The organism is Streptomyces sp. NPDC024698 (assembly GCF_055559015.1).
Window position 1 is genome coordinate 1 of the sequence record NZ_JBVHLK010000031.1, and the last position, 56,783, is coordinate 56,783.

The 56,783-nt window shown below is 71.4% G+C and carries 47 protein-coding genes and 1 pseudogene; 23 read left to right on the plus strand and 25 right to left on the minus strand.

The features are described from left to right. Positions 1-137: 137 nt before the first annotated feature. The 4 genes from ACZ4AA_RS35600 to ACZ4AA_RS35615 all read right to left on the minus strand — a co-directional run bounded on the left by ACZ4AA_RS35600 (position 138) and on the right by ACZ4AA_RS35615 (position 3,933). Positions 138-2,393, minus strand: coding sequence for a HelD family protein (locus ACZ4AA_RS35600; RefSeq protein WP_467612037.1), 2,256 nt, complete (start codon positions 2,391-2,393; stop codon positions 138-140). A 192-nt stretch (positions 2,394-2,585) separates the two neighbouring features. After that, positions 2,586-2,918 carry a thioredoxin family protein gene (locus ACZ4AA_RS35605; protein WP_467611925.1) on the minus strand — a complete coding sequence of 111 codons (333 nt, stop codon included), beginning with the start codon at positions 2,916-2,918 and terminating at the stop codon, positions 2,586-2,588. Next, entirely contained in the window at positions 2,915-3,343 is a 429-nt protein-coding gene (locus tag ACZ4AA_RS35610) for a MerR family transcriptional regulator (RefSeq protein WP_467611929.1), read from the minus strand. Before ACZ4AA_RS35610 ends, ACZ4AA_RS35605 begins: the two co-directional genes overlap by 4 nt. 68 nt (positions 3,344-3,411) lie before the next feature. Then, positions 3,412-3,933 (minus strand): Lrp/AsnC family transcriptional regulator, encoded by a 522-nt coding sequence (locus ACZ4AA_RS35615; RefSeq protein ID WP_467611932.1) that lies wholly within the window; start codon positions 3,931-3,933, stop codon positions 3,412-3,414. Positions 3,934-4,003: 70 nt separating this feature from the next. Between ACZ4AA_RS35615 and ACZ4AA_RS35620 the strand changes: the two genes are divergently transcribed. Further along, positions 4,004-4,906 carry an NAD-dependent epimerase/dehydratase family protein gene (locus ACZ4AA_RS35620; protein ID WP_467611935.1) on the plus strand — a complete coding sequence of 301 codons (903 nt, stop codon included), beginning with the start codon at positions 4,004-4,006 and terminating at the stop codon, positions 4,904-4,906. A gap of 10 nt (positions 4,907-4,916) precedes the next feature. On the opposite strand, the gene ACZ4AA_RS35625 is transcribed toward ACZ4AA_RS35620, so the two are convergent. Continuing rightward, positions 4,917-5,681, minus strand: a complete 765-nt coding sequence (locus ACZ4AA_RS35625) for a DUF2127 domain-containing protein (protein WP_467611938.1) — start codon at positions 5,679-5,681, stop codon at positions 4,917-4,919. 68 nt (positions 5,682-5,749) lie between these two features. Continuing rightward, positions 5,750-7,522, minus strand: a complete 1,773-nt coding sequence (locus ACZ4AA_RS35630; protein ID WP_467612040.1) for an MFS transporter — start codon at positions 7,520-7,522, stop codon at positions 5,750-5,752. 179 nt (positions 7,523-7,701) lie between these two features. On the opposite strand from ACZ4AA_RS35630, the gene ACZ4AA_RS35635 reads away from it, so the two are divergent. After that, a complete protein-coding gene (locus tag ACZ4AA_RS35635; protein WP_467611941.1) occupies positions 7,702-8,319 on the plus strand; it encodes a TetR/AcrR family transcriptional regulator in 618 nt (205 codons plus the stop codon). 142 nt (positions 8,320-8,461) lie between these two features. Here the strand turns inward: ACZ4AA_RS35635 and ACZ4AA_RS35640 are convergent, their stop codons facing one another. After that, the gene (locus ACZ4AA_RS35640; protein ID WP_467612043.1) at positions 8,462-9,880 is read right to left on the minus strand and encodes a cation:dicarboxylate symporter family transporter; all 1,419 of its coding nucleotides are present in this window, start codon (positions 9,878-9,880) and stop codon (positions 8,462-8,464) included. A gap of 184 nt (positions 9,881-10,064) precedes the next feature. On the opposite strand from ACZ4AA_RS35640, the gene ACZ4AA_RS35645 reads away from it, so the two are divergent. The 3 genes from ACZ4AA_RS35645 (at position 10,065) to ACZ4AA_RS35655 (ending at position 13,318) form a co-directional block, all read left to right on the plus strand. Then, positions 10,065-11,744 (plus strand): sensor histidine kinase, encoded by a 1,680-nt coding sequence (locus tag ACZ4AA_RS35645; RefSeq protein ID WP_467611944.1) that lies wholly within the window; start codon positions 10,065-10,067, stop codon positions 11,742-11,744. Continuing rightward, on the plus strand, positions 11,741-12,418 hold the full coding sequence (locus tag ACZ4AA_RS35650; protein ID WP_467611947.1) for a response regulator: 678 nt from the start codon (positions 11,741-11,743) through the stop codon (positions 12,416-12,418). The genes ACZ4AA_RS35645 and ACZ4AA_RS35650 overlap by 4 nt, the downstream gene beginning before the upstream one ends. A 186-nt stretch (positions 12,419-12,604) precedes the next feature. Further along, the gene (locus ACZ4AA_RS35655; RefSeq protein WP_467611950.1) at positions 12,605-13,318 is read left to right on the plus strand and encodes a helix-turn-helix domain-containing protein; all 714 of its coding nucleotides are present in this window, start codon (positions 12,605-12,607) and stop codon (positions 13,316-13,318) included. A gap of 93 nt (positions 13,319-13,411) precedes the next feature. Here ACZ4AA_RS35655 and ACZ4AA_RS35660 read toward each other — a convergent pair whose 3' ends face one another. Next, on the minus strand, positions 13,412-14,437 hold the full coding sequence (locus ACZ4AA_RS35660) for an ATP-dependent 6-phosphofructokinase (protein WP_467611953.1): 1,026 nt from the start codon (positions 14,435-14,437) through the stop codon (positions 13,412-13,414). A 251-nt stretch (positions 14,438-14,688) separates the two neighbouring features. Here ACZ4AA_RS35660 and pta point away from each other — a divergent pair, with 251 nt between their 5' ends. The 3 genes from pta to pyk all read left to right on the plus strand — a co-directional run bounded on the left by pta (position 14,689) and on the right by pyk (position 19,568). Beyond that, positions 14,689-16,779: a phosphate acetyltransferase gene (pta, locus tag ACZ4AA_RS35665; RefSeq protein WP_467611956.1), complete on the plus strand. Its 2,091-nt coding sequence runs from the start codon at positions 14,689-14,691 to the stop codon at positions 16,777-16,779. 41 nt (positions 16,780-16,820) lie between these two features. Continuing rightward, a complete protein-coding gene (locus ACZ4AA_RS35670; protein WP_467612046.1) occupies positions 16,821-18,041 on the plus strand; it encodes an acetate kinase in 1,221 nt (406 codons plus the stop codon). Positions 18,042-18,137: 96 nt separating this feature from the next. Next, positions 18,138-19,568: a pyruvate kinase gene (gene pyk / locus ACZ4AA_RS35675; protein WP_467611959.1), complete on the plus strand. Its 1,431-nt coding sequence runs from the start codon at positions 18,138-18,140 to the stop codon at positions 19,566-19,568. Between the two features lie 90 nt (positions 19,569-19,658). Here the strand turns inward: pyk and ACZ4AA_RS35680 are convergent, their stop codons facing one another. The 4 genes from ACZ4AA_RS35680 to ACZ4AA_RS35695 form a co-directional block, all read right to left on the minus strand. Beyond that, entirely contained in the window at positions 19,659-20,972 is a 1,314-nt protein-coding gene (locus ACZ4AA_RS35680) for a hypothetical protein (RefSeq protein ID WP_467611962.1), read from the minus strand. After that, the gene (locus ACZ4AA_RS35685) at positions 20,962-21,537 is read right to left on the minus strand and encodes a DUF6114 domain-containing protein (protein WP_467611965.1); all 576 of its coding nucleotides are present in this window, start codon (positions 21,535-21,537) and stop codon (positions 20,962-20,964) included. The genes ACZ4AA_RS35680 and ACZ4AA_RS35685 overlap by 11 nt, the downstream gene beginning before the upstream one ends. A 120-nt stretch (positions 21,538-21,657) precedes the next feature. After that, positions 21,658-22,293 (minus strand): DUF6230 family protein, encoded by a 636-nt coding sequence (locus ACZ4AA_RS35690; RefSeq protein ID WP_467612049.1) that lies wholly within the window; start codon positions 22,291-22,293, stop codon positions 21,658-21,660. 620 nt (positions 22,294-22,913) lie between these two features. Further along, a complete protein-coding gene (locus tag ACZ4AA_RS35695; RefSeq protein WP_467611968.1) occupies positions 22,914-23,888 on the minus strand; it encodes a tetratricopeptide repeat protein in 975 nt (324 codons plus the stop codon). A gap of 246 nt (positions 23,889-24,134) precedes the next feature. Between ACZ4AA_RS35695 and ACZ4AA_RS35700 the strand changes: the two genes are divergently transcribed. Then, positions 24,135-24,764, plus strand: coding sequence for a TetR/AcrR family transcriptional regulator (locus ACZ4AA_RS35700; protein ID WP_467611971.1), 630 nt, complete (start codon positions 24,135-24,137; stop codon positions 24,762-24,764). 287 nt (positions 24,765-25,051) lie between these two features. On the opposite strand, the gene ACZ4AA_RS35705 is transcribed toward ACZ4AA_RS35700, so the two are convergent. The 4 genes from ACZ4AA_RS35705 to ACZ4AA_RS35720 form a co-directional block, all read right to left on the minus strand. Continuing rightward, the gene (locus ACZ4AA_RS35705) at positions 25,052-26,752 is read right to left on the minus strand and encodes an acyl-CoA mutase large subunit family protein (protein WP_467611974.1); all 1,701 of its coding nucleotides are present in this window, start codon (positions 26,750-26,752) and stop codon (positions 25,052-25,054) included. A gap of 74 nt (positions 26,753-26,826) precedes the next feature. Next, on the minus strand, positions 26,827-27,168 hold the full coding sequence (locus tag ACZ4AA_RS35710) for a DUF3817 domain-containing protein (protein WP_467611977.1): 342 nt from the start codon (positions 27,166-27,168) through the stop codon (positions 26,827-26,829). 89 nt (positions 27,169-27,257) lie between these two features. Continuing rightward, complete coding sequence (locus tag ACZ4AA_RS35715; protein ID WP_467611980.1) at positions 27,258-27,767, minus strand: MarR family winged helix-turn-helix transcriptional regulator; 510 nt, start codon at positions 27,765-27,767, stop codon at positions 27,258-27,260. Between the two features lie 21 nt (positions 27,768-27,788). Then, a complete protein-coding gene (locus ACZ4AA_RS35720) occupies positions 27,789-29,204 on the minus strand; it encodes an MFS transporter (protein WP_467611983.1) in 1,416 nt (471 codons plus the stop codon). Between the two features lie 73 nt (positions 29,205-29,277). Here ACZ4AA_RS35720 and ACZ4AA_RS35725 point away from each other — a divergent pair, with 73 nt between their 5' ends. Both ACZ4AA_RS35725 and ACZ4AA_RS35730 read left to right on the plus strand, forming a co-directional pair. Continuing rightward, positions 29,278-30,261, plus strand: a complete 984-nt coding sequence (locus tag ACZ4AA_RS35725; protein ID WP_467611986.1) for an ArsR/SmtB family transcription factor — start codon at positions 29,278-29,280, stop codon at positions 30,259-30,261. Between the two features lie 92 nt (positions 30,262-30,353). Beyond that, positions 30,354-31,352: a glycoside hydrolase family 6 protein gene (locus ACZ4AA_RS35730; RefSeq protein WP_467611989.1), complete on the plus strand. Its 999-nt coding sequence runs from the start codon at positions 30,354-30,356 to the stop codon at positions 31,350-31,352. Positions 31,353-31,392: 40 nt separating this feature from the next. Here ACZ4AA_RS35730 and glxA read toward each other — a convergent pair whose 3' ends face one another. The 4 genes from glxA to ACZ4AA_RS35750 form a co-directional block, all read right to left on the minus strand. Continuing rightward, complete coding sequence (gene glxA, locus ACZ4AA_RS35735; RefSeq protein WP_467611992.1) at positions 31,393-33,369, minus strand: radical copper oxidase GlxA; 1,977 nt, start codon at positions 33,367-33,369, stop codon at positions 31,393-31,395. A 3-nt stretch (positions 33,370-33,372) separates the two neighbouring features. After that, positions 33,373-35,151, minus strand: coding sequence for a glycosyltransferase family 2 protein (locus ACZ4AA_RS35740; RefSeq protein ID WP_467611995.1), 1,779 nt, complete (start codon positions 35,149-35,151; stop codon positions 33,373-33,375). Between the two features lie 287 nt (positions 35,152-35,438). Then, entirely contained in the window at positions 35,439-35,732 is a 294-nt protein-coding gene (locus ACZ4AA_RS35745) for an MTH1187 family thiamine-binding protein (RefSeq protein ID WP_467611998.1), read from the minus strand. After that, positions 35,729-36,073, minus strand: coding sequence for a DUF3817 domain-containing protein (locus ACZ4AA_RS35750; protein WP_365733815.1), 345 nt, complete (start codon positions 36,071-36,073; stop codon positions 35,729-35,731). Before ACZ4AA_RS35750 ends, ACZ4AA_RS35745 begins: the two co-directional genes overlap by 4 nt. 282 nt (positions 36,074-36,355) lie before the next feature. On the opposite strand from ACZ4AA_RS35750, the gene ACZ4AA_RS35755 reads away from it, so the two are divergent. The 4 genes from ACZ4AA_RS35755 to ACZ4AA_RS35770 all read left to right on the plus strand — a co-directional run bounded on the left by ACZ4AA_RS35755 (position 36,356) and on the right by ACZ4AA_RS35770 (position 39,018). After that, the gene (locus tag ACZ4AA_RS35755; protein ID WP_451403628.1) at positions 36,356-36,988 is read left to right on the plus strand and encodes an AIM24 family protein; all 633 of its coding nucleotides are present in this window, start codon (positions 36,356-36,358) and stop codon (positions 36,986-36,988) included. 1 nt (position 36,989) lies between these two features. Next, positions 36,990-37,640 (plus strand): AIM24 family protein, encoded by a 651-nt coding sequence (locus ACZ4AA_RS35760; protein ID WP_467612052.1) that lies wholly within the window; start codon positions 36,990-36,992, stop codon positions 37,638-37,640. After that, positions 37,637-38,437, plus strand: a complete 801-nt coding sequence (locus tag ACZ4AA_RS35765) for an AIM24 family protein (protein ID WP_467612001.1) — start codon at positions 37,637-37,639, stop codon at positions 38,435-38,437. The genes ACZ4AA_RS35760 and ACZ4AA_RS35765 overlap by 4 nt, the downstream gene beginning before the upstream one ends. 104 nt (positions 38,438-38,541) lie before the next feature. Then, a complete protein-coding gene (locus ACZ4AA_RS35770; RefSeq protein WP_365879541.1) occupies positions 38,542-39,018 on the plus strand; it encodes a MarR family winged helix-turn-helix transcriptional regulator in 477 nt (158 codons plus the stop codon). Positions 39,019-39,075: 57 nt separating this feature from the next. On the opposite strand, the pseudogene ACZ4AA_RS35775 reads toward ACZ4AA_RS35770, so the two are convergent. The 4 genes and pseudogenes from ACZ4AA_RS35775 to ACZ4AA_RS35790 form a co-directional block, all read right to left on the minus strand. Beyond that, a pseudogene (locus ACZ4AA_RS35775) lies at positions 39,076-40,001 on the minus strand (RNA-guided endonuclease InsQ/TnpB family protein). A gap of 238 nt (positions 40,002-40,239) precedes the next feature. Next, positions 40,240-41,505, minus strand: coding sequence for an MFS transporter (locus tag ACZ4AA_RS35780; RefSeq protein ID WP_467612005.1), 1,266 nt, complete (start codon positions 41,503-41,505; stop codon positions 40,240-40,242). Positions 41,506-41,866: 361 nt separating this feature from the next. Continuing rightward, positions 41,867-42,823, minus strand: a complete 957-nt coding sequence (gene meaB / locus ACZ4AA_RS35785) for a methylmalonyl Co-A mutase-associated GTPase MeaB (RefSeq protein WP_467612055.1) — start codon at positions 42,821-42,823, stop codon at positions 41,867-41,869. Positions 42,824-42,863: 40 nt separating this feature from the next. Beyond that, positions 42,864-44,066 carry an acetyl-CoA C-acetyltransferase gene (locus tag ACZ4AA_RS35790; protein ID WP_467612008.1) on the minus strand — a complete coding sequence of 401 codons (1,203 nt, stop codon included), beginning with the start codon at positions 44,064-44,066 and terminating at the stop codon, positions 42,864-42,866. 148 nt (positions 44,067-44,214) lie between these two features. On the opposite strand from ACZ4AA_RS35790, the gene mce reads away from it, so the two are divergent. The 5 genes from mce to ACZ4AA_RS35815 all read left to right on the plus strand — a co-directional run bounded on the left by mce (position 44,215) and on the right by ACZ4AA_RS35815 (position 51,795). Next, positions 44,215-44,655: a methylmalonyl-CoA epimerase gene (gene mce, locus ACZ4AA_RS35795; RefSeq protein ID WP_389404694.1), complete on the plus strand. Its 441-nt coding sequence runs from the start codon at positions 44,215-44,217 to the stop codon at positions 44,653-44,655. A gap of 241 nt (positions 44,656-44,896) precedes the next feature. Further along, positions 44,897-48,745, plus strand: coding sequence for a polarized growth protein Scy (scy, locus tag ACZ4AA_RS35800; protein WP_467612012.1), 3,849 nt, complete (start codon positions 44,897-44,899; stop codon positions 48,743-48,745). A gap of 227 nt (positions 48,746-48,972) precedes the next feature. Continuing rightward, complete coding sequence (locus tag ACZ4AA_RS35805) at positions 48,973-49,908, plus strand: cellulose-binding protein (protein WP_467612015.1); 936 nt, start codon at positions 48,973-48,975, stop codon at positions 49,906-49,908. Positions 49,909-50,038: 130 nt separating this feature from the next. After that, positions 50,039-51,025, plus strand: a complete 987-nt coding sequence (locus ACZ4AA_RS35810) for an ABC transporter ATP-binding protein (RefSeq protein ID WP_467612018.1) — start codon at positions 50,039-50,041, stop codon at positions 51,023-51,025. A gap of 2 nt (positions 51,026-51,027) precedes the next feature. Beyond that, positions 51,028-51,795, plus strand: a complete 768-nt coding sequence (locus ACZ4AA_RS35815) for an ABC transporter permease (protein ID WP_467612022.1) — start codon at positions 51,028-51,030, stop codon at positions 51,793-51,795. 35 nt (positions 51,796-51,830) lie between these two features. Here ACZ4AA_RS35815 and ACZ4AA_RS35820 read toward each other — a convergent pair whose 3' ends face one another. Beyond that, positions 51,831-53,018: a hypothetical protein gene (locus ACZ4AA_RS35820; protein WP_467612025.1), complete on the minus strand. Its 1,188-nt coding sequence runs from the start codon at positions 53,016-53,018 to the stop codon at positions 51,831-51,833. A gap of 281 nt (positions 53,019-53,299) precedes the next feature. Between ACZ4AA_RS35820 and ACZ4AA_RS35825 the strand changes: the two genes are divergently transcribed. The 3 genes from ACZ4AA_RS35825 to ACZ4AA_RS35835 all read left to right on the plus strand — a co-directional run bounded on the left by ACZ4AA_RS35825 (position 53,300) and on the right by ACZ4AA_RS35835 (position 56,640). Further along, positions 53,300-54,223 carry a hypothetical protein gene (locus ACZ4AA_RS35825; protein ID WP_467612028.1) on the plus strand — a complete coding sequence of 308 codons (924 nt, stop codon included), beginning with the start codon at positions 53,300-53,302 and terminating at the stop codon, positions 54,221-54,223. 261 nt (positions 54,224-54,484) lie between these two features. Further along, the gene (locus tag ACZ4AA_RS35830; RefSeq protein WP_467612031.1) at positions 54,485-55,798 is read left to right on the plus strand and encodes an ABC transporter ATP-binding protein; all 1,314 of its coding nucleotides are present in this window, start codon (positions 54,485-54,487) and stop codon (positions 55,796-55,798) included. Beyond that, entirely contained in the window at positions 55,795-56,640 is an 846-nt protein-coding gene (locus tag ACZ4AA_RS35835) for an ABC transporter permease (protein WP_467612034.1), read from the plus strand. Before ACZ4AA_RS35830 ends, ACZ4AA_RS35835 begins: the two co-directional genes overlap by 4 nt. The last annotated feature ends 143 nt before the right edge of the window (positions 56,641-56,783 follow it).

The window sequence follows — 56,783 nt, forward strand, 5'->3', positions numbered from 1 at the left end:
GCAGTCCTAGACAGCTCCACCACATCGGAGGTCTTCGCCATGTTCAAGACCCGCCAGTGTCAACAACGCTCGTGATCAATACACCTAGGGCGTGTCCGGTCCCCGGCGGCATGTCCGCCGGGGACCGGGCGGCGCCGTCACTCCAGGCCGGTGCCCCGCAGCGAGGCCGGCAGTTCACCGGTGTGCAGCACGCCCAGCGCCTGGGTGGCCCGGGTCAGTGCCACGTACAGGTCGCTCGTCCCGTACGCGGCCGGCTCGACCACCAGGACGGAGTCGAACTCCAGGCCCTTGGCCTGCCGGGGGTCGAGGAGCACCACCGCGCGGGTGAGGTCGGGCTCCGTTCCCGCGCTCACCCCGTCCAGCCGGGCGGCGAGCGCGGGGTGCAGGGACCGCGGCGCGATCACCGCGAGTCTCCCCTCGGCCGGGGTCAGTTCGGCGACGGCCTTGGCGACCGCGCCGGGCAGATCGTCCCCGGCCTCCCGCGCCCAGGGCCGTACCCCGGTGGACCGCACGGAGCGCGGCGGCTCGAATCCGGGGCGCTCGGCCCGCACCACACCGGCGGCGACGTCCATGATCTCGGACGGGGTGCGGTAGTTGACGCCGAGCCGGGTGTGCTCCCAGCGGTCGTGCACGTACGGGGAGAGGATCTCCTCCCACGATCCGACCCCCGCCGCCTCCGCGGTCTGCGCGGGATCGCCGACGAGCGTCATCGACCGGGTGGGGCTGCGGCGCATCAGCAGGCGCCACGCCATCGGCGACAGCTCCTGCGCCTCGTCGACGATGATGTGGCCGAAGGCCCACGTCCGGTCGGCGGCGGCGCGCTCGGCGGCGCTGCGGTGGTCGTCCTCCTCGTGCCGCTGCGCCATCCGCTCGGCGTCGATGACGTGGTGCGCGGACAGGACCTCGGAGTCCTCCTCGTCCTTGTCCTCGAACTCGTAGGTCCGCGAGGCGTAGGAGACGTCCAGCACGCCCTGCGCGTAGGCGATCTGGGTACGGCGTTCCTGGTCGGCCTGCGCCCGTGCGAGCCGGTCGTCCTCGCCGAGGAGTTCGGCCGCCTCGTCCAGCAGCGGGACGTCCGCCGCGGTCCAGTCGGCGGGACCGGTCGTCGGGCGGTGGATCGCCGCCGCGTCCGCGTCCGGGACATGGCCGTACGGGTCGGCCAGGAAGTCGGCGACCAGGCGCCGCGGGGTCAGTCGCGGCCACAACTGATCGACGGCCGACCAGACTTCGGGATTCTCGGCGAGTTCGTCGCGGATCTGGGTGATGTCGCTCGGGTCGAGGAGGTTGGAGCCGTCGAAGGGGTCCGTGCCGATGCGTTCGGCGAGCATGTCGGTGAGCGTGTTGAGGATGTGGCCCTCGAAGTGCTCGCGGGCCGCGTTGTGGGGCAGACCGGCCGCGCGGGCGCGTTCGCGGGCGACCCGGACGAGCCCTGCGTCGAGCATCAGGACGTCACGGTCGTGCTCGATCGCGATCACCGGGTCGGGCAGGGCCTGGCGGTCCCGTACGACCCCGGCGAGGACGTCGGCCATTGCGGCGCGGCCCTTCACGGCGACGGCCTCGGGTGTGTCGGAGGCGGTCGCGTGCACGCCGGGGAAGAGTTCGCCGACGGTCGAGAGCAGCACCCCGGTCTCACCGAGCGCGGGCAGCACCTCACCGATGTAGCCGAGGAAGGCGGGGTTGGGGCCGACGATCAGGACGGCCCGCTTGGCGAGCAGTTCGCGGTGTTCGTAGAGCAGGTACGCGGCGCGGTGCAGGGCGACAGCCGTCTTGCCGGTGCCGGGGCCGCCCTCGACGACCATGACGCCCCGGTGCGGGGCGCGGATGATCCGGTCCTGCTCGGCCTGGATGGTCTGCACGATGTCGCTCATCCGGCCGGTGCGGGCCGAGGTGAGCGCGGCGAGGAGCACGGCGTCGCCGGACGGGTCCTCGTGACCGGTGCGCTCACGGTCGCCGAGGTCGAGGATCTCGTCGTGCAGTTCGGTGACGTGCCGGCCCGCGGTGGCGATGTGCCGGCGGCGGCGCAGGCCCATCGGGGTGTGGCCGGTGGCCAGGTAGAAGGGCCGGGCGACCGGGGCCCGCCAGTCGATGAGGATCGGGGTGCGCTCGATGTCCTCGGCGCGGACGCCGATGCGGCCGATGTGGTGGCTGGCGCCGGCGGACGGGCCGCCTTCCACCGGTGACAGGTCGATGCGGCCGAAGCAGAGCGAACCGTCCACGGCGTTCAGCGCGGCCAGCAGTCCCGAGCGTTCGGCGACCAGGACATCCCGTTCGAGTCGGGCCTGCATGGGCGTGTTGCCCTGGGCGAGCGCGTCCTCGACGGACTCCTCGGTGGCACCGCGCAGGGCGTCCACACGCGCGTACAGCCCGTCGATGAATTCCTGCTCGCTTCGCAGTTCATCGTCGGGGAATTCTGTATGTGATCCCTTGCTTGACAATTCTGCTCCCACCCAGATATACTGCGCCTACTGAACTTCTTCATGACCTCATTCTCTCGAAGTCATGAATCAATAAATATACGCAGAGAAATCCCCCGGACGCAATTGCCCAGGGGATTTTTTGTGTTCCGGCGTGTCCGCCGGGTGGGGTCAGAGCACGTCGTCCACTTCCTGGAGCAGTCGTCGCTTGGCTCGGGCGCCCACCATCGACTTCACGGGTTCGCCGTCGCGGAAGACCATGAACGTCGGCATCGAGAGCACTCCGTAAGCCAGTGTCGTCTCCGGATTGGTGTCGACGTCCAGCTGGACCACCTTGAAGCGGTCGCCCTCCTCGAAGGCCAGCTCGCCGAGCACGGGACCCATCTGCCGGCACGGCGGGCACCAGTCGGCCGTGAACTCCACCAGCACGGGCAGTTCCGAGCCGATCACCTCCGCCCCGAAGTCCGCGTCCGTCACCTCGGTCACGCCTGTCGCCCTGATCATCGCGTCCGCCCTCCCAGTTCGCATACGGGTTCCGGACCACCCGGGACCTCCGCGTCGGCCGCCAGCGCGTCCCGCGCCCGCTCCGCCCGCTCCAGCTGGTCGCCGACCTGCGCGCGCACCGAGCGCAGCTCGTCGATCAGCGCGTCGAGCTCGCCGAGCTTGCGCCGGTAGACGTCCAGGGACGCCGGGCAGGAGTCGCCCTCGGGGTGGCCGGCCCGCAGACACTCCACGAAGGGCCGCGTCTCCTCCAGGTCGAACCCGAAGTCCTGAAGGGTCCTGATCTGCCGGAGCAGCCGCAGGTCGTGCTCGTCGTACGTGCGGTACCCGTTCTCGCCCCGCCGCGCGGGGAGCAGGCCCCGCGACTCGTAGTAGCGCAGGGTCCGCGTGGTCGTCCCGGCCAATGCGGCCAGCTCGCCGATTCGCATGACCCCGACGGTAGTCCTTGACGCCGACGTCAAGGCAAGCGTGCGCGCGGGTGGGGCACGGGGGCGGGTCAGCGCGTGGTGCGGGGCAGCAGCGGCTTGCGGTCCACCGGGGACGACAGCACGATCGAGGTCGTCGTCCGCCCCAGCGCGGAGGTCTGTTCCAGGACGTCCTCCAGATGGATCGTGTCCTCGACGGCGACCTTGAGGATCCAGCAGTCCTCGCCGACGACGTGGTGGGCCTCGGTGACCTCGGGGCGGGCCAGCAGTTCCAGGGTCCGCGGGTGCCTGAGCGTATAGCCGCCGTGCGGGTCGACGCGGATGAAGGCCTGGATGCCGTAGCCGAGGCGGGACGCGGACACCTGGGCGCCGTATCCGGTGATCGCGCCCGTGGCCTCCAGCCGGCGCACCCGCTCCGCGACGGCGGCCGGGCTCAGCCGGACGCGGCGGCCCAGCTCGCTGAGCTTGATGCGGCCCTCGCTCTGGAGCAGTTCCAGGATCTGCCGGTCGAGCGCGTCGAAGCCCGCCGTCGTTTCGCCGGAGACGGCGCGCGGATGCCGTGTTTCTTTCGGTGCGAACGCCGGATCTCCCATGTCTCCCCCTTCGGAACCGGCCGGTGCGACCGGAGAATTATGACCACAGGGCGAAAACAGGGAGAGCGGCATGCGGGAGATCTGCGTCATCGGCGGAAACCGGTATTTCGGAAAGCGTCTCATCGCCCGGCTGACGGCGGCCGGCGACCGGGTCACGGTGGTCAACCGCGGTTCGTCCGCGCCGCCCGCCGGGACGGTCCATCTGATCGCCGACCGCGACGACGAGAAGTCCCTGGAGGAGGCGCTGGGTCCACGGGTGTTCGACGTGGTCGTCGACCAGGTCTGCTACACCCCGCGGCAGGCTCGGATCGCCCGCCGGGTCTTCGCCGGACGCACCCGCCGGTACGTGATGACGTCGACCGTGGAGGTGTACGAGCACGAGGACACGGCGGAACCGGTCGGCGAGGACGCCGTGGATGCCCGCGCGGTCACCGTCGACACCGGACTGCCCTGGGACGAACCGGAGTTCCTCGACGCCCACTACGGCGAGGGCAAGCGGCAGGCGGAGGCGGTGTTCGCGGCCGCCCCGGAATTCCCGTACGTGGCCGTGCGCGTCGCCCATGTGCTGGGCGGGGACGACGACTTCACCGGGCGGCTGGAGCACTACGCCGACCGGATCCGTGCCGGGAAGCCGATCGCCGTGCCCGCCGTGAACCGTCCGGCGACCTTCATCCACGTCGAGGAGATCGCCGACTTCCTGTTCTGGGCGGTGGGCGAGGAGTTCACGGGCCCGGTCAACGCGGCCTCCCACGGGGTGCTGAGCACGAGGGAGTTGTGCGAGGCGATCGGCGCGCGGCTCCCGGAGGGCCGGACGGTCCTGGAGAGCGTCGAGGCGGGCGAGGTGTCCCCGTTCTCGTTCCGCCGTTCCTACGGCATGGACAACTCCCGGGCCGCCCGGCTCGGTTTCCCCTTCGGCGAGGCACGGGCCTGGCTGCCGCGCGCCGTGGCCGAGACGCTCGGCGCGGACCGCTGAACCGGCCGGGTCAGACCATGACCCCGGCCGACTCCTCCACCTCCAGCAGGGACGCGCTCCGCCGTTCCGCCTCGAACGCCCTGTGTCCGCCGCGCAGGCCGAACAGCCGCTTGGCGAGAAGGATGTAGAGGACGGCGAGGATGTTCAGGACCAGCGTCGTGATCTTCAGCCAGCTGATGTGCTCGGTGAGTTCGTAGATCTCCAGCGGGAGGAACGCGGCGGTGGCGACGACCGTGAGGTACTCCGCCCAGCGCTTGGCGTACCAGAGCCCGACCGCCTCGACGAGCTCGATCAGCGCGTACGCCAGCAGCAGTCCCGCGACCAGCAGCAGCGTGGAGTGCTTGTAGCCGAAGGTCTTCTGGATGGTGCCGACGACGGGCGAGTGGTCGAGGTCGTAGTGGAAGTGCCGGAAGACCGGCCTGAGCACGTCGAGGTACTCGTCGAAGAGCCGGCGCACCGCGTCCTGGCTGTTGCTGAACTTCCACACGGCGGCCGCGACCGCCACGATGAACACCCCGCGCACGGCCCGCTCGATCGCCAGGAAGCGCAGGATGAACAGATCCCGGAGCACCTTGCCGCGCGGCACGAGCGGCGCCTCGGCCGCCGGGCCCGAGCCGTGCGGGGCGCCGAGCGCGAAGTCGCCGCAGCGCAGACAGCGCCAGATCTCGCCGAGCGCGGTCTCGGCGCGCAGCCGCACCCGCAGGCGCGGGTCGTCCGGCGCGTAGGTGACGTGCCCCTTGCGCGCACACGTACGCCGGTCCCAGTCGATCTTCATGCTCGGTGTCCTCCGCAGAACGTGCCGTGCCGTGCCGGACGGTCCGGCACGGCACGGTAGTGCATGTTCTACGAGACGGCGGCCCGGGGGGTCACGGTTCCTGCCTCGGTCCCGCCCTCGTCGGCGCCTTCGCTCCCGGCCGGCTGCTCGGCACCGGCCGCGGTCCCCGCCTCGGTCCCGTCACCCGCTTCGGCATCGGCATCGGCTCGGGCTTCGGCCTCCGTACGCGCCCTGCCCGGCAGCAGCACCGCCACCAGCACCGTGCCCACGCCCAGGATCACCGCTCCGACGAGGCTGGTGTGGGCCACCGCGTCCGCGAAGGACGAACCGACCGCGTCCGCCATCTGCCGGGCTCCGCCGGCGAGTTGACCGGCCTGCGCCTTCAACTGGGCCGCCTGTTCGGCGTTCGCCGACCGCGCGGCCTGCTCGCCGAGCGCCCGGGCCTTGTCACCGATGCCCTGGGCGACGGCGTACCCGGCGCCCACCGAGTCCTGCGCCGTGGCCAGGGCCCCCGCCGGGAGCTTGCTGCCGGCGGTCGCGTCGGCGAGGTGCGAGGAGTACGAACCGGCCAGCACCGAGCCGAGGATGGCGATGCCGAGCGAGCCGCCGAGTTCGAGCGAGGTGTCGTTGACCGCGCCGCCGACGCCCAGTTCGGCCTCGGGGAACGCGCCCATGATCGCGTCCGTGCAGGGTGACAGCGCCAGACCGATGGCGAGGCCCAGCATCACGAGGGGCACGACGAGGTCGCCGTACGCCGAGGAGGCGTCCACCCGGGTGAGCAGCGCCAGCGCCACCGTGCCGCCGACCATGCCCGCGGTGACGGTGAAGCGCATGCCGATGCGCGGGGTGAGGTAGCCGGTGAGCGCCGAGCCCACGAAGACGGCACCGGCGAGCGGCAGCATCCGCACGCCGGTGTCCAGCGCGTCGTAGCCGAGGACGAACTGGAGGTGCTGGGTGAGGTAGTAGAAGGCGCCGAAGACGGCCAGGAAGAAGAGGGCGACGGCGAGGTTCGAGCCGGCGAAGCGACGGTGGGCGAAGCGCCGTACGTCGATGACCGGGCGCGGGTGGCGCAGCTCCCACAGGACGAAGAGGACCAGTCCGGTCCCGGCGACGACCGCGGCGGTCACGGCCTTCACGCCCCACCCGAAGTGCGGCCCTTCGATGATCATGTAGACGAGCGAGCCGATCCAGACGACCGAGAGCAGCCCGCCGACGTAGTCGATGCGGTGGTGGTGCGCGGCCCGGGACGGCGGCACCAGGACCAGCGCGCCGACGATGGCGAGTGCGGCGATCGGCACGTTGATCAGGAACGTGGACGACCAGCCGTGGTGTTCGAGCAGGGCTCCCGCGACGAGCGGACCTGCGGCGATGGCGAGTCCGGCGGTGGCGGTCCACAGGACGATCGCCTTGGCCCGTTCGGCGCGCGGGAAGGTCGCGGCGAGCAGGGAGAGGGTGGCCGGCATGATCAGCGCGGCGCCGACGCCCATGACGGCGCGGGCCGCGATGACCCCGGTGGAACTGCCGACGAGCGAGCCGGCGACGGCGCCGCCGCCGAACACGACGAGTCCGAGGACGAGCGCGCCGCGGCGGCTGTACTTGTCGCCGATCGCGCCGAGCAGCAGCATCAGGGCCGCGTACGGGACGGTGTAGCCGTCGATGACCCATTGCAGGTCGGCGCTGGACAGGCCGAGGTCCCGGGTCATGTCGGGAGCGGCGACCGTGAGGGCGGTGTTCGCCATCACGATGATCAGCAGGCTCAGGCAGAGGACCAGCAGCGCCCACCACCGTCTGGCGTAGGGCCGGTCCATCCTCTCGACCGGTTCGTTCATGACGAGACGCATGGCTACGGTCACCCTTCCTTCGTCGACGGGCACGGAGATCGTCCGCGCCAGGACTTGCACAGCGGAGTGCAACTGCACAACAGTGTGCAAGATACGAGATTGCACAGCGCTGTGCAAATGAAGGAGGTCGAGACCCTGTGCTCACCGGACAGGCGGCCGCCCGGCGGCGGGCGGGCAGAATGACAGCCATGACCACGGGTAACCCGAGCCGCGCCGATGTGAACCGCCGCCGCATCCTGGATGTCGCGCTCGCCGAACTGCTGCGTGACCCCGATGCGTCCATGGACCAGATCGCGCGGGCGGCGGGGGTCGTACGACGCACGGTCTACGGGCATTTCCCCAGCCGCGAGGCGCTGGTCGGCACCCTGACCGACGAGGCCGTGGAGGCCGTCGCGGCGGCGCACGCGGCGGGCCGCGAGGGGGTCGTGGACCCGGCCGAGTCGCTGGCCCGCTCGACCCTGGCCGTCTGGGAGATCGCCGACCGCTACCGGCTGCTGGTCGCCCTCGCCCAGCGCAGCGTGACCATGCAGGGCATCAGGGAACGTCTGACGCCGGTGCGCGAGGCCTGCGCGGAGATCCTCCGACGCGGCCTGGAACAGGGCGTGTTCGCCTCACCGCTGCCTCCGTACGCGCTGGCGTACGTGCACGAGCAGACCTTGTTCGCCCTCATGGAGGCGGTGAACGACGGGCTCCTGGCGGCGGAGGAGGCGGGCAGCTCCGCCACGGTCACGATGCTGACCGCGGCGGGCGTGCCCGCCTCACGCGCCACCGAACTGGTGGCGAAGCTGAGCGGCTGAGCCCCGGAGGAGTCAGGAGCCTCCGGGGACCGGGCCGTCCTCAGCCGTGCACCGGACGGCCGGGCCCGTGGGGGGATGCCCGGCCGTCCGGGCGTCCCTGGGCCCGTCGGGCGGGGAGGGCCGGACGGGCTCCAGGAGCTTCCTACGCCGTGGCCGGTTCCTTCTCCCCGCCCTGCTCGGGTACGTCCGCGCGGACGCCGGTGGAGGCGTCGGCCTCGTCCAGCAGGGTCCTCTCGTCGAAGGGGATCTCCCCGGCGAGGACGCGGGACACCCGCTCCTTGTCGATCTCCTTCGTCCACGTCCCGATCAGGACCGTCGCCACGGCGTTGCCGGCGAAGTTCGTCAGCGCGCGGGCCTCGCTCATGAAACGGTCGATGCCGACGATGAGGCCGACGCCGTCCACCAGGGCGGGCTTGTGCGACTGGAGCCCGCCTGCCAGCGTGGCCAGGCCGGCGCCGCTCACGCCCGCCGCGCCCTTGGAAGCGACCAGCAGGAAGAGCAGCAGCGGGATCTGCTCCCCGAGGGCCATCGGCGTGCCCATCGCGTCGGCGATGTAGAGCGAGGCCATGGTCATGTAGATCATCGTGCCGTCGAGGTTGAAGGAGTAGCCGGTCGGGACGGTGATGCCGACCACCGACTTGCCGACGCCCAGGTGCTCCATCTTCGCGATGAGCCGCGGCAGGGCGGACTCGGAGGACGAGGTGGACAGGATCAGCAGGAACTCCCGGCCCAGATACCTCAGGAACGCCAGGATGTTCAGGCCCGTCACCACGCGCAGCAGCGTGCCGAGCACGACGAAGACGAAGAGGAAGCAGGTGACGTAGAAACCGAGCATCAGCACGGCGAGGCTCTTGAGCGCGTCCAGGCCCGCGGAGCCCGTGACGGCGGCGATGGCGCCGAACGCCCCGAGCGGGGCCGCCCACATGACCATGGCGAGGATCCGGAAGACGAGCCGCTGGATGTGCTCCACCCCGCGCAGCACCGGCTGCCCCGCCGGTCCCAGCGCCTGGAGGGCGAACCCGGTCAGGAGCGCCACGAGCAGGGTCTGGAGCACCTGGCCCTCGGTGAACGCCGAGATCATCGTCGTCGGGATGATCGACAGCACGAAGTCGACCGGCGGCAGCGCCTCCGCCGACACCTGGCCCTGGCCGGCCTGCTTGACCGCGTCGGTCATCGCCAGGCTGCTGCCGGGCTCCAGGATGTTGCCGACGACCAGGCCGATGGCGAGCGCGACCAGCGACATCACCAGGAAGTAGCCGAGGGCGATACCGCCGACGGCGCCCACCTTGGCGGCCTTGCGGACCGAGCCGATGCCCAGCACGATCGTGCAGAAGATGATCGGGGAGATCATCATCTTGATCAGGTTCACGAAGCCCGTACCGATGGGCTTGAGCTCGACGGCGAAGTCGGGGGCGATCAGGCCGACCGCGATCCCGAGGATCACCGCCCCGATCACGGCGATGTACAGATAGTGCGTGCGGTCCCGTCTGGCGGCGGGTGCGGCAGGTGCGGTCTGCGGCGTGCTGGCCACGGCTGCCCTCCTTGACGACGTCGTCGGCATCATCCGGCGTGCGGCTCACGACCGGCGGAATCCCGGCGTGCGGCTCACGTCCGGGGGATCCGGGAGGCATCGCTCCCGGGGGGATGAGGGGACTATCTCCCGGCGTGTGAGGGCGGTCACCCTTGCGTTCATTGAGTTCACACGCCCCCGGGGCGCCCGCGCCGGGGCGAGGCACACTGAACGGATGCGCCTCCCCCGTGTCCCGCGACCCCGCAGCCTGGCCGGCCAGCTCTTCGGCATGCAGGCCGTGCTCATCGCGGTCCTCGTCGCCGGGTACGCGCTGTTCACCTACGTCGGCGACCGCGGCCAGGCCGAGGAGGCGGCGGGCCGCCAGGCGATGGCGGTCGCGCGCTCGGTCGCGGACGCCCCGTCCGTCCACGCGGCCATCGGCACGCCTGAGCCCACCCGGGCGCTCCAGCCGTACTCCCTGCGCGTCCAGCGGGACACCGGCGTCGACTTCGTGACGATCATGAACACCCGGGGCATCCGCTGGACCCATCCCGACGAGAAGCTGATAGGCGGACACTTCCTCGGGCACATCGGCCCGGCGCTTGCGGGCAGGTCCTTCACGGAGACGTACACGGGCAGCCTCGGCGCCTCGGTGCGCGCGGTGACCCCGATCCAGGAGGACGGGCGGACCATCGGCCTGGTCAGCGCGGGCATCCGGGTCGAGGCCATCTCCGAACGCGTCCAGGACCAGGTGACGGCCCTGATCGGGGCCGCGGCGGGCGCGCTGCTCCTGGGCGCCGTCGGCACGTACGTCATCAACGCCCGGCTGCGGCGCTCCACCCACGGCATGAACGCGGCCGAGCTGAGCCGGATGCACGCCTACCACCAGGCCGCGCTGCATGCCGTACGCGAGGGGCTGCTGATGCTGGACGGGCAGTTCCGGGTGGCGCTGATGAACGACGGCGGGCGCGAACTGCTCGGGGTCACGGGCGAGGCGGTCGGGCGTTCGGTGGCCGAACTCGGGCTGCCCGCGCCGCTGACGGGCGCACTGCTGTCGGCGGAGCCCCGCGTGGACGAGGTCCATCTGACGGACGCGCGCGTCCTCGTCGTGAACACCTCCCCGGTGTCCGGCGGCGAACGGCGCGGCACGGTGGTCACCCTGCGCGACGTGACCGAACTCCAGGCGCTGACCGGCGAACTGGACTCGGAGCGCGGCTTCTCCCAGGCGCTGCGCTCGCAGGCGCACGAGGCGGCCAACCGGCTGCACACGATGGTCTCCCTCATCGAACTGGGCCGCGCCGAGGAGGCGGTCGGCTTCGCCACCGCCGAACTGGAGCTGGCGCAGGCCCTCACCGACGAGGTGGTCTCCGCGGTCAGCGAACCGGTCCTGGCGGCACTGCTGCTGGGCAAGGCCGCGCAGGCGAACGAGCGTGGGGTGGAGCTCGTGGTCTCCGAGGACAGCGGCATCGACGACGGGCTGCTCCCGGCCTCGCTCACCCCGCGCGACCTGGTCACCGTGCTCGGCAATCTGATCGACAACGCGATGGACGCGGCGCAGGGCACGGTGGGCGCGCGCGTCACGGTGACGGCCTTCACCGGGGAGTCGGCCCTGGTGCTGCGGGTCGCCGACACCGGTCCCGGGATCGATCCCGCCCACGCCGAGCGGGTCTTCCGGCACGGCTGGTCCACGAAACCGGCGGGCCCCGGCGGACGCGGTCTAGGCCTGGCGCTGGCCCGGCAGACGGTGATCCGGCACGGGGGCACACTGGAGGTACGCGAAGGAGCCGCCGGCGGGGCCGAGTTCGACGTACGCCTCCCTCTCCCGGCCCCCCTCGCGGCCCCGGGCTCCGGCCCCGTCCCCCGGGCGCGGTCCGTCCGGTCGTCCGAGTCCGTTCCTCCCGGAGGCGGCGCATGACCGATCCGATCCGCGTGCTCGTCGTCGAGGACGATCCCGTGGCCGCCGACGCGCACGTCCTGTACGTGGGCCGGGTGCCCGGGTTCACGGCCGTGGGCAAGGTCCACACCGGTGCGCAGGCGCGCCGCGCGCTGGACCGCACGCCCGTGGACCTGCTGCTCCTCGACCTGCATCTGCCGGACACGCACGGCCTCCGGCTCGCGCGCTCGCTGCGGGCCGCCGGCCATCACGCCGACGTGATCGCGGTGACCTCCGCGCGGGACCTGGCGGTCGTGCGGGAGGGGGTGTCGCTCGGGGTGGTGCAGTACGTGCTCAAGCCGTTCACCTTCGCCACGCTGCGCGACCGGCTGATCCGGTACGCGGAGTTCCGTGCGGCGGCCGGCGAGGCGAGCGGACAGGCGGAGGTGGACCGCGCGCTGGCCGCCCTGCGCGCCCCCGGCCCGGCGGCGCTGCCCAAGGGCCTGAGCGCGCCGACCCTGGAACGGGTGACCGTCACCCTCAGGGACCACCCCGGCGGGCTGACGGCGGCCGGGGCGGCCGAGGCCGTCGGCATCTCCCGGATCACGGCCCGGCGCTATCTGGAACACCTGGTGGAGGCGGGCCGCGCGGCACGGGCCCCGCAGTACGGGACGGTCGGGCGGCCGGAGCTCCAGTACCGCTGGGTGCGGAGCTGACCTGCCGGTGCAGGGGCTGCCGGGACGGACCCGCCCGGGGGATGCCGGCGGGCCGGACCGCCGTACGTCCGGCCGTTCCGTCGTACGACAGGGCGAATTCAGGACCGCGACCGAAACCGTATGTTCCTACAATCTGTGATTGTGGCCGAACAGTCCGTAGTCATCGCTGTTTCCGGCCCATAGCTTGTGCGCGTGCACCGACCGCAAGACCAACAGCCCACCCCGCCCTTCAACGCCCCCGCCGCCCGAAGACTGCGGGCAGCACTCGGAATGGGGCCCGAGCACGTCGCGTACGGCCTGAGAGCCTCGTACGGGCTGCCGTACGCGACCCCCGATCTGGTCATCGCCTGGGAGCGTGGCGTCGCGGCGCCGAGCAGTCCCGAACTCACCGCGCTGGCAGGCGTGTTGTGGTGTTCAGCAGGGGAACTCATAGGCGCGCCGAGGACGTTGCGCGAACATCGCCTCGCCCGCGAGCTGGCGGCGGAGGACGTGGCCCACGCCGTCGGGATCGGACTCCTCGCCTACGAGCGGATGGAGGAGTCCGGCACCTGGCGCGGCAACGAACGGCAGTCGGCCGCCCTGGCCGAGGTGCTCGAGCTCTCGCTGCCCGACTTCGTCACCGTGACGGGCCGGGACGGCCGGCTCGGCGACCTGTTGCGCAGCGCGGTGACGACGCGGTGGCAGGCCTATGTGCGCCCGGTCGCGAAAATGGTGCCGCTGGAGCGCGGCCTCCTGGAGATCGTGCTGGAGGAGCTGCACAGCGGCTACCAGGGGCAGATGGCCGCGACGCTGAACTGGGGCGGGGTCGCGGCCGCCGGCGGATCCGGCGAGTCCGGCCGGGACTTCCTCGACCGGGTCGTCGATCATTTCTGGACAGCCGTGCGCGGCAGCACGTACTGAGGCCCGGGACCCGGGCACGACGACGGCCCCGGGCGCGCGTCGCGCCGGGGCCGTCGTCGGACCGTCCGTGCTTCCGTGTGGCGGAGGCCGGGGCTAGAAGACCGACTCCGCCTCGTCCATGCGGTCCTTCGGGACGGTCTTCAGTTCGGTGGTCGCGTCGGCGAGCGGCACCATCTCGATGTCCGTGCCGCGCAGCGCGGTCATCCTGCCGAAGTCGCCCCGGTGCGCGGCCTCGACGGCGTGCCAGCCGAAGCGGGTGGCGAGGACGCGGTCGTACGCGGTCGGCGAGCCGCCGCGCTGGACGTGGCCGAGGATGACCGGCTTGGCCTCCTTGCCGAGGCGGCGCTCCAGCTCGTAGGCGAGGGCCGTGCCGATGCCCTGGAAGCGCTCGTGGCCGAACTGGTCGATCTCGCCGTGGCCGTAGTCCATGGTGCCCTCGGCGGGGTGGGCACCCTCGGCGACACAGATGACGGCGAACCGCTTGCCGCGCGCGAAGCGCTCCTCGACCATCGCGACCAGGTCGGACGGGTCGAAGGGACGCTCGGGCAGACAGATGCCGTGGGCGCCGGCGGCCATGCCGGACTCCAGGGCGATCCAGCCCGCGTGCCGGCCCATGACCTCGACGACCATCACACGCTGGTGGGACTCTGCCGTCGTCTTCAGACGGTCCATGGCCTCCGTGGCGACACCGACGGCGGTGTCGAAGCCGAAGGTGCGGTCCGTCGCGGAGATGTCGTTGTCGATGGTCTTCGGTACGCCGACCACCGGCAGGCCCGCGTCCGACAGCATCCGGGCCGCCGTGAGCGTGCCCTCGCCGCCGATCGGGATGAGCGCGTCGATCCCGAACTCGCGGGCCATGTCCTGGGCGTTGTCGCAGGCCTCGCGGAGCCGGTCGCGCTGGAGCCGGGAGGAGCCGAGAATGGTGCCGCCACGGGCGAGGATGCCGCTGACGGCGTTGAGGTCGAGGGTGCGGTAGTGGCCGTCGAGGAGCCCGGCGTAGCCGTCCTCGAAGCCGATGACCTCGTCGCCGAAGTTGGTGACCGCTCGGTGCACGACCGACCGGATCACTGCGTTCAGGCCAGGGCAGTCGCCGCCTGCCGTGAGAACTCCGATGCGCATCGTGCTGTGTCTCCTGCTCCCTGCCGGTTCGTGTGAGCCGCTTCGATTGTTTCACGCCCCGGGGTGCCCCGCCGATTCCGTCCACCGCCCGCCGCGCCACCGCACGCCCCCGCCCCGCCGACCGGCACACTTGCCCTGGCGGGCGCCTTAGCCAGCGCCGGAGGTATTGTCAAGAGGGTTCTGCTCACGCCGGTGGGCCCTTTTTCCGAGCCCAGAGAACAGCCTGGCGACGAAACGGATGGAGAGCACGCGTGACGCGCAGCGTGTACGTGACCGGGATCGACCGAGGCGACGGCCGGCAGGTCGTCGAACTGGGGGTCATGGAGCTCCTGACCCGCCAGGTCGACCGGGTGGGGGTGTTCCGTCCGCTCGTGCACGACGGTCCCGACCGGCTCTTCGAGCTGCTGCGGGCCCGCTACCGGCTCGCGCAGGACCCCGCGACGGTGTACGGCATGGACTACCGCGAGGCGTCCGCGCTCCAGGCCGAGCAGGGCACCGACGAGCTGGTGTCCACGCTCGTCGACCGGTTTCACCTGGTCGCCCGCGACTACGACGTCGTCCTCGTCCTCGGCACCGACTTCGCCGCCACCCAGCTCCCGGACGAACTGGCCCTCAACGCCCGCCTGGCGAACGAGTTCGCGGCGTCCGTGCTGCCGGTCGTCGGCGGCGGGGGCCAGAGCGCCGAGTCGGTGCGCGCCGAGACCCGCAACGCCTACCGCGCGTACGACGGCCTGGGGTGCGACGTCCTGGCCATGGTGGTGAACCGGGTGGCCCCCGAGGACAGGGCGGAGATCGCGCAGCGGCTCGACTCCCGTCTGCCGGTGCCCTGTTACGTCCTCCCGGACGAGCCCGCGCTCTCCGCGCCCACGGTCGCGCAGATCACCCACGCGCTCGGCGGCACGGTGCTGCTCGGCGACGACGCCGGGCTCGCCCGTGACGCGCTGGACTTCGTCTTCGGCGGCGCGATGCTGCCGAACTTCCTGACGGCGCTGACCCCGGGATGTCTCGTGGTCACCCCGGGGGACCGGGCCGACCTGGTGATCGGCTCGCTCGCCGCGCACAGCGCCGGCACCCCGCCGATAGCCGGCATCCTGCTCACCCTGGACGAGAAGCCCACGGGCGAGATCCTCACGCTCGCGGCCCGCCTCGCGCCCGGCACGCCGGTCGTCTCGGTGGCCGGGAACTCCTTCCCCACCGCCGAGGCGCTGTTCGCCCTTGAGGGCAAGCTGAACGCGGCCACGCCCCGCAAGGCGGAGACCGCGCTCGGCCTGTTCGAGCGTCATGTGGACACCGCCGACCTGCTCAAGCGGGTCTCCGCGCCCAGCAGCGACCGGCTCACCCCGATGATGTTCGAGCACCAGCTGCTGGAGCAGGCCCGCTCCGACCGGCGCCGCGTCGTGCTGCCCGAGGGCACCGAGGAGCGTGTCCTGCACGCGGCCGAGGTGCTGCTGCGCCGGGGTGTCTGCGATCTGACCCTGCTCGGCCCGGTCGACCAGATCCGCAAGAAGGCCGCCGACCTCGGCATCGACGTCGGCGCCACCCAGCTGATCGACCCTCAGACGTCGCCGCTGCGGGACTCCTTCGCCGAGAAGTACGCCGAACTGCGGGCCCACAAGGGCGTCACGGTGGAACTGGCCTACGACGTGGTCGCGGACGTGAACTACTTCGGGACGCTGATGGTGGAGGAGGGCCTCGCCGACGGGATGGTGTCGGGGGCCGTGCACTCGACGGCGGCGACGATCCGGCCCGCCTTCGAGATCATCAAGACCCGGCCGGAGTCGAGGATCGTCTCGTCCGTCTTCTTCATGTGCCTGGCCGACAAGGTCCTGGTCTACGGCGACTGCGCGGTGAACCCCGACCCGAACGCCGAGCAGCTGTGCGACATCGCCATCTCCTCGGCGGCCACCGCGGAGCAGTTCGGTGTGCGGCCGCGGATCGCGATGCTGTCGTACTCCACCGGCACCTCGGGTTCGGGCGCCGACGTGGACAAGGTGCGCGAGGCGACCGAGCTGGTCCGCGCGCGCCGCGGCGACCTGCGGATCGAGGGGCCGATCCAGTACGACGCCGCCGTCGAGCCGTCGGTCGCGGCGACCAAGCTGCCGGAGTCGGAGGTCGCCGGGCAGGCCTCCGTGCTGATCTTCCCCGACCTCAACACCGGCAACAACACCTACAAGGCCGTGCAGCGTTCGGCCGGCGCGATCGCCGTCGGCCCGGTGCTCCAGGGTCTGCGCAAGCCCGTCAACGACCTGTCCCGCGGCGCGCTCGTCCAGGACATCGTCAACACGGTCGCCATCACGGCGATCCAGTCCCAGACCCCCGACCGGAAGGCTGCCGTTCAGTGAGCGACCGTCCGCCCCCCTCGGCCGCCGCCGTGCCCGAGGAGATCGCCTCCCCGCAGGCCGTGCGGGTCCTCGTCCTCAACTCCGGCTCGTCGTCGGTGAAGTACCAGCTGCTCGACATGCGCGACGGCACCCGGCTGGCCGTCGGCCTGGTGGAGCGGATCGGCGAGGGCACCTCCCTGCTGCGGCACACCACGCACACGACGGGCGAGACCCGCGAGCGGGCCGACACGTTCGCCGACCACGAGGCCGCGCTGAAGGCGATGGCCGAGGAGCTGGCGGTGGACGGGCTCGGCCTGGACTCCCCCGAACTCGCCGCCATCGGCCACCGGGTGGTGCACGGCGGGCGGGCGTTCACCGAGCCGACGGTCATCGACGCGGAGGTCCTCGCGGAGATCGAGCGGCTGATCCCGGTCGCCCCCCTGCACAACCCGGCGAACCTCACGGGCATCCGCACCGCGATGGCGCTGCGCCCCGACCTCCCCCAGGTCGCGATCTTCGACACCGCGTTCCACACGACGATGCCGGAGGCGGCGGCGCGCTACGCGATCGACGTGGCGACGGCGGACGAGCACCGCATCCGCCGGTACGGCTTCCACGGCACCTCGCACGCCTACGTCTCGCGGACGACGGCCGACCTCCTCGGCAAGGCGCCCGAGGAGGTCAACGTCATCGTGCTGCACCTGGGCAACGGGGCCTCGGCGTCCGCGGTCAGGGGCGGGCGGTGCGTGGACACCTCGATGGGGCTGACCCCTCTGGAGGGGCTGGTGATGGGAACGCGGTCCGGTGACGTGGACCCGGCCGTCATCTTCCATTTGGAGCGCGTTGGCAACATGTCCACGGACGAGATCGACACTCTTCTCAACAAGAGGAGCGGGCTGATCGGTCTGTGCGGCGACAACGACATGCGGGAGATCCGCCGCCGTGTCGACGAGGGGGACGAGCGGGCCCGGCTCGCCTTCGACATCTACATCCACCGGCTGAAGAAATACATCGGCGCCTACTACGCGGTCCTGGGCCGGGTGGACGCCGTGGCCTTCACCGCCGGGGTGGGCGAGAACTCCGCCCCGGTGCGCGAGGCGGCGATCAGGGGCCTGGAAGAACTGGGGCTCGCGGTCGACGGCGAACTGAACGCCGTGCGCGGAGGGGAACCCCGGCTCATCTCGCCGCCGTACGCACGTGTCGCGGTCGCGGTCGTGCCGACGGACGAGGAACTGGAGATCGCCACACAGACGTACGCACTGGTCGGAAAAGGCGATGCCTGAGCGGGGCGGAGAGCCACGCCTGAGCGACCGCCCGCCCATTTGTATCTTCCGCCAGACGGAATATTCCGATGCGAAACAAACCGATAGGATCGCCCCATGCGCCGTTCGAAAATCGTCTGTACTCTCGGCCCCGCGGTCGACTCCCACGAGAAGCTTGTCGCGCTGATCCAGGCCGGCATGAACGTGGCCCGCTTCAACTTCAGCCACGGCTCTCACTCCGAGCACCAGGGCCGGTACGACCGTGTCCGGGCCGCCTCGGCCGAGACCGGCATCGCCATCGGTGTCCTCGCCGACCTCCAGGGCCCCAAGATCCGTCTGGAGACCTTCGCCGAGGGTCCCGTCGAGCTGGAGCGTGGCGACGAGTTCGTCATCACGGCCGAGGACGTCCCGGGTGACAAGCACATCTGCGGCACGACCTACAAGGGTCTGCCCGGTGACGTCTCCAAGGGCGACCAGATCCTGATCAACGACGGCAACGTCGAGCTGCGGGTCGTCGAGATCGACGGCCCCCGGGTCAAGACGGTCGTCATCGAGGGCGGTGTCATCTCCGACCACAAGGGCATCAACCTGCCCGGCGCGGCCGTGAACGTGCCCGCGCTGTCGGAGAAGGACGTCGAGGACCTGCGCTTCGCCCTGCGGATGGGCTGCGACATGGTCGCCCTGTCCTTCGTGCGCGACGCCAGCGACGTGAACGACGTCCACAAGGTGATGGACGAGGAGGGCCGCCGCGTCCCCGTCATCGCCAAGGTGGAGAAGCCGCAGGCGGTCGACAACATGGAGGGCGTCGTCGCGGCGTTCGACGCCGTCATGGTGGCCCGTGGTGACCTGGCCGTCGAGTACCCGCTGGAGCGCGTCCCGATGGTGCAGAAGCGCCTCGTGGAGCTGTGCCGCCGCAACGCCAAGCCGGTGATCGTCGCGACCCAGATGATGGAGTCGATGATCACCAACTCCCGCCCGACGCGCGCCGAGGCCTCCGACGTGGCCAACGCGATCCTGGACGGCGCGGACGCGGTCATGCTGTCGGCCGAGTCCAGCGTGGGCGCGTACCCGATCGAGACCGTGAAGACGATGTCGAAGATCGTCGCCGCGGCCGAGGAGGAGCTCCTCTCCAAGGGCCTCCAGCCGCTCGTCCCGGGCAAGAAGCCGCGCACGCAGGGCGGTTCGGTCGCCCGCGCCGCCTGCGAGATCGCCGACTTCCTCGGCGGCAAGGGCCTGGTGGCCTTCACCAAGTCCGGTGACACCGCCCGCCGCCTCTCGCGCTACCGCGCCGCCCAGCCGATCCTGGCCTTCACCACGGACGAGGGCACCCGCAACCAGCTGACGCTGAGCTGGGGCGTCGAGTCGCACGTCGTGCCGTTCGTGAACAGCACCGACGAGATGGTCGACCTGGTCGACCGCGAGCTCCAGAAGCTCAAGCGGTTCAACGAGGGCGACGTCGTCGTGATGACCGCCGGTTCGCCCCCCGGCGTGCCCGGCACCACCAACATGGTCCGGGTGCACCACCTGGGCGAGAGCGGCCAGGCCTGATCCCCGCCGCCGTACAGACGCCGAGGGCGCCCCCTGTGATCAGGGGGCGCCCTCGGCGTCTGTGCGGCTCCCGGACGGGCTCTGGACGACTCAGCCGGTCGTGTACTGGTGGAGTCCGGGGACGTGCAGGGTTCCGCCGAACTGGCCGGCCTGAACGACCTTCACCTTGGTGAAGTAGATCAGCGGGATGTTCAGCGGCGGAGGGTTGTCCGGATCGAACGTGACCGGGATGAGCCCGAGCAGGTTCCCGGATATGCTCTCCGTGTACATGATCGTCTTGCCGTCGCGGATCGTGGACGTCGAGCCCGCCGCGGCCTGCACGTGGTAGGTCTTGCCCAACTGCTTGTCCTCCACCGTCTGGTGCAGGTCGCCGATGTCGGTGCCGTCCGATATGACGTACTTCAGCACCTTCTTGACGGTGCCGTCGGCCGTCCTCACCTTGACTATGCCCTGGTAGTCGGCGCCCTTGAGGAGCAGCGAACTGGCGTTGAGGTACCAGGGGTCGGTCGGCAGGGCGACCGCGTTGTCCACGCCGCCGGTGTCGTCGGTGGCGACCGGGCAGTCAGCGGCGTCCGTACTGGCGCTCGCGGAGGGGCTGGGCGACCCGGTGGCCGTGGCGGCCACGTCCTTGGCGGTGTCGGTGGCGTCCGAGGCCGCCTTCGACGCCGTGTCAGTGACCTTGTCGGTGGTGTCCTCGACCGTCTTGGCGACCTTGCCGGCCGTGTCCTTGGCCGTGTCCGTGGCGCCCTTGCCGTCCGACGTGTCCGAGCCGGTGCTCGCGCTCGCGCTCGGCGACGCGGAGGGCTCCGGGGTGGAGCTCGCCGTCTCGTCGGGCGTGAGGATGTCCTTGATGGCCTCACCGACACCCAGCGGGTCGAGCGGGTTCTTGCTGCTCTCGGACGCCGAGGGGGTCGGCGTGGAGGCGCCGCTGTCGGCCGCCTTGCCCGCCGTCTTCTCCTGCGCGCTCGCGGAGGCCGACGGGGAGGCCGTGGGCTCGGCCTTGTCGTCGGAACCTGAATCCGGCGAAGAGGTCGTGTCCTTGGCGCCGGAGTCCGACGACGCGGAGGTGCTGGGCGTGGCTTCCGGAGAGGAGGAACTCGCGCTCGCCGAGGGGGAGGGCGACGCCGTCTCCGGCGCGTCCTTGCCCGTGACGGCCTCGACGCACGCCTGGTACTCCTCGGCCGTGAGGCTCTTGGAGGTGGAGTGGTCGTCGGCCTGGGCGAGCGTCGGGGTGAAGCCCATGCCCATGAGGACCGCCGTGGGCATCGCCGCGATGGCTATCACCTTGCCGGCGGGCATCTGGAACCTGGTGAACAGCGGCTTCCTCGGGGCCGCGTGGCGCGGCCCGGTTCTCACACGGGACTCCTCCACCTCAGTCCCATGGGTCACCTCGTCAGCCGGCACTGTGCCTCCCGTTCGCCCCGTTGGTCGGGCTCGTTCCTGACAGATCGTTCGGGTCGCCCGCGCCTTCCGCCGCCTCGGGCCCGACGGCCTGGGCCGGCACGGCCTGCGGCGCGTCCTGCTCGTCGAGGGACTTCGACGCGGCGTAGCCCTCCTCGGGTTCACCGGGAACCCAGGAGACCGCCATGGCGCCGCCGAGAAGGGCGAACAGGAAGCCGATCAGGAAGCCGCCGAGGTTGGCCACCGGAATGGACACCAGGGCGAGAAGGATCGCGGCGACACCCGCGAACGTCCGCACGTGCTTCTGGAACCAGAGGCTGATCCCGAGCACGACGAGGAGCACGCCGATGATCAGCGAACCGGCTCCGGCGGTGGTGGACATCGCCAGCGTCAGGTGACCGAGGTGCAGGTGCGCGTACGGGAAGTAGGCGATGGGGAAACCACCGAACACGATGTACAGACCCGCCCAGAACGGGCGATCGCCCCTCCATGCGCGGAAGTGCCGCCGGAACACCTGAAGGTAGTGCTCATCGTTCTGGCCGGGCGCGGCAGGAGTCTCGGCGCTCATGGAAACAGCTCCCTGGAACGGCATTGCTGTGAGAAGTACGCGTTGAGTGCTCCGCGTACGACGGGCGGAGCGGCGGGGCGGGCGAAGCGGCCTGAGCCTCCTCGCCCACCCCTGGGGTGCTTAGTAGCACTCGTGGGTGCCCGCGGACACCGACATCTTCAGACCACTGAGCTTGAACGTGCCGGCGGTGGTCGCCCACGCCGTCTGCTTCACGTCGGTCAGCGTGGCCGACTCGGCCTGCTGGGCGAACCCGTAGGGGTTGGCCGCCTCGCCGCCGCCCTTCATGCCCGGACCCTTGCTGGCGTCCTTGGCGGCAACACCGATGTCGATGTTCTTGAACGTCGCGTCGGCCGCGAGGTCCTGGACATCGATGTAGAGGTTGTCGGCGTGAACCGGCGTACCGCTGCCGCCGGCCTTCAGCACGAGGCTGACGGAACCGAGGAGCGGGATGTCCGGAGTGACGACGGACTGACACATGTTGGTGATGTCGGCGCTCTTGAACGCCGACACCGCGACGGGGTGCAGCGCCGACTTACCGTCAAGACCGGTGCCCTGGTCGAGGGCTCCGTACTGCGAGAAGCCCTGACCGTCAAGCTTGTCCGCGGACACCTTGAAGGACTGGCCGGAGACACTGAACGAAGCGGCGAGGGCACCCTGCGCGAGGGCGACACCTATCGCTGCCGTGGCTGCCACGCTGGGCACCATGACGACGGCGAACCGCTTCCATCTGGTCCCGCCACGCACCTGGGACATAATTTTTCCTCCTTCTCGGACGTACATCTCCTGGCCCTGACTGCCACGTTGCGGCGGCTCAGCCGGGCAGGGATGGGAGAAGTGCTACGTCCTCGGGAAGGAGAGCGCCTGTACCCGTTGGTGCGGACTGCACCCGAATCACCGGCGATCACCCCCGAGCGACAACCACTGGTCGCGCCTGACACACATCACGCACAACCTGCTGGACAGGCTCCGCCGGACGGCGAAGACCCCCCTGTCCAAGGACCGATCGCACTGCTGTCGGTCCTACTCGGTGGGGACCCAGAAAGTCCGCGGGCCCGATTGGCTGTCGGGGTGCGGTAATGGACCGAGCGTCGCCGATCGTGGTGCATTCTCGCCGCGTGCACAAGGGGGTTCGTTACTGGCTAGTAACGGCCGGATAACCGAAGCACGACCGGGCGGCATCGCGTGGCGACTCAGGGTGGCACCACCTGGGGTGACACAGCGGTCAAATCCCGGACGGAACCAGACAGTTCAACGCCCTCGACTTACTACGAGTAACAGCGGCCGCGTTTACCAAGTTTTGGTAAAGCGCGGCCACATCCGTATCTGTCGGCCAATCTTTCACCCGGGCATCACAGGCCCTGGCGTTTACGGACTGGTCAGAACAGCGCCCGGGCGAGCGCCCGGCGTGCCGCGACCACCCGCGGGTCGTCGGCACCGACGACCTCGAAGAGCTCCAGCAGCCGCACGCGTACGGCGTCCCGGTCGTCGCCGGCCGTGCGCCGCACGGTGTCGATGAGCCGCCCGAAGGCGTCCTCCACATGACCGCCGACCAGGTCCAGGTCGGCCCCCGCGATCTGGGCCGCCACGTCGGCGGGCCTCTCCGCGGCGTCACGGCGCACCTGCTGCGGGTCCAGACCCTGCACACGCTGGAGCAACTCGGCCTGCGCCAGGCCCAGCTGGGCCTCCGTGTTGCCCGGGTCGTCGGCCAGCACGTTCTTGTAGGCCTGGACGGCACCGCCGAAGTCGCCCGCGTCCAGCGCCTGTACGGCGGCCTCCAGAAGCGCGTCGTACGGTCCGGCCGGCATCTCCCGCACCTCGGGGGACGCGCCCGGAGCGGCGTCCGAGTCGACCGTCAGACCCGTCAGGCCGAAGCGCTCCTCGGCCACCTGGACGAGCTGGTCGAGGGTCCCGCGGATCTGCGCCTCGGCGGCGGCCCCCTGGAAGAGCGGCAGGGCCTGTCCGGCCACCACCGCGAAGACGGCCGGGATCCCCTGGACCCCGAACTGCTGCATCAGCATCTGGTTGGCGTCGACGTCGATCTTGGCGAGGACGAAGCGCCCGTCGTACTCGACGGCCAGCCGTTCGAGCAGCGGGCTCAGCTGCTTGCAGGGCTCGCACCACTCGGCCCAGAAGTCGATGACGACGGGCACCTCGGTGGAGCGCTGGAGGACGTCCAGCTCGAATCCGGCCTCGTCGACGTCGATGACGAGACTCGCGGGTGTCACGGCCCCGCCTCCGCCCTGCCTGGCCGCTTCGGCGCGCGCCTGCTCCGCCTTCGCCTTGGCCTCTTGGGCCGCCTTCACCGCGGCGAGGTCGACGACTCCGCTCATGGACATGTTCCGTGGCTGCATGAGTACATCCTCCCCCTTCCTCGCGCACGTGTGAAAAGCGTCGTGAAAGCCAGGCTGTGTCAGGCCTGTTCGGCGCCGGGTCCCCACCTGGCGCCCGTGCGGTTGTCGCCGCGGTCGAGCTTTCGCTACGAGTCGTAGCGTAACTGTACGGAGGCACGCCCGTGCACCGTCTTCCGGTGATCTCCCTCACGACTTCACGCAACCGCCGGATATCGGCCGCCGAAGCGGCCGGATATGGTCAACGGCATGCAATGTCGCTCCCAGGCCGCCCGCACGGGCCGCCCCCGCAGCGCCGCCGCGGACGCCGCGATCCTGGAGGCGACGCGCACGGCCCTGGTCGAACTGGGCTGGTCCAAACTGACGTTGGGGTACGTGGCGACCCTCGCGGGGGTGGCCAAGACGACCCTCTACCGCCGCTGGGCGGGCAAGAACGAACTGGTCGTCGACGCGGTGGCCGAGCTCTTCGACGAGCTGGAGCTCCCGGACCGGGGCAGTCTGGCCGCCGACATCGAGGGCGTGGTGCTCCAGTTCGCGGCGATCCTGGACCGCCCGGAGGCGAAGACGGCGCTGATGGCCGTGGTCGCGGAGTCCACCCGTGACGAACCGCTGCGGGAGCGCATCCGCGCGTCCATCGTCGACCGGCAGAAGCGCCTGGTGATGGAGGGCCGCGCACGGGCCCAGGCACGCGGTGAACTCCCCTCGGAGCCGGACCCGGCCGCCGCCGACCGCACCGCGGCCCTGATCTTCGACGTGGTCGCCGGAGCGGTCGTCCATCGCACCCTGGTCAGCGCGGAGCCCGCGGACGAGGCATGGGTCCGCGCCTTCACCCAGGTCCTGCTGTTCGGCCTGACCGGCGCGACGCCGCCCGCGGCTTAGGCCCGGCGGGCGGGTCGGGGCCGGGCCTGTGCATCAGCCCGTCGCCGTCGGGTGAGGCGTGACCGTCGGTGGCGACGGGCATCGATGCACCGGCCCGTCCCCTCACGCCGAATCCCGGGTGCGGGTAGCGGACGGCGAGGTTCAGCCCCTCCGGCGATTGAGGAGCGGGGGTCCGGGGGCGGCGCCCCCGGGTACGGGTCGGGTAGGGGCGGAGGGGGCGAAAGACCGCCCTTCCGGACCTGCACGCGGGTCCGGGCAGCCGGGGACGCCGGCTGCCCGGGAGTCGGTCAGAAGCCTGCCGGCTCGATGTAGATGCCCCACTCGTCCCGCAGGACCCCACAGATCTCACCCAGCGTCGCCTCGGCACGAACCGCCTCCAGCATGGGGGCGATCATGTTCGAGCCGTCGCGCGCGGCGGCGAGCATGGCGTCCAGCGCACCACGCACCGCACCCTCGTCACGACCGAACTTGCGCGAACCCAGCACCCGCACCTGCTCCCGCTCCACCTCGTGGCTGACCCGGAGGATCTCCAGGTCGCCGGTCACGGACCCGTGGTGGACGTTGACGCCGACGACCCGCTTGTCGCCCTTCTCGACGGAACGCTGGTACTGGAACGCCGACTCGGCGATCTCGCCGGTGAACCAGCCGTCCTCGATCCCGCGCAGGATGCCGGAGGTGATGGGACCGATGGGGTGCTTGCCGTCCGGATGCGCCCGCAGCCCGCGCTCCTTGATCTGCTCGAAGATCTTCTCGGCGTCGGCCTCGATCCGGTCGGTGAGCTGCTCGACGTACCAGGAACCGCCCAGCGGGTCGGCGACGTTGGCGACGCCGGTCTCCTCCATGAGCACCTGCTGCGTCCGCAGGGCGATCTCGGCGGCCTGCTCGGAGGGCAGGGCCAGCGTCTCGTCCAGGGCGTTGGTGTGCAGCGAGTTCGTGCCGCCGAGGACCGCGGCGAGCGCCTCCACGGCGGTGCGTACGACGTTGTTGTACGGCTGCTGGGCCGTCAGCGAGACACCGGCGGTCTGCGTGTGGAAGCGCAGCCACTGCGCCTTCTCGGAGGTGGCGCCGTAGACGTCCCGCATCCACCGGGCCCAGATCCGGCGGGCCGCGCGGAACTTGGCGATCTCCTCGAAGAAGTCGACGTGCGCGTCGAAGAAGAACGAGAGACCGGGGGCGAAGACGTTGACGTCGAGCCCGCGGGAGAGGCCCAGTTCCACGTAGCCGAAGCCGTCCGCCAGCGTGTAGGCGAGCTCCTGCGCGGCCGTGGAGCCGGCCTCCCGGATGTGGTAGCCGGAGACGGACAGCGGCTTGTACGCGGGGATCTTCTCGGCGCAGTGCTCCATCAGGTCGCCGATGAGGCGCAGATGCGGCTCGGGCTGGAAGAGCCACTCCTTCTGGGCGATGTACTCCTTGAAGATGTCGGTCTGGAGCGTGCCGTTCAGTACGGCGGGGTCGATGCCCTGGCGCTCGGCGGCGACCAGGTACATGCAGAAGACCGGCACCGCGGGGCCGCTGATCGTCATCGACGTGGTGACGTCACCGAGCGGGATGTCCTGGAAGAGGACCTCCATGTCGGCCGCCGAGTCGATCGCGACACCGCAATGCCCGACCTCGCCGAGCGCGCGGGGGTCGTCCGAGTCGCGGCCCATCAGCGTCGGCATGTCGAAGGCCACGGAGAGTCCTCCGCCACCGTTGGCGAGGATCTTCTTGTAGCGCTCGTTGGTCTGCTCGGCGTTGCCGAACCCGGCGAACTGCCGGATGGTCCACGTACGGCCCCGGTAGCCGGTCGCGTACAGACCGCGGGTGAAGGGGTACTCCCCGGGCCAGCCGATCTGCTCGAAGCCCTCGTAGTTGTCCCCGGGCCGGGGACCGTACACCGGCTCCACGGGATCACCGGAGAGCGTGGTGAAGTCGGCCTCGCGCTTGCGCGAAGCGTCGTAACGGGCCTGCCAGCGTCGGCGGCCTTCCTCGATGGCGTGAGCGTCCATACCTACGAATTTACTAGGACGTCCTAGTAAATGTCGATGGCAAACCGCCGTACGGTCCCGTACGGCGGTGTGGATCAGACCTCGGCGACCGCGGGAGCGGCGGCGTCCGCGACCTTGGACTCCAGCTCGTGGCTGATGCGGCGCTCCACGAAGAAGGCGGCCGTGGGGATCGTGCCCGCCAGCAGCACCCAGAGCTGCTTGCCGACCGGCCACTTCGCCTTGGAGCCCAGGTCGAAGGCGAAGATCAGGTAGACGACGTACAGCCAGCCGTGCGCGATCGCGACGACACGGGTGAAGTCCGCGGCCCCGTCGATGCCCATGGCGTACTTGGCGATCATGCTGAGGCACAGCAGCACCAGCAGCACGCCGGTGACGTAGGCCATGACGCGGTAGCGGGTCAACACGCTCTTCTTCATGGCACGAGGGTAACCACCCTTTTTGCGCGATCTTCACGCGCCCCCGCGCCTTGCCCGCCTCGGGCCCCGGCGCCCCGCCGCCGCCCGCCCTACTCGTCGTCGAAGTCGTGCGCGGCCACCCGCAGCGGCCGCAGCATCGCGAAGATCTCCGCGCACTCCTCGGCGTCGTAGACCCCGAGCCCGAAGTCCATGGCCATCAGATCGCGGGTGGCCGCGTCGCAGACCTCGCGGCCCTTGTCCGTGATGGAGGCGAGGGTGCCCCGGCCGTCGTTCGGGTTCGGCCGCTTGTCGACGAGCCCGGACCGCACCAGCCGGTCCACCGTGTTCGTGACCGACGTCGGGTGCACCATGAGCCGCTCGCCGATCTTGGACATCGGCAGCTCGCCCGCCTTGGAGAAGGTGAGCAGGACCAGCGCCTCGTAGCGCGCGAAGGTCAGTCCGTACGGCTTGACGATCGCGTCCACCTCGGCCAGCAGGATCTGGTGCGCGCGCATGATCGACGTGATCGCGGACATGGACGGCACGGCACCCCAGCGCTGTCGCCAGTGCTCGTCGGCGCGGGCGATGGGATCGAAGGCAAGGCTGAGCGGCTTCGGCACGCCGACGACCTTACCGGCCGGTCACATCGTGGTCAGCCCTGTCTCGCTTTTCGGTACCGGCCTCCGCGGGGCCGGGCTGCGGGAAGGGGTCGCGGCTCGTTCGGCACGTCGGGCCGTCACCGCCAGGGCGACACAGACCGCGGTGCCGAGGACGCCCGCGCCCACGATCGTCGCCCGGACCCCGGCGAACTCCGCCACCACGCCCGACAGGGCCATGCCCACGCCCTGGATCGTCATCAGCCCGGCCGAGTTCAACGTCATGGCCCGCCCGAGCAGTTCGTCCGGCACCACCCGCACGAACCACTGGTCGAGGCCGAGGGTGTACGCCGAGCCGGCGCCGGCGACCACCAGCAGGACCAGGGACCAGGCCAGACCCGGCCGCAGCGCGTACGCGGCGTAGGGCAGCAGCGTGACGCAGACCAGCGGGAGCGTGAGCCGGTTCCGGGTCGCGGGCCGCAGCCGCGCCCCCGCGAACAGCTCCCCCGCGATCGTGCCGACGGGCAGCGCGCACATCAGCAGGCCGAGCCCGGCCGTCCCGGCCCCGAGCCCCTCGGCGTACGGCGCCGCCAGCGCCTCCGGAGCCACGACGAACATCGGCGGCAGCCAGAACAGCAGGAGCAGTACGAGGATCCGCCGGTCGGCGAGCACCTGACGGGCGCCGCGCAGGGAGTCGCGCACGAGCGCCTGCCCCCGGTCCGCCCGCGCGGGCCGCCGCCGGGTGCCGAAGCGCAGCAGCACGGCGGAGAGCAGGAAGGTGCAGACGGTGACGAGGAGCGCGTGGCGCGGGGAGACGACGGTGAGCAGCAGGCCGCCCGCGCCGAAGCCGGCCAGCAGCGCGCTCTGCGACAGGATGCGCAGCAGGGAGCGGCCGAGCACGAACAGCTCGCCGTCACCGAGGACGTCCGCGAGGGTCGCCGTCCGGGTCCCCTGGAAGACCGGGGCGACCAGGGCGAGCGCGGCCCGCATCGTGAGGAGTACGGCGACGGGCGCGCCCGGCAGCACCATCACGGCCACGCAACCCGCGCACACCAGATCGCACACCACCAGGACCCGGCGGGCCGGGAAGCGGTCCGCCACCCCCGCGAGCAGGGTCCCGCCGACCAGGTAGGGCAGGAAGCCGAGCGCGAACGTCAGGGCGCTGAGCAGCGGGGAGCCGGTCAGTCCGTAGACGAGGACGGAGAGCGCGATCTCGCTGACGACGAGTCCGAGCAGCGAGAACGCGTGCGCGGCGAACACGGCACGGAACTCGGGCACGGCGAACACGGGTCCGTACCCGGTCCGCCCGTCCGCGGCCTCCGCGGCACCGTCCCCGGCGGACGTCACGGGGTCCGCCGGGGCGGGGGTGGTGCCGTTCCCCGTCACGGGCGTCGGTGCGGGCAGGGTCGTCGTGGACGTCGGTGCGGACACGGTCGTGTCCCGCGGGTCTGGTTCCGGCATGGGGGACAGCGTGCCCGGGGGCACCGGGGACCCGTAGAGTTTCGGCGTCAGCCGAATCTTCTGGGGTCGCTTCATGCCGTCGCTGCTGCACTTCGGGGAGGACGATCTCCTCAACTGCCGCTTCGCGGTGTCGCCCCTGTGGGAGACGCAGGAGGCGGTCCGCACGCTCAACCGGCCCGTGCGGCACGGCTATCACGCACCCTGGCTGCGCCGTATGCGCGCGGCGGCCGACGGGCTCGACCTCACTCCGCTGTGGCTGCTGATGCCGCAGCGCGGCTACTCCCCCGACTGGCTCGGACCACCCCCGCTGGGCCCCGCGGCGAGCTTCGCGGAGGAGATCGCCGCCGTCCGCTCGGCCGACCCGGACCTGGCCCGCGAGGAGAGCGCGCGTTCGCTCGCCGACACCCCCGGCGCGCTGACGTCGTCGCGCGGCCGGGCCCTGCTGGCCGACCCCGTCCGCATGGTGCGGGAGCTGACGGATCTGCTGGAACAGGCCTGGCACGCCCTGGTCGAACCGGACTGGCCACGGCTGCGCGCCCTGCTGGACGCCGACGTCGCCTTCCACTCCCGCCGGCTCGCCGAGGTCGGCCTCGGCGGACTCCTCCCGGAGATCGACCGGCGGTTCGGCTGGCGTTCGCACACGCTGACCGTGGAGGTCGCGGGCCGGCACGAACGGCATCTGGCCGGCCGGGGTCTGGTCCTCATGCCGAGCGTGTTCTCGTGGCCGGACGTGATCAGCGGCTTCGAACCCCCGTGGCAGGCCACCCTCGTCTACCCCGCGCGCGGTATCGGCGGTCTGTGGACCGAGCCCGCGGAGCGCACCCCCGACGCGCTCGTACGGCTCCTCGGTCGCGGGCGGGCCACCGTGCTCACCGCGCTGGGCGAACCGGCCGGCACCACCTCGCTCGCGCACCGGCTCGGCCTCGCCCCGTCGTCGGTCTCGGCACATCTGACCGCCCTGCGCGACGCGGGCCTGCTCGTCTCGCGCCGGTACGGGCACCAGGTGCTGTACGAGCGGACACCGCTCGGCATCGCGCTGGCGTCGGGCGGCGGCTGACCGGGGCCGGCCGCGCCACGTCGCTTCCCTACCGCTATGTCCCCTTGTGCCACGATGGGTGACCGGTCGTCACCTTCGCGCAAGGGAGCAGCATGCCCCGGCTGATCCACGCCATCGCGGCGCTCGCGGTGCTCGGACTCACGGCGGGCTGCGCGTCCGCGCCCGGGGCGGGACGGGCCCAGGTCGCCGATGGTGCCTCCACCCGGACCGGCGCCACCACCCGCTCGCCCTTCTGGGTCGACCCGCGGGGCCCGGCCTCCCGGCAGATCGAGCTGTGGCGCCGGCAGGGCCGGGCCGGGGACGCGGCGTCGCTGAGGCGGATCGCGGAGCAGCCCGTCGCCCTGTGGCCGGCCGGCGAGACCGACCCCGGCCCGGCGGTCAGGTCGGCGGTCGCCTCGGCGGCCCGGGAGGAGCGGACGGCGCTCTTCGTGGCGTACGACATCCCGCACCGGGACTGCGGCCAGCACTCGGCGGGCGGGGCGGTGGACGCGGACGCCTACCGGCGGTGGATCGGCCGGTTCGCCGACGCCCTCGGTGACGGCCGGGCCCTGGTGGTCCTGGAGCCGGACGCGGTCGCCCACATCGTGGACGGCTGTACGCCGGGCGCGTACCACGACGAACGCGAGCGGCTGCTGGCCGAGGCGGTCGTCCGGCTGAAGCGCCGGCCGCACACGAAGGTGTACCTGGACGCCGGGAACCCGTCCTGGATCCCCGACCCGGGGAAGCTGGTCGAGCCTCTGGAACGGGCGGGCATCGCGGACGCCGACGGCTTCTCGCTCAACGTCTCCAACTTCCAGACGGACGCGGCGAGCAAGGAGTACGGCGTCCGTCTCTCCGGCCGGCTCGGCGGCAAGCACTTCGTCGTCGACACCAGCCGCAACGGCAACGGCCCGCTGGACGGGGTCTGGTGCAATCCGCCGGGCCGGGCGCTGGGCACCCCGCCGACCACCGTCACGGGCGAGCCCGTCCTCGACGCCTACCTGTGGATCAAGCGGCCCGGCGAGTCGGACGGGGAGTGCGGGGGCGGCCCGGCGGCCGGCCGGTGGTGGCCGGAGTACGCCCTGGAGCTGACGCGGGGCTCCACCGGCTGACGGCCAGGGCGGTCCCCCGCCGGGCGGGCGGCGTCCGGCCTCACCTGACGTGGATCCACTTCGCCTCGGACGGTGTGCCCCGGGCGTCCGTCACGAAGAGCATGTACCAGCCGGGCGGCACCAGCGCCGGGTCCCGCGGTACGTCGACGGTGACCGAGTCCGCCGTCTTCGTCAGTCCCAGCGCGATGGAGCGCTGTTCGACGTCCGTGGTGTGGGTGACGGCGCTGGGCCGCATCAGCCGGGCCGTGACGACCCGTTCCGGATGACCGGTGGCGAACGTCGCCCGGTGGTTGACGTCGAGTTCCTCGGGACCGGCGCCCAGCACCGGACGCCGCGCGCCGTCGCGGTGCAGCGCGGGCGGGGTGAAGACCTCCATGCGCTGTTCGAAGTGGCCCAGCTTGGTGTTCTTCCGATCGTCGAAGAGCGGGTCCGAACCGAAGGTGGCGACGCGTCCGTCGGGCAGGAGCAGCGCCTCGGAGTGGTAGTTGCGGCCCACGCGCGGGGACGCGGCCTCGTGGAAGGTGTTGGTCCGGGGATCGTAGAACTGCGCCTTGAGGATGTTGCTGGCGCCGCGACCGCGGTAGTCCCGGGAGCCGTTGGTGGTGAAGACGGTGTCGTCCGGCATGATCACGCTGTTGAGATAGCGCGTGCCCTGGGGCAGGTCGGGGCCGTCCTCGAACGCCGGGCTGTCCTTCTTCAGGTCGACGACGGCGGTGCGGGCGGTGGACTTCGCGGACTCGCCGACGCCTCCGCCGCCGAGGATCATCACCTTCTGGTCCTGTGCGGGAGGCAGCAGGACCGAGGCGGAGGTCTCCGTCCGGTCGGCGTCCCGCAGGCCGGGCACCTTCTGGAACGTGTTGGTCCGCGGGTCCCACAGACCCGGCTCACGGCCCTGGTCGGCGGGTCCGTACCCGGCGTTGGAGGCCGGGTAGAAGAGCTTGCCGCCCTGGGTGAGGAAGAGGGCCGGATAGGTGGGGAAGTAGCGGTGGGGCCCGGGGCTCCACCGCTTGGTCACCGGGTCGTAGATCTCGGTGTCGCCGGGGTCGATGACACCGACGTCGTCGAGCCCCGAGACGGCGAGGACCCGTCCGTCGTCCAGTCCCACCAGGGTCGGGTACCAGCGGGCCTTGTCCATCGGGTCGACGGGGATGTACCGCTCGGCCCTCGGGTCGAACTCGTAGGCGGCCCGGATGCCCTGGAAGTCCTGCTTCTCCAGGGTGATCTTCTCCGAGAGGCCGTAGGTGTTGCGGGCGTCGTCGCCGCGCAGGCCGACGATCTCGTACTGGGCCTGCCGGTCGGTGACCGACCCCGGTCCCTTCTCCTCCGCCTCGACGAAGACCCGGGCCTCCCCGGCGGTGACCTCGGTCCGCCAGGGCTGCATCACACCCTTGCGGTCGTAGGTGACGACCTGGTTCCGCCTGGCCCTGGGGACCGTCACGTCGACCCTGCTGACGTAGTCGACGCCGGCCGGCGAGCGGAAGACGGTGCCCTTCCCGAGGACGACGTCCTTGTCGGGGTTCTCGTTCTTCACCCGCATGCCGCCGCCCGCCCGGACGACCTCGCCGTCCAGCTTCTCGTAGCGGGCGGTGCCTCCGGCCACGAGCATGCGGCCGTCGGGGAGCTGGGCGTGTCCCGAGCAGAAGAAGTCGTCCGGTGTGGGGATCCTCTTGAACGTGTCCGCCCTCGGGTCCCACAGGATCGTGTCGAAGGACCCCCGGTCGAACTTCCTCTGCTCGTTGCCCGACCCGGCGACGATGAGCACCTTCCCGGTGTGCAGCAGGGCCGCGTGGATCGCGTTGGTGCGGTACTTCGCGGGGATGTCGACCCCGCTCCAGGAGCCGTACTCGGCCTGGTAGGCGGGCCGGGAGATCTCGTAGGCGTGGTAGGTCTCGCCGGCGAGGCCGAGCGCGGCCGGGGCGTTGAGTCCCGCGAGGACGGCGAGGCCCGCGAGGCCGAGCAGCGTCTTCCTCCGCTTCTTCGAGGGCCGGTACGCCTTCGTGGAGGGCCGGTACGCCATGGCCTAGGTGCCTCCTGTCGTGGAGCCGGTGACGGTGACGGGGGTCGCGGCCGCCACCGCTTCCCGGCGGTCGGGGAGCCGGACGGGAGCGGGCGCGACGGGCCCCCTCCCGCGCTCGACGGCGAGGGTGCGCAGCCAGACCGCGACCGGGGCCAGCGAGATAGCCATGGCCAGCAGCGCCCAGGCCCGCATGGCGGCGTGGGTGTGGCCGAGGACGGCCGAGGCGCCGAGCGAGACGGCGAGCAGCGCGGCCCAGCCGAGGTGGACGCGGAAGGTCCCGAGCCGGTCGGGGCTGGCGTCGTGGCCCTTCGGGGTGACGACGAAGCGGCTGGGACGGCGCAGGACCGCCTCGCCCAGCGCCTTCAGATAGACGGGCGCCGACAGGGCCGACATCGCCATGCCGGCCAGGCCGCCCGACCCCTCGGGTTCGTGCGGGGAGACGTTGTGCCTCCGGTTCCACAGGTACAGACAGATCTGGAGGGCGGCGGCGTCACCGTAGAGCATCATCCACACGGACGCGCTGACCTGGGTCCCCGATGCCCCGAACCACAGGAAGAGGGAGCAGCTGAGCATGCCGAGGAGCCAGTTGACGGCTGTCATCGGGTAGTAGAGGAGCATCAGCGTGTACGAGAGGAGCCGGCCGCGCGGCATGGAGAAGAACGCCTTCCCGTACTGCTGGATCAGGGTCTCGTAGGTACCGCGCGACCAGCGCGTCTGCTGGGTGAAGAAGTCGGTCCAGGAGGAGGGTCCCTCGCCGACGGCGAGGACGTCGGGCGTGTAGACGGACCGCCAGTGCCGTCCCGTGCGGGGATTGCGGTGCCGGTGCAGTTCGAACCCGGTGGCCATGTCCTCCGTGATGGAGTCGTACAGCCCGCCGACCTGTTTGAGGGCGGCGATCCGCACGACGTTGTTCGTGCCGACGAACATGGGCGAGCCGTAGCGGTTGCCGGCGCGCTGGATCAGGGCGTGGAAGAGGAACTGCTGGGACTCGGCGGCCTTGGTGACGGGGTTCTCGTAGTTCCCGTACACCTGGGGGCCGACGACGAACGCGACGTCGGGGTCCCGGAAGTAGCCCATCATGCGTTCGAGGAATCCGGGCAGCGGGACGTGGTCGGTGTCGACGGAGGCGAAGAAATCGTAGGCGTGCCCGTAGAGGTCGAGCCACGCGTTGTAGTTGCCGTGCTTGGTGCGGGCCCTGTGGCGGCCCTCGGGGCGGTTCCACTCGGGCACCCCGAGCCGGGTGAAGTGCCGGACGCCGAGCTCGGCGCACAGCGCTCTGGCCCGCGCGTCGTCGCCCTCGTCGAGGAGCCAGACGTCGAGGGGGCCGGTGTGGGTGAGGGCGAGAGCGCCTTCGAGGGTGGCGCGGACCGTGGCGAGGGGTTCCTTGCCCGGGACGTAGCTGGTGAGGAAGGCGACCCGGGTCCCGTGCGCGGGACGGACCGGAACGGGGTCGCGCGCGACCAGCGTCGCGTGGGCGATGCTCATGACGTTGACGACCATGAAGAGTTCGATCAGGCCGATGGCGACGAGCATCGTGACGTCGAGGGCCGTCTGCCACGGCTCGCCCCCCTCGCGCCGCACCCAGTGGGTGGGCCACACCAGACAGGCGAGGAGCGCGCCGGTGACGACGGGGGCGAGGACCGACAGCAGGACGGCGCTCGTCCGGTGCGGAGCCCGTGACAGCAGCTTGGTGTACTGCACCCGGTAGCCGGTGCCGGACGGCTCGGTCAAGGGTCCGGCGAGCCGGCCGTAGGTGTCGTAGTCGTAGCCCGCGGGCCGCACATCGCCCTCCCGTGGTGGAACGAGCCGGTGATCGTCCTGGCTGTCTCCCCCACACAAGTGGACGTCTGACGACGTGTCGAACGGGGCGCGTCCGGTCGGGTGCGGCGGGCGGGCGGCCGGGTGGTCTTTCGCCCCGGCCGTCCCGGGAAGCGAAGAACCCCGGTCCTGGGGACCGGGGTTCCGGGTCACGGGGCCCGCGCCCCGCGATCGTGATGGCAAGCCGACATACCGTCACGCGGTCAAGCCGTCACGCGGTCAAGCCGTCACGCGGTCAAGCCGTCACGCGGTCATGCCGACAGGTGCCGCTCCACCGTCTCCACCTTGGAGGTGAGGCCGTCGGTCACACCGGGACGGATGTCCGCCTTGAGGACGACCGAGACCCGGGGCGCGTGCGCCTCGACGGCGGCGACGGCGCGCTTGACGACGTCCATCACCTCGTCCCACTCACCTTCGATCGAGGTGAACATCGCGTCGGTGCGGTTCGGCAGGCCCGACTCGCGGACCACGCGGACGGCGTCGGCGACGTACTCCCCCACTTCCTCGCCGACCCCGAGCGGCGTCACGGAGAAGGCGACGATCATGCCTTCACCGCTCCGTCCGCGAAGGCGCGGGAGGCGACGACCGCGTCCTCGGCCTCGCGCTTGAGCTTGCGCTCGGCGAAGAAGCCGCCGGTGGGCAGGACGGAGAGGACGAAGTACAGGACGCCGGTGCCGGCGCTCCAGCGGGCACGGTTCCAGGCGTCCAGCCAGAAGATCACGTACAGGATGAAGAGGACGCCGTGGACCGCGCCCATCACGGGCACGGCGTTGAAGTCCGTGGTCCGCTTCAGCACCGAGCAGACGAGCAGCAGCAGGAAGGAAACGGCTTCGGGGGCCGAGACCAGGCGGAGCCGGCGGAGTGCGGTGGCGGTCTTTATGTCCACGGGTCACCTTCGGTGGGATTCGCTGTCGGGGGGAACGCTTCCTTGTGAACGCACGCACAAGCGTCCCGGCCATTGTGGCATCCGGCGGAGGCGATCCCGGGTCCGGGGGCCGGACGACACCGGACGGCCCGGATCGGCACCGGAAGGCCCGGACCGGTACCGGACGGCCCGGACCGGTACCGGACGGCCCGGACCGGTACCCCCTAGGGGACGGATCGGGGACGGATCCGCCCATGAGCTCTGTCCGCCGCCCGGTGGTGCGGTTACCTTCACACCGTGGCGATGTTTCGACTTCAGGGCAGCAAGGTGCTGGCCGTCGACATGACCGGGGACGCCGTGAAGGCGAAGAACGGCTCCATGGTCGCGTACGACGGGCAGATGGCCTTCAAGAAGCTGAGCGGGGGCGGTGAGGGGCTGCGGGGGATGGTGACCCGGCGTCTCACCGGCGAACAGATGACGGTGATGGAGGTGAAGGGGCACGGCACCTGCTGGTTCGCCGACCGGGCCTCGGAGATCAACCTGGTGTCCCTCCAGGGGGACAAGCTGTACGTGGAGTCGAGCAATCTGCTCGCCACGGACACCGGCCTGCGCACGGGCACGACGTTCACGGGGCTGCGCGGCGCCTCGCAGGGCAACGGTCTGTTCACGACGACCGTCGAGGGACACGGCCAGGCGGCGATCACGTCGGACGGGCCCGCGGTGGTGCTGCGGGTCAGCGCGCAGTACCCGCTGACGGTCGACCCGGGGGCCTACATCGCCCATCAGGGCGATGTGCGGCAGTCGCTCCAGTCGGGTGTGACGTTCCGCACGCTCCTCGGCGAGGGTGGCGGCGAGGCGTTCCAGATGCGCTTCGAGGGCGACGGACTGGTCTACGTCCAGCCCAGTGAGCGCAACACGATCGCGGGGGATGTGTGAGATGGCGTTCCGCGAGGTGAACTCCAAGATGGTCGAGGCCACGGTGGTGCCGGGGCAGCGGCTGTTCAGTCAGCGCGGCGCGATGCTCGCGTACAAGGGCGACGTGTCGTTCACGCCCAACATCCAGGGCGGTCAGGGCGGGGTGATGTCGATGATCGGCCGCCGCCTGGCCAACGAGGCGACCCCCCTCATGACCGTGGAGGGTTCGGGCACCGTGTTCTTCGGGCACGGCGGCCACCACGTCCACGTGATCAGCCTCACCGGTGACACGCTCTACGTCGAGGCGGACCGGCTGCTGGCCTTCGACGGGACGCTCCAGCAGGGCACGATGTTCCTGGGCTCGCAGGGCGGCGTCATGGGCATGGTGCGGGGCCAGGTGACGGGCCAGGGACTGTTCACGACCACGCTCAAGGGGCACGGGGCCGTGGCCGTCATGGCGCACGGCGGTGTCTTCGAGGTGCCGATCACCCCGCAGCGGACGGTGCACGTCGACCCGCAGGCGTACGTGGCGCACCACGGCGACGTCCGCAACAAGCTGTCCACGGCGCTGGGCTGGCGCGACATGGTGGGACGCGGTTCGGGCGAGGCGTTCCAGCTGGAGCTGAGCGGCAGCGGTTCCGTCTACGTCCAGGCATCGGAGGACAAGCTGTGAGCGGGTACGGAGTCCCGGGCGGCCCGGTGATCCATGATCCGATGTCGCTGCCGGTCGACGACAACGTCAACAAGTACACCTTCTGCGTGGAGCTCAAGGGGAGCGAGTGGTTCCTTCAGAAGGGCAAGATGATCGCCTACTACGGATCGATGGAGTTCAACGGCATCGGACACGGTCGACTTGACCGTCTTGTCCGTACGTCGTTCCATTCGCCACTGCACGCGAGCGACTGGGTCGTGGCGCAGGGCTCGGGCAAGATGCTGCTCGCCGACCGGGCATTCGACGTGAATTCGTACGACCTCGACGACGGCAACCTGACCATTCGCTCCGGCAACTTGCTCGCTTTTCAGCCAAGTCTCGCGCTCAAGCAGTCGATCGTGCCGGGGTTTCTGACACTGATCGGAACCGGCAAGTTCGTGGCCGCGTCCAACGGCCCGGTGGTGTTCATGGAACCCCCGATCCGGGTGGACCCGCAGGCCCTCGTCGGATGGGCCGACTGCCCCTCCCCCTGCCACCACTACGACCATGGGTACATGACCGGTGTGATGGGCGGTCTACGTGCGATGACGGGTCTCGGCGGGGCCTCGGGCGAGGAGCACCAGTTCGAGTTCGTGGGGGCGGGCACGGTGCTGCTCCAGTCCACCGAGATCCTGATGGCCGAGCAGGCGACGGGGGCGGTCCCGTACCAGGCCGGCGTGCCGGGCGCGGGAGGGGCGCCCGGTCAGCACGGGCAGCAGGCCGGGGCACCGCGCCTTCCCGGACAGCTGGGGGACCTCCAGCGTCGCTTCGGGCTGTGAGCGGTAGTCTGCGGAGTGTGACGTCGAACGCGCATCGAACACGTGCGCACAGTCACACAACCCCTCACTAGTTCGCATTTCAACATTTTAGGTAGACTTCATTCATGGAGACCGAGACGGCCACGCGCTGGCTGACCGATGCGGAGCAGTGCGCCTGGCGCACCCACCTGGAGGTCAACAGGCTGTTGACGTACCAGCTCGAGAGGGATCTTCAGCCGTTCGGGCTGACGATGAACGACTACGAGATCCTGGTGAACCTCTCCGAGTCGGAGGGCGTACGCATGCGGATGAGCGACCTGGCCTCCGCCACCCTCCAGTCCAAGAGCCGGCTCTCGCACCAGATCACGCGTATGGAGAACGCGGACCTGGTGCGTCGTGAGAACTGCGAGTCCGACCGGCGGGGCCTGTACGCGGTCCTCACCGAGCACGGCATGGAGACCATGAAGAAGGTCTCGCCGCACCATGTGGCTTCCGTACGGCGGCACTTCATCGACCTCGTCTCGCCCGAGGCGCTGGAGGACCTGCACAAGTCGCTGCGCCCGATCGCCGAACACCTCCTGGGACAGCGCGGTAAGCCTTGACATGCTCCTCGCCTTGAAGGGCGAGCATTCTGGCCTTCTCGACTGGTGGCCGTGCCGCTAGGCGGCACGGTTTCCGGTCGGGAATCCATGGCTTCCTGTTTCTTCGCGCTGTGCCAGAACGGGTTCTGGTCCTACCGGCGCTCCGCAGACCGATGCCGCCAGTCCGGCGGCCGTTTTGATGTTGAGCGCGGCATTGTGGTCCCGGTCGTGGACCGTGCCGCAGGCGGTGCAGGTCCATTCCCGCGCGTTCGGGCCTTGGCCCGGTTCTTTGATCCCTTCTGCTTGCGGGACAGCTCGCGCTGTGCCTTCTTCAGCTTCTTCTCCGCGCGCCGCAGGAACCGCGGGGAATCGATCTTCTCGCCCGTGGACAGGACGGCGAAGTGCGTCAGTCCCAGGTCGATGCCGACCGCTTGGTCCGTATCGGGCATCCGGGCGATGTCGGCTGCGGGGTCGGTGTCGATGACGAAGGAGGCGAAGTATCGTCCCGCGCTGTCCTTGATCACGGTGACGGAGGTGGGGGTGGTGGGCAGAGTGCGAGACCACTTCACCTTCACCGCGCCGATCTTCGGCAGGTTCAGACGGCCGCCGTCGGTGATTCTCCAGCAGGCGTTGGCGGTGAACCGGATCGACTGCCGGGTGTCCTTGCGGGACTTGCAGCGGGGCGCACCCGGTCTGGGACCCTTGCGGGTGCCCTTGAGGGAGGCGAAGAAGTTGCGGTACGCGGTCTCGGCATCGCGCAGGGACTGCTGGAGCACCACCGCGGACACCTCGCCCAGCCAGCATCGCTCCTTCGTCCGCTTCGCCTCGGTGATCAGCTTCCGGGACAGCTCGCCCGCCGCCGGAAACGCCAGCCCGGCCCTGCGGGCGTCCTCACGGGCGCGCACCGCGTCGTTGAACACGACACGGGCGCACCCGAACGCCCTGGCCAGGGCGGTCCGCTGACCAGCGTCCGGGTACGGGCGGAACGCGTACCGGAGCTGCACGACGATCACACTAGGCAGATCGAACCCGCGTCGTCACCGAGAACATCTGAGCGGACCGTCACCGTCACCGTCACCGTCACCGGGCGAAATCTGGCTCCGCGGGAACGCCGCCGCTCCGCGTCGCAGGCGGAGGATTCGCTTCACCCCTGATCCGAAGGCCGGAGCGCTGCGAAGAAATCCCGGTAGCACAGGCCCCGCCTTCTCTGCACGATCCCGACAGAGCCCCCCAGCCGGGCAGTCACGCGCCGTCCGTCACCTCGGACAGCGCGCCGCCGGCCGCACGGCTCCCCGCGTCCGCACCGGGACGCGAGGTCCGTACGCTCCGCACACAGACCAGGGCCGCCGCCATCGCGGCCGCGCCGGAGACCGCGAAGCAGAGCCCCAGCGGCAGCCGGCCCACCAGCAGGCCCGCACCGGCGGCGCCCGCGGAACTCCCGGCGTTCACCGCGGTGTTGACCCAGGCACCGGCCCGGGTGCGGAAGCCCGGCGGGGCCGCCGCGTCGGCCGTCAGATAGGCCGTCGTCAGGGCCGGGGCCACGAAGAAGCCGGCACAGGCGACGGCCAGGGCCAGGGTGCCGAGGCCGTCGGCGAGTCCCGCCGCGAGCAGGGTGAGGCCCAGGGCCGCGGCGAGCAGCGGCAGTCGGGCCCCGGGGGCCGTACGCCAGTCGACCGCGCCGTTCAGCAGACCGCCCAGCGCGCTGCCCAGCGACAGCGCGGCGAGCACCCAGGCCACCGCACCCGCGCCGTGGTGGTGCTGCCCGGCGAACGCCATGACCAGGAGGTCGACCGCGCCGAGCGAGAGACCGACGCCCGCCGCGACGACGACGGGCCGGGCGAGGCCCCGGCCGTCCCACCTTCGGCGCCCGCCCCGCGTCGCGCGCGCGGCGGCCGGACGGACGCCCGCCACGACCGGGGACAGGACGAAGGCGAGGGTTCCCGACCACACCAGCAGGGCGCTGAGCGCGACGGCCGCGGCGGGCGGCGCCAGTTGCACGACCGCGCCGACGAGCAGGGGCCCGGAGACGAAGAGGATCTCCTCCACTACGCCGTCGAGACTGTAGGCGCGCCGCAACAGCCCCTCGTCCTGGATCACTTCGCCCCACACGGCGCGCATCGTGGGGCCGAGCGGGGGTGTGCAGGCACCGGCGGCGATCGCCACCGCTCCGATCGCCGCCACGGGAGCGCCGGGCCGCCAGGCGGTGACCGCGAACACCGAGAGCAGGCCCGCGTAGAGCGAGGCCATGGGGATCAGGGCGCGGCGGGCGCCGAACCGGTCGATCAGCGCCGCCCGCGCGGGCGACAGGAACACGCTCATCGCGCCGAACAGCGCCATGACCGTGCCGGCCACGGCGTACGACCCGGTGGCGCGGGTGGTGGTGAGCATCATGGCCAGGGAGACGAGGCCGTACGAGAGACGGCCGGTCATGGCCGCGAGGAAGGTGCGGCGGGCATGGGGAATGCGGAAGAGCGCGGCGTAGGACGGCCGCGGGGACGACGCAGACATGGGTGGGGTTCCTCAACAGCGAGGCGGGACAGGGGTCGCCTGAGTGCCGCGACGCCGCAGCCACGGTGCTGCGCTCGCGTCGCGGGCCTGGGCGGGCCCTACGCCAGAAGGAGGAACATGGCCTCAACGTAACAGCGGCGCAGGGAAGTCGGCCAGAGCTTTACGGACCACCGACTCCGGCACCGAATCACCCCGAGCCGTCCCGAACCGTCCCGTGCGGTGCCTCGCCGGGGTGCCCACCCCGGCACCGGCGGACCGCTCTCCGGAGGGGCGTGCCGTCCCGGGGCGCGCACCCGCGCGGTGCGGGCACAACGCGCCGCGCCCCGGCGCGCCGGGGGCGGGCCGGGACGCACACGGCGGGTCAGCTTTCCTTCAGGCCCTCGATCAAGGTGTCCGCGGCCTCGTACGGGTCGAGTTCGCCCGCGACGATGCGTTCCGCGAGGGCGCTCAGACGGCGGTCGCCGTGGAGGTCGCCGATGCGGCGGCGCAGCGCGGTCACGGCGATCGTCTCGACCTCCTGGGACGCCCGCGCGAGCCGGCGCTCGGCCAGCACGCCGCGCTCCTCCATCCACGCCCGGTGCTTCTCCAGGGCCTCCACGACCTCGTCGATGCCCTCGCCGCGCGCGGCGACGGTCTTGACGATCGGCGGCCGCCAGTCCCCCGGACCGCGGGACTCGCCGAGGCTGAGCATGTGGTTGAGCTCGCGGGCGGTGGCGTCGGCCCCGTCGCGGTCGGCCTTGTTGACGACGTACACGTCGCCGATCTCCAGGATTCCCGCCTTGGCGGCCTGGATGCCGTCGCCCATGCCGGGGGCGAGGAGGACGACGGAGGTGTCGGCCTGGGAGGCGATCTCCACCTCCGACTGGCCGACGCCCACCGTCTCGACCAGGATCACGTCGCAGCCCGCCGCGTCCAGGACGCGGATCGCCTGGGGGGCCGACCAGGCCAGCCCGCCCAGGTGCCCGCGCGTGGCCATCGAGCGGATGTAGACGCCCGGGTCCGAGGCGTGGTCGGACATCCGGACACGGTCGCCGAGCAGGGCGCCGCCGGAGAACGGCGAGGACGGGTCGACGGCGAGGACGCCGACCCGCCTGCCCTGCCGCCGGTAGGCCGTCACCAGCGCCGACGTCGACGTCGACTTGCCGACGCCGGGCGAGCCGGTGAGCCCCACCACGTACGCGTTGCCGGTCAGCGGGGCCAGCGCGGCCATGACCTCACGGAGCTGCGGTGCCGCTCCCTCCACGAGGGAGATCAGCCGGGCCACCGCCCGCGGCCGCCCTTCCCTGGCCTGGGTCACCAGCGAGGAGACGTCCTGCATCACAGCTCCGTTCACGAGGGGTCGGTCGTGCGAAAGCGGGTCAGGCCTTGGCCACCCGCACGATCAGGGCGTCGCCCTGGCCGCCGCCGCCGCACAGGGCGGCCGCGCCGACGCCGCCGCCGCGCCGCTTCAGTTCGAGCGCGAGGTGCAGCACGAGGCGGGCGCCCGACATGCCGATCGGGTGGCCGAGGGCGATGGCGCCGCCGTTGACGTTCACCTTTTCCGTGGACACGCCCAGGTCCTTCATTGACTGGACCGCGACCGCCGCGAAGGCCTCGTTGATCTCGATCAGGTCGAGGTCCTCGACCCCCAGGCCCTCCTTCTTCAGGGCGTGCAGGATCGCGTTCGAGGGCTGCGACTGGAGCGAGTTGTCCGGGCCCGCCACGTTGCCGTGGGCGCCGATCTCCGCGATCCACTCCAGACCGAGCTCCAGCGCCTTGGCCTTGCTCATCACGACCACGGCGGCGGCGCCGTCCGAGATCTGGGAGGCGCTGCCGGCGGTGATGGTGCCGTCCCTGGTGAAGGCGGGGCGCAGCTTGCCGAGGGACTCGGCGGTCGTCTCGGCGCGGATGCCCTCGTCCTTGCTGAAGACGACGGGCTCGCCCTTGCGCTGCGGGATCTCGACGGGTGTGATCTCCGCCTCGAAGAGGCCGTTCTTCTGGGCGGCGGCCGCGCGCTGGTGGGAGAGGGCGGCGATCTCGTCCTGCTCGGGACGCCGGATGCCGAGGCGGGTGTTGTGCTTCTCCGTCGACTCGCCCATGGCGATGTTCTCGAAGGCGTCCGTCAGACCGTCGTACGCCATGGCGTCGAGCATCTCGATGGCGCCGTACTTGAAGCCCTCGCGGGACTTCGGGAGCAGGTGGGGCGCGTTCGTCATGGACTCCTGGCCGCCGGCGACCACGATGTCGAACTCGCCGGCGCGGATCAGCTGGTCGGCGAGGGCGATGGCGTCGAGGCCGGAGAGACACACCTTGTTGATGGTCAGGGCCGGGACGTTCATCGGGATGCCCGCCTTGACGGCGGCCTGGCGCGCCGGGATCTGCCCTGCCCCGGCCTGGAGCACCTGGCCCATGATCACGTACTGCACCTGGTCGCCGCCGATGCCCGCACGGTCGAGGGCGGCCTTGATCGCGAAGCCGCCGAGGTCGGCCCCGGAGAAGGACTTCAGCGAGCCCAGCAGTCGTCCCATGGGCGTTCGGGCGCCCGCGACGATCACCGAGGTGTTGCTGTTCGTTCCAGACATGAGGTGCGATCCCCTTACCGGCTTGCACAGCCGAGGAGTGAACGAGGGTTTACTGAGAATGTACTGAGCGGTAGGCCACCCGTCATCCGGCCCGCAGTGTGATCGCGCGCACGTTGCGTAACCACGCCGGGAGCGCTGCACTGACTTCATGCTGACGCGAATCGACCACATCGGGATCGCCTGTTTCGACCTCGACACGACTGTCGAGTTCTACCGTGCGACGTACGGCTTCGAAGTCTTCCACTCCGAGGTCAACGAGGAGCAGGGTGTCCGGGAGGCCATGCTCAAGATCAACGAGACGTCCGACGGCGGCGCCTCCTACCTCCAGCTGCTCGAACCCACCCGCGAGGACTCCGCCGTGGGCAAGTGGCTGGCCAAGAACGGCGAGGGCGTGCACCACATCGCCTTCGGCACCGCGGACGTCGACGCGGACGCCGCGGACATCCGGAACAAGGGTGTCCGGGTGCTCTACGACGAGCCCAGGACCGGGTCCATGGGGTCCCGGATCACCTTCCTGCACCCCAAGGATTGCCATGGAGTACTGACAGAACTGGTCACTTCGGCGGCGGTTGAGTCACCTGAGCACTGACCTCCGTATATCTGGGCCGGTAGGGTTGGGGTCGGCCGTCGCCTTTCGCGGGGGACGGCCGTGGTCCTGGCACCTTCCGGTGAGCGGGACCAAGGGCCGGGGTCCAGGTTTCGGGGGGCGAGCGTCGGGGCAGCAGCCCGTGCTCCGCCGTTGATCTGACACCATTCCCCGGGGGCCCCGTTCGGCCGAAGAACGGTGCTCGTTCGGAATTACATGACCAGGGGACGGATGGGACCGCGCAGTGCGGGGCTACGAACGCCAGGAGCGAGAGCCGGCGGCTGACGTCGACCACCTCTCTCGGTTCGAGGCCGAGATGGAACGGCTGAAGACCGAGCGGGAGAAGGCCGTCCAGCACGCCGAGGACCGCGGCTATCAGGTCGAGGTGCTGCGCGCCAAGCTGCACGAGGCGCGCCGCAGTCTGGCGACCCGTCCTGCCTACGACGGGTCCGACATCGGCTATCAGGCCGAGCAGTTGCTCCGTAATGCCCAGATGCAGGCCGACCAGCTGCGCGTCGACGCCGAGCGCGAGATCAGCCAGGCACGGGCGCAGACCCAGCGCCTCCTCCAGGAGCACGCCGAGCACTCCGCCCGGCTCCAGGCGGAGCTGCACCAGGAGGCCGTCACCCGCCGTCAGCAGCTCGACCAGGAGCTGGCGGAGCGCCGCCAGACCGTCGAGTCGCACGTCAACGAGAACGTGGCGTGGGCGGAGCAGCTGCGCGCCCGCTCCGAGTCCCAGGCCCGCCGTCTGGTGGACGAGTCGCGCGCCGAGGCCGAGCAGGCGCTCACCGCCGCCCGCGCGGAGGCCGAGCGGGTCGCCGCCGAGGCCCGCCAGCGGGTCACCACCGACGCCGAGACGGCCCGTGCGGAGGCCGAGGCGCTGCTGCGCCGTGCCCGCACGGACGCCGAACGCCTGCTGAACGCCGCTTCCACGCAGGCGCAGGAGGCCACCGACCACGCCGAGCAGCTGCGCAGCTCCACGGCGAGCGAGTCGGACAACGCCCGTCGTCAGGCCACCGAACTGAGTCGCGCCGCCGAGCAGCGGATGAGCGCCGCCGAGACGGCGCTGCGCGAGGCGCAGGCCGAGGCGGACAAGGTCCTCAGCGAGGCCAAGGAAGCCGCGTCGAAGACGATCGCGAGCGCCGAGTCGGTCAACGAACAGCGCACGCGGACGGCGAAGGAGCAGGTCGCCCGGCTGGTCAGCGAGGCCAACCAGGAGGCCGAGACCACCAAGTCCGAGGCCGAGCAGATCGTCGCGGACGCCCGCAGCAAGGCCGAGACGATCGTCGCGGAGGCCGAGGAGAGCGCGCGCAGCCTCACCGCCGAGGAGACCGCCTCCCAGCTGGCCAAGGCGGCCCGTACCGCCGAGGACGTGCTCGACAAGGCGTCCGAGGAGGCCAAGCGGACCACCAGGGCCGCGGCCGAGGAGGCCGAGCGGATCCGCACCGAGGCGGAGACCGAGGCCGACCGGCTGCGTGCCGAGGCGCACGACATCGCCGAGCAGCTCAAGGGCACGGCGAAGGACGACACCAAGGAGTACCGCGCCAAGACGGTCGAACTCCAGGAGGAGGCCCGCCGGCTGCGCGGTGACGCGGAGCAGCTGCGTTCGGACGCGGTCGCCGAGGGCGAGCGCATCCGCGCCGAGGCCCGGCGCGAGGCCGTCCAGCAGATCGAGGAGGGCGCGCGGACCGCCGAGGAACTGCTCGGCAAGGCGAAGGCGGACGCGGACGAGCTGCGCCAGGCCGCCACCGCGGACAGCGAGAAGGTCCGCGCCGAGGCCATCGAGCGCGCCACGGCGCTGCGCCGGCAGGCCGATGAGACGCTGGAGCGGACCCGTGCGGAGGCCGACCGGCACCGCGCGGACGCCGAGGAGCAGGCCGAGGCGATCGCGGCCGACGCGGAGCGGGCCGCCGAGCGGCAGCGCGAGGAGAACGAGCGGGCCATAGAGGCCCGTCAGGCCGAGGCCGCCGAGGGACTGGCCCGCCAGCACACGGAGGCCGAGGAGCGGCTGGCCTCCGCCGAGCAGGCGCTGACCGACGCGCGCGCGGAGGCCGAGCGGATCCGCCGCGAGGCCGCCGAGGAGATCGACCGGCTGCGTTCGGAGTCCGCCGAGCGGATCCGCACGCTCCAGGCGCAGGCCGAGACGGAGGCCGACCGCAGGCGCGACGAGGCCGCGGCGGACGCGGCGGCGTCCCGTGCCGAGGGCGAGACCGTCGCCGTACGACTGCGTTCGGAGGCCGCGGCGGAGGCCGAGCGGCTGAAGTCGGAGGCCCAGGACAGCGCCGACCGGGTGCGCGGCGAGGCGCAGGCCGCGGCCGAGCGCCTGGCGGCCGAGGGTGCCGAGACGCTGGCCGCCGCCCAGGAGGAGGCCGCCCGGCGCCGCCGCGAGGCCGAGGAGACCCTCGGTTCGGCGCGCCAGGAGGCCGACCAGGAGCGCGAGCGGGCCCGCGAGCAGAGCGAGGAGCTCCTCGCGTCCGCGCGCAAGCGGGTCGAGGAGGCCCAGGCCGAGGCCGTGCGACTGGTCGAGGAGGCCGACCGGCGCGCGACCGAGATGGTCTCCAGCGCCGAGCAGACCGCGCAGCAGGTGCGGGACTCGGTGGCGGGACTGCACGAGAGCGCCCAGGACGAGATCACCGGGCTGCGCTCGGCCGCCGAGCACGCGGCGGACCGTACGCGCACCGAGGCGCAGGAGGAGGCGGACCGGGTCCGCGCCGACGCCTACGCCGAGCGCGAGCGGGCCGGCGAGGACGCGGCACGGATGCGGCGCGAGGCGAACGAGGAGCGGGAGGCCGCGAGCGCGCTCGCGGAGCGCACGGTCGCGGAGGCGATCGCGGAGGCGGAGCGGATGCGCTCGGACGCCTCCGAGCACGCCCAGCGCGTGCGCACCGAGGTGTCGGACGCCATCGCGAACGCCGACCAGGACGCCGCGCGCACCCGCGCCGACGCCCGGGAGGACGCGAACCGGATGCGCTCGGACGCGGCCACGCAGGTGGACACGCTCATCACCGAGGCGACGGCGGAGGCCGAGCGGCTCGGGATCGAGACCGCGGCCGAGGCCGAGCGGGTCCGCGCGGAGTCCGTGGCCAAGGCCGAGAAGCTCATCTCGGACGCCACCGGTGACGCGGAGCGGCTGCGGGCCGAGGCCGCCGAGGCGGTCGGTTCCGCCCAGCAGCACTCCGAGCGCATCCGCACCGAGGCCGAGCGCTTCAAGGCGCGGGCCACGGAGGAGGGCGAGCGGCGTACGACGGCGGCGCGCGAGGAGGCCGACCGTCTGCTGGACGAGGCACGCCAGGAGGCCAACAAGAAGCGCTCCGAGGCGGCCGAGCAGGTCGACACGCTGATCACCGAGACGGCGTCCGAGGCGGACAAGCTGCTCGCGGAGGCGCAGCAGAGCGCGCAGAAGACGACGGCGGACGCCGAGTCCCAGGCCGACACGATGGTCGGTGTGGCGCGTGGCGAGGCTGAGCGGCTGGTCTCCGAGGCGACCGTCGAGGGCAACACGCGCGTGGAGCGGGCCCGTACGGACGCGGACGAGCTGCTGGTCGGCGCGCGCCGGGACGCCACGGCGATCCGGGAGCGGGCCGAGGAGCTGCGCGACCGGGTCACGGCCGAGATCGAGGACCTGCACGAGCGGGCGCGCCGTGAGTCGTCCGAGGCGATGAAGAACGCGGGTGACCGGTGCGACGCGCTCATCAAGGCGGCCGAGGAGCAGCTCGCCGAGGCCGGGGCGAAGGCCAAGGACCTCGTGGCGGAGGCGAACTCCGAGGCGAGCAAGGTCCGTATCGCCGCCGTGCGCAAGGCCGAGGGACTGCTCAAGGAAGCTGAGCAGAAGAAGTCCTCGCTCGTCTCCGAGGCGGAGAAGATCCGGTCCGAGGCGATCCAGGAGGCGAAGGCCGCCGTCGCGGAGGGCAAGCGCGACCTGGAGGTCCTGGTCCGCCGGCGCGAGGACATCAACACGGAGATCTCCCGTGTCCAGGACGTCCTTGAGGCGTTGGAGTCTTTCGAGGCCCCGGCGGGCGCGAAGGACGGCGGGGTGAAGGCGGGGGCGGCCTCGGGGGCGGCCCGTTCGGGTGGCAAGACGTCGGAGAGCTAGGGCGTTTCCGGCGTCCTGGGCACGGGAGGCCGGGCAGGCCCCGGGGCGGAGACACCGGTTACGCGCCGTGTGGGAGGTTTGTCACAAGTTCTGGCAAGCCTTCCCGCGGCCAGCCACCCAAAAGGAGTGTCATTCTCCAGATCAAACACGTATCCGCTCGATGACACACCGCATTGCCCCCTAGGATTCCACCTATCACCTCACCGGTCTCATTCGACAGGATCCCCATGAGCGACACTTCCCCCTACGGCTTCGAGCTTGTGCGGCGTGGATACGACCGCGCGCAGGTGGACGAACGCATCTCGAAGCTCGTCTCCGACCGTGACAGCGCTCTGGCCCGTATCACCGCCCTCGAAAAGCGCATCGAGGAACTCCATCTCGAAACGCAGAACGCCCAGGCCCAGGTGAGCGACGCGGAGCCGTCGTACGCCGGTCTGGGCGCCCGCGTCGAGAAGATCCTCCGCCTCGCCGAGGAGGAGGCCAAGGACCTGCGCGAGGAGGCCCGTCGCGCGTCCGAGCAGCACCGCGAGCTCGCCGAGTCGGCGGCCCAGCAGGTGCGCAACGACGCCGAGTCGTTCGCCTCGGACCGCAAGTCCAAGGCGGAGGACGAGGGCGTCCGGATCGTCGAGAAGGCCAAGAGCGACGCCTCCCAGCTGCGCTCCGAGGCGCAGAAGGACGCGGCGTCCAAGCGCGAGGAGGCGGACGCCCTCTTCGAGGAGACCCGTGCCAAGGCCGCCCAGGCCGCCGCCGACTTCGAGACGAACCTCGCCAAGCGCCGTGAGCAGTCGGAGCGCGACCTCGCTTCGCGCCAGGCCAAGGCCGAGAAGCGTCTCGCGGAGATCGAGCACCGTGCGGAGCAGCTCCGCCTGGAGGCCGAGAAGCTGCGTACGGACGCCGAGCGCCGCGCCCGCCAGACGGTGGAGACGGCCCAGCGCCAGGCCGAGGACATCGTGGCCGACGCGAACGCCAAGGCCGACCGCATCCGCTCGGAATCCGAGCGCGAGCTGGCCGCCCTCACCAACCGCCGCGACTCGATCAACGCGCAGCTCACGAACGTCCGCGAGATGCTCGCGACGCTCACGGGCGCCGCGGTGGCCGCCGCCACCGGTCCGGCCGAGGACGAGCCGATCTCCCGTGGGGTCCCGGCGCAGCAGTCCCGGTAACCGCACAGCACGACACCAGGGCCCGCTCCCTCACCGAGGGCGCGGGCCTTGTCGTCGGCGCGGGCTCGATCGTCGGCGTGCGCTCGGTCGTCAAGTGGCAGGCCCCCGGGGGCCGTCTTAGCGTGGCCGCATGATCGAGCTCGAGGGGCTGACGAAGCGGTACGGCGAGAAGGTGGCGGTCAACAACCTCACGTTCACCGTCAGACCGGGCATCGTCACCGGCTTCCTCGGGCCCAACGGTGCCGGCAAGTCCACGACGATGCGGATGATGCTGGGGCTCGACCGTCCCACCGCCGGCGACGTACGGATCGACGGACAGCACTACGACCGGTTGAAGGACCCGCTGAAGTACATCGGCGCCCTGCTGGACGCCCAGGCCATGCACGGTGGCCGCAGCGCCTTCAACCATCTGCTGTGCCTCGCCCAGAGCAACGGCATCCCGAGGGCGCGGGTGGACGAGGTCCTGGACACCGTCGGTCTCACCGCGGTCGCGCGGAAGAAGGCGAAGGGGTTCTCGCTGGGCATGGGGCAACGGCTCGGGATCGCGGGCGCGCTGCTGGGGGACCCGCGGATCCTGATGTTCGACGAACCGGTCAACGGCCTGGACCCCGAGGGCATCCACTGGATCCGCAACCTGATGAAGTCCCTCGCCTCCCAGGGCCGTACGGTCTTCGTCTCCTCGCACCTCATGAGCGAGATGGCGCTGACCGCGGACCACCTCGTCGTGATCGGCCAGGGCAGGCTGCTCGCCGACACCTCGATGGCCGACTTCATCCGGCAGAACTCGCGCAGTTACGTCCGGGTCCGCTCCCCGCAGCGCGAGCGGCTGCTCGATGTGCTGCGGGGCGCGGGGATCACCGTCGTCCAGACGGGCGGCGGGGCGCTCGAGGTCGACGACGGGCAGCCGGAGCGGATCGGTGAGCTGGCCGCGCGGCACCAGCTCGTGCTGCACGAGCTGAGTCCCCAACAGGCCTCGCTGGAGGAGGCGTTCATGCGGCTGACCGCGGAGTCCGTGGAGTACCACGCGCACACTGACGGGCCCGCGCAGCAGATCGCGTCGAGCCCCACCGACGCGCCGGCGGCCCCGCAATGGGGCGGCGACTGGAAGAAGGACTGACCATGGCGGCCACCCAGGTCCTCAAGTCCGAGTGGACCAAGATCCGGTCCGTGTCCTCCACCGTGTGGACGCTGAGTCTCGCGGCGGTCGTCACGATCGCCCTCGGGCTGCTCATCTCGCTCCTCTCCAACAACGAGTTCGACAACATGAGCACCAACGACCGGCTGACGTTCGACCCGACGTTCATCAGCTTCGCGGGCATGACCCTCGGTCAGCTCGCGATGATCGTGTTCGGGGTGCTCGTCGTCGGCAACGAGTACAGCACCGGCATGATCCGCACCTCGCTCTCGGCGGTCCCGCAGCGCGGCACCTTCCTGTTCAGCAAGGTCGCCGTGGCGGCCGGCCTGGCGCTGGTGGTCGGCATGATCACCAGCTTCATCACGTTCTTCGTGGGCCAGGCGGCGCTCGGTACGCACCGGGCGGCAATCAGTGATCCGGGAGTGCTGCGCGCGGTGATCGGCGGGGGGCTCTACATGACGCTCATCGCCGTCTTCTCGATGGGGGTCGCGGCGATGCTGCGCTCTCCGATGCTCTCGCTCGGCATCCTGATGCCGTTCTTCTTCCTGATCTCCAACATCCTGGGGGCCGTGTCGGCGACGAAGAAGGTCGGCCGCTATCTCCCCGACCAGGCCGGCAGCAGGATCATGCGGGTGGTGACGCCCCTCGACGACACGCCCTACGGTCCCTGGGGCGGCCTCGGCATCATGGTCCTCTGGGTGGCCGCGGCGCTGGCGGGCGGCTACGCCCTGCTCAAGAAACGAGACGCGTAGGCCCGCCGGGGGGAGAGGTCACCCGGCCCGAAGTGTCAGGTCACCCGCGGGCCGGGAACTCGGGTCCCCGCCGAGCCACCGGGTTCGTCCCCCGCCGGACCGGACGGCTCGTTCCCCTCCGGGCCAACGGGTTCGCCCCCGTCCGGACCGGACGGCTCGTCCCGCCCGGGACCGGAAGGCTCCTCCCCCGCCGAGCGGGACGGTTCGTTTCCGTCCGCGTCAGGGGGCTCGTCCCCCGCCGGGCCGGGACGCTCATCCGGCGCCGGGTCGGCAGGTCCGGTACCGGCGTCCGTGGGATCGGCCGGATCCGGGGCGGCGGGCTCGTCGCCGGTCCTGGCGGGCGGCTCGCTCCCCGGTGGGTCCGGGGCGAGCAGGGCGTCGAAGTCGGACCAGCCGGTCCACTTCCACACGTCCTTGCCGAGGTCCGGCTGGAGCGGCACGAACCGGCCGATCTCGAAGCCCTCGCCGTCCAGGTCGAACCAGCGCTCGTCAGCGACCTCGGTGCCGAGTCCGACGGTCCGCGCCGTCAGCCGGACGAGCAGCTTCACCCCGGAGGAGGCGGACAGGTCCTTGCCCTGGATACGGTCGAACGGCAGTCCGGTCACCGGCGCCTCGACCGGTATCCAGACCGTGAAGGGCGCCCCCCTCTCGACCGCGAGCCAGCTCCGCTCGTCGGCCGGCTCGCCCTGCGCGTCCAGCACCTTCAGCCACTGCTTGTAGATGACCAGACTGCCGTCGTGCGGAGAGGTCTCCAGATAGCGCAGATGGGCACGGGCCCGCAGGTCGACGACCGACAGATTGTCGAAGCGGTTGTAGAAGCGGACGGCGATGATGGCGTCGTCACTGTTCGCGTGCCGCCGCGAGTAGCCGGGGAAGTCGGCGGTCCAGGCCCGCGAGATGCTGGCCCGCTCCCTCCACACGAAGGGCCGCAGCGCGAACAGCTTGATCAGCACGATGCCGAGCAGGACCGCCGGCACCAGCGCGCCGGTCACGGAGGCGAGCGTGGCGAGCAGCTGGTGAGCGGTGCTGTCCGGTTCGGGTCCGAGGCTGTCGGTGCCGACGAGGGCCCGCAGCACGCCCAGACTGAGATCGAGGAGCCCCTTGCCGTCCGAGAACCGGTCCGCCATCGAACGCGGCGAGTGCTCGGTCAGCGTCCAGACCGCGGCCAGGACGACCGAGAACCCGGCCAGCGAGCCGAGCGCCATCAGCAGCAGCGCGTGCACGGTGCGTCCCGCGATCCACCAGCGAACGGAGATGCGATAGCGCGGATGCGCCGACCCCCGCCCCGCTACGCCCCCCGGTCGTGCCAGCCGTCGCAGGCCCTGCCATGTCGGCCTCAACTCGCCTCCCCCGTAACCGATTTCGCCCCCACGCCTACAATAGGGGCGTCATCGTTCCCGGTGTCGGTTCCGGCCAACCGCGCCCAGCCGGGGAGACCGGGGCCCACACCGGGTACATCTCGGGTGAAGGCCCAGGTCCATCCCGCGTGAAAGGCTGTGCCCGCATGCGCGCGACACCACCCCCGGAGGGCGTCACCGTGACGACGAAGGACCGAAGCCTTGAGGCACTGGGCCTGAGCGACGTGCCCGCGAAGAAGCCCCTCACCTATCCGGGCCGGCCCACCACCGAGCCCTCCCTGCTGACCGGCGGCGAGCTGCTCCAGCTGGACGTGCGCCCGCTGCGGCTCGGCGAGTGGTTCGTGGAGGAGCGCCAGGCGCAGCAGCGCCTCGACGAGGCCCTGGCCGATCTGGGGCAGGTCGGCACGGGGCTGCGTCATCCGGTGATCGCCGTCGGCTCGAACGCCTCCCCCGGGCAGGTCGCCCACAAGCTGACCCGGCTCGGCATCCCGGCGACGGTGCCGATGGTCCCGGTGCGGGTGGGCGGGATCGGCGTGGGCTGCTCCGGGCACATCAGCCCGGCCGGTTACGTGGCCGGGACGCCGTACGTGGACCGGACCGCCGAGACGACGCTCGTGGTCACCTGGCTGGACTCGACGCAGCTCAAGGCCGTCGACGACACCGAGTTCCCCGACTACCGGCGGGCGATACTCCCCGGCGACGCGTTCACGATGACGATGCCGTCCGGGGAACGGCTCGGCGGCGCGTACATCTACTTCAGCGCGCACGGTGTGCTCGCCGTGCCGGAGACCGGGCGGCCCCGCCCCGGCGGCGGCGACCAGTCCGAACTCCTGGCCGCCCTGCTGGCCGGATCCGAGCGCCTGCGGGACCTGCTCGGGCCCGATCCGGCGGCCTGGGTGCGCCGCGCGGGCGCCGACCGGTCGCTGCGCGAGGCGGGCACGCTGGTCTTCGGCGAGGAGGGCTGGGTGCTGCCGCAGACCGACTTCCTGCCCTACCTGGACGAATCGGCCGAGCTGCGGCTCTACGACGATCTTCCGCCGCTGGACGATTCGCTGCCGCCTCGCCCCTGACGCTCCTCGTCGCCGGGCCGGGCGCGCGGTCCCTTCCCACCCGAGGTCCCGCCCTCTGCCGGGCCCTGCGCCCCACCCGATCAAGAAGGACGGGTACCTGACAGGACACCCGTACGAGACGTCGCCCTCTACTGGATCTTTCACCGGCCGATGGGCGCGACTTTACTTTCCCTTGAGTGGAACCGTCGGCGCCCGGATATCCTCCTAAGCCTTACGGGGGCGTGCGCCCCGACGTCCTGAACCTTTCGATGGGTGCGGAGCATGATCGAGGCAGTCGGCCTGACGAAGCGCTACGGCGCCAAGACAGCCGTGTACAACCTTTCCTTCCAGGTCCGGCCGGGTGCCGTCACCGGGTTCCTCGGGCCCAACGGCTCGGGCAAGTCGACGACGATGCGCATGATCCTCGGCCTCGACAACCCGACCTCCGGCCAGGTGACGATCGGCGGCTTCCCGTACCGCAGGCTGCCGAACGCGCCCCGTCAGGTCGGCGCGCTCCTCGACGCCAAGGCCGTCCACGGCGGCCGGAGCGCCCGCAACCACCTGCTGAGCCTGGCCCAGCTGTCGGGCATCCCGGCCCGCCGCGTGGACGAGGTGCTCGGGGTCGTGGGCCTCCAGGACGTGGCCAAAAAGCGCTCCAAGGGCTTCTCGCTCGGCATGGGCCAGCGCCTCGGCATCGCCGCCGCGCTCCTCGGCGACCCCCAGGTGCTGCTCTTCGACGAGCCGGTCAACGGCCTCGACCCCGAGGGCATCCTGTGGGTGCGCAATCTGATGAAGGCGCTGGCCTCCGAGGGCCGTACGGTCTTCGTCTCCTCGCACCTCATGAGCGAGATGGCGCTGACCGCCGACCACCTCATCGTGATCGGCCGCGGCCAGCTGCTGGCCGACCAGAGCATCAAGGACTTCATCTCGCACAACTCGGCCGACTTCGCCCGGGTGCGCACCCCGGACACCGAGCCGCAGCAGCGCGAGAAGCTGACCGCCGCGCTGACCGAGGCCGGCGGCCAGGTGCTGCCCGAGCAGGACGGCGCGCTGCGTGTCACCGGGCTGGCACTCCCCCGCATCAGCGACCTCGCGCACTCCGCCGACGTCCGTCTGTGGGAGCTGTCGCCGCACCAGGCCTCGCTGGAGGAGGCGTACATGCGGATGACGCAGGGCGCCGTCGACTACCGCTCGACCGTCGACCAGAAGGCCGGGCTCCAGCAGCAGCTGCCCCCGGGCGCCGTGCCGCCGCCGCAGATGCCGGTGGCGGGCCAGGGCCAGCCCGGCTGGTACCCGCCGCTGCCGCCGCAGCAGGGCGGGCAGCCGTTCGCCATGCCGCAGTCCGGCCCGTACGGGGCTCCCACCGCCCCCGCGGCGCCCGCCGCCGGTGCTCCCGGCCCGTACGGCGCTCCGGTGGCCCCCGGCGCCACGGACGCGAACCCGTACGCCCAGGCCCCCGCGGGCACGCCGGCGCCCGCCGCCGCTCCCGCGTCCGTCCCGGCGTCGGCACCGGCCCCCGCGCCCGAGGCCGCTCCCGAAGCCGCATCCACGCCCGCGCCCGCCGTCGACCTGACCAAGCCCGAGGACGCCCGATGAGCACGCCCCAGCCCCCGATGCCGCAGCAGGCCGCCGCTGCCCCCGCCTGGCAGGCGGCGCCCGGCGGTTCGTACACCTCGCCGATCCCCGTCACCCGCACCCACCTCGGGCACGCGCTCAACTCCGAGTGGACGAAGATCAAGTCGGTGCGCTCCACGATGTGGACGCTCGGCACCTTCCTGCTCCTGGTGGTCGGGATCGGCTTCCTGGTCGCCGTGCAGACCACGAACGAGGACTTCACGGACATCCCGTTCACGGTCCCCGCGTTCATCGGCCTGCTGCTCGGACAGCTCTGCCTGCTCACGCTGGGCGTGCTGGTGGTCTCCTCCGAGTACGGCACGGGCATGATCCGGACGACGTTCACGGCCTCGCCGCAGCGGCACCGGGTGCTCGCCGCCAAGCTGATCATCTTCTTCGCCGTCGCGTTCACCGTCTCGGTGCTCGCGATCGGGATCATCGGCCTGTTCACGGCGAGCCTGCACAGCGGCGACGCCCACGCCCCGTGGGGCGCCACCGTCTTCATGGGCGCGCTGTACGTCTCGCTGCTCGGCGTGCTCTCGCTCGCCGTGGGTTCGATGCTGCGTCACTCGGCCGGCGCGATCACCACGATGCTCGGTGTCGTGCTGCTGCCCTCGATCCTGCCCGCGTTCCTGATGATGTCCGACACCCTGCGGACGATCGGCGAGAAGATGCAGGAGTACGCCGCCATCAGCTCCCTCGCCAAGGTCTTCCGGCTCAACGAGGAGCAGGGCAACGGGGGCGCGCAGCTCGGTCTGCTCGCCGGAGTCACGGCGGTGGCCGTCGCCGCCGCCTTCGTGCTCCTTGAGCGCCGGGACGTGTGAGGACCGCACCCCGCCGCCGGCACCGAGCCCGGCTTCCGGCCCAAGTCGCCTAGGGCCTGTCGTTTGGATCAGGTCGCAGGGCATCGACGGGACTGTTCTGCGCCGGTGAGCGGGGTCTGGTGCGTGCAACTGCAAGGCGGAGG

Coding starts and splice junctions, on each gene's coding strand:
- ACZ4AA_RS35605 (WP_467611925.1), bottom strand. CDS start 2,918: ATGATCAGGGCGACAGGCGTGACCGAGGTGACGGACGCGGACTTCGGG.
- ACZ4AA_RS35610 (WP_467611929.1), bottom strand. CDS start 3,343: ATGCGAATCGGCGAGCTGGCCGCATTGGCCGGGACGACCACGCGGACC.
- ACZ4AA_RS35615 (WP_467611932.1), bottom strand. CDS start 3,933: ATGGGAGATCCGGCGTTCGCACCGAAAGAAACACGGCATCCGCGCGCC.
- ACZ4AA_RS35620 (WP_467611935.1), top strand. CDS start 4,004: ATGCGGGAGATCTGCGTCATCGGCGGAAACCGGTATTTCGGAAAGCGT.
- ACZ4AA_RS35625 (WP_467611938.1), bottom strand. CDS start 5,681: ATGAAGATCGACTGGGACCGGCGTACGTGTGCGCGCAAGGGGCACGTC.
- ACZ4AA_RS35630 (WP_467612040.1), bottom strand. CDS start 7,522: ATGCGTCTCGTCATGAACGAACCGGTCGAGAGGATGGACCGGCCCTAC.
- ACZ4AA_RS35635 (WP_467611941.1), top strand. CDS start 7,702: ATGACAGCCATGACCACGGGTAACCCGAGCCGCGCCGATGTGAACCGC.
- ACZ4AA_RS35640 (WP_467612043.1), bottom strand. CDS start 9,880: ATGCCGACGACGTCGTCAAGGAGGGCAGCCGTGGCCAGCACGCCGCAG.
- ACZ4AA_RS35645 (WP_467611944.1), top strand. CDS start 10,065: ATGCGCCTCCCCCGTGTCCCGCGACCCCGCAGCCTGGCCGGCCAGCTC.
- ACZ4AA_RS35650 (WP_467611947.1), top strand. CDS start 11,741: ATGACCGATCCGATCCGCGTGCTCGTCGTCGAGGACGATCCCGTGGCC.
- ACZ4AA_RS35660 (WP_467611953.1), bottom strand. CDS start 14,437: ATGCGCATCGGAGTTCTCACGGCAGGCGGCGACTGCCCTGGCCTGAAC.
- pyk (WP_467611959.1), top strand. CDS start 18,138: ATGCGCCGTTCGAAAATCGTCTGTACTCTCGGCCCCGCGGTCGACTCC.
- ACZ4AA_RS35685 (WP_467611965.1), bottom strand. CDS start 21,537: ATGAGCGCCGAGACTCCTGCCGCGCCCGGCCAGAACGATGAGCACTAC.
- ACZ4AA_RS35695 (WP_467611968.1), bottom strand. CDS start 23,888: ATGCAGCCACGGAACATGTCCATGAGCGGAGTCGTCGACCTCGCCGCG.
- ACZ4AA_RS35700 (WP_467611971.1), top strand. CDS start 24,135: ATGCAATGTCGCTCCCAGGCCGCCCGCACGGGCCGCCCCCGCAGCGCC.
- ACZ4AA_RS35705 (WP_467611974.1), bottom strand. CDS start 26,752: ATGGACGCTCACGCCATCGAGGAAGGCCGCCGACGCTGGCAGGCCCGT.
- ACZ4AA_RS35710 (WP_467611977.1), bottom strand. CDS start 27,168: ATGAAGAAGAGCGTGTTGACCCGCTACCGCGTCATGGCCTACGTCACC.
- ACZ4AA_RS35720 (WP_467611983.1), bottom strand. CDS start 29,204: ATGCCGGAACCAGACCCGCGGGACACGACCGTGTCCGCACCGACGTCC.
- ACZ4AA_RS35725 (WP_467611986.1), top strand. CDS start 29,278: ATGCCGTCGCTGCTGCACTTCGGGGAGGACGATCTCCTCAACTGCCGC.
- ACZ4AA_RS35730 (WP_467611989.1), top strand. CDS start 30,354: ATGCCCCGGCTGATCCACGCCATCGCGGCGCTCGCGGTGCTCGGACTC.
- glxA (WP_467611992.1), bottom strand. CDS start 33,369: ATGGCGTACCGGCCCTCCACGAAGGCGTACCGGCCCTCGAAGAAGCGG.
- ACZ4AA_RS35745 (WP_467611998.1), bottom strand. CDS start 35,732: ATGATCGTCGCCTTCTCCGTGACGCCGCTCGGGGTCGGCGAGGAAGTG.
- ACZ4AA_RS35755 (WP_451403628.1), top strand. CDS start 36,356: ATGTTTCGACTTCAGGGCAGCAAGGTGCTGGCCGTCGACATGACCGGG.
- ACZ4AA_RS35760 (WP_467612052.1), top strand. CDS start 36,990: ATGGCGTTCCGCGAGGTGAACTCCAAGATGGTCGAGGCCACGGTGGTG.
- ACZ4AA_RS35770 (WP_365879541.1), top strand. CDS start 38,542: ATGGAGACCGAGACGGCCACGCGCTGGCTGACCGATGCGGAGCAGTGC.
- ACZ4AA_RS35780 (WP_467612005.1), bottom strand. CDS start 41,505: ATGTCTGCGTCGTCCCCGCGGCCGTCCTACGCCGCGCTCTTCCGCATT.
- meaB (WP_467612055.1), bottom strand. CDS start 42,823: ATGCAGGACGTCTCCTCGCTGGTGACCCAGGCCAGGGAAGGGCGGCCG.
- ACZ4AA_RS35790 (WP_467612008.1), bottom strand. CDS start 44,066: ATGTCTGGAACGAACAGCAACACCTCGGTGATCGTCGCGGGCGCCCGA.
- mce (WP_389404694.1), top strand. CDS start 44,215: ATGCTGACGCGAATCGACCACATCGGGATCGCCTGTTTCGACCTCGAC.
- ACZ4AA_RS35805 (WP_467612015.1), top strand. CDS start 48,973: ATGAGCGACACTTCCCCCTACGGCTTCGAGCTTGTGCGGCGTGGATAC.
- ACZ4AA_RS35810 (WP_467612018.1), top strand. CDS start 50,039: ATGATCGAGCTCGAGGGGCTGACGAAGCGGTACGGCGAGAAGGTGGCG.
- ACZ4AA_RS35815 (WP_467612022.1), top strand. CDS start 51,028: ATGGCGGCCACCCAGGTCCTCAAGTCCGAGTGGACCAAGATCCGGTCC.
- ACZ4AA_RS35825 (WP_467612028.1), top strand. CDS start 53,300: ATGCGCGCGACACCACCCCCGGAGGGCGTCACCGTGACGACGAAGGAC.
- ACZ4AA_RS35830 (WP_467612031.1), top strand. CDS start 54,485: ATGATCGAGGCAGTCGGCCTGACGAAGCGCTACGGCGCCAAGACAGCC.
- ACZ4AA_RS35835 (WP_467612034.1), top strand. CDS start 55,795: ATGAGCACGCCCCAGCCCCCGATGCCGCAGCAGGCCGCCGCTGCCCCC.